Consider the following 57,671-nt stretch of genomic DNA (forward strand, 5'->3'; position numbering starts at 1 on the left):
GATAAAGTTGCTGTTACCGGCAACAAACGTTCTGACAAGATTTATTATCATCACACCGGTCACATCGGTGGTATCAAACAAGCGACCTTTGAAGAGATGATTGCCCGCCGTCCTGAGCGTGTGATTGAAATCGCGGTTAAAGGCATGCTGCCGAAGGGCCCGCTGGGTCGTGCAATGTTCCGTAAACTGAAAGTTTACGCGGGCACCGAGCACAATCACGCGGCACAGCAACCGCAAGTTCTGGACATTTAATCGGGATTATAGGCAATGGCTGAAAATCAATACTACGGCACTGGTCGCCGCAAAAGCTCCGCCGCTCGCGTATTTATCAAACCGGGCAGTGGTAATATCGTTATCAACCAACGTAGTCTGGAACAGTACTTCGGTCGCGAAACTGCCCGCATGGTAGTTCGCCAGCCGCTGGAACTGGTCGACATGGTTGGTAAATTCGATCTGTACATCACCGTTAAGGGTGGTGGCATCTCTGGTCAGGCTGGTGCGATCCGTCACGGTATCACCCGCGCTCTGATGGAGTATGATGAGTCCCTGCGTAGCGAACTGCGTAAAGCTGGTTTCGTTACCCGTGATGCTCGTCAGGTTGAACGTAAGAAAGTCGGTCTGCGTAAAGCACGTCGTCGTCCTCAGTTCTCCAAGCGTTAATTTCCTGCTGCTTTGCAGCGAAATCAATGCGAAAAACCCGGTGCTGGTCACCGGGTTTTTTATGGCGGGCTATCCTTGCCCGCCGCCACCCTTCGGACCAACGCTTCGCGTTGTTGAAAAATGTCCCCGGCGTTTTTTCTCCTGGAAATTTTTTATTCCTGAAAAACAATTATCGTAGATAAATAATCTTTATTTTCAAATCGTTAATGATGAAGTTGTGCTTATATCCCCACAGAACGAACAAAATCTGATAAACTATTCGCCGATTTTGTGCCTGTTTACCCGCCAGGTTTTTTTCTGAAAACGACTGATTTTGTCCGGTGGTTTTTTCAACGCTGAGTGGCAAAAATGCAGCACATGGGTTTGCAGGATCATAGCAGATCGGTTATTCGCCGTATTTTCTCGATAAACTTGGAGGTTTTCATGGCTGTCGCTGCCAACAAACGTTCGGTAATGACGCTGTTTTCTGGTCCGTCCGACATTTTTAGCCATCAGGTCCGCATTGTATTGGCGGAAAAAGGTGTGAGTGTCGAGATTGAGCAGGTAGACATGGATAATCTGCCGCAGGATCTTATTGACCTCAATCCTTATGGTTCAGTTCCGACGCTGGTTGATCGGGAACTGACGCTCTATGAATCACGTATTATCATGGAGTATCTGGATGAACGTTTTCCTCACCCACCGCTCATGCCCGTGTATCCGGTTGCTCGTGGCAACAGCCGTCTGATGATGCACCGCATTGAGAATGACTGGTATTCTTTGCTGAAGAAAATCACGCAAGGTAGCGCGCAGGAAGCCGACTCTGCCCGCAAACAGCTGCGTGAAGAGCTGCTGGCGGTAGCGCCGGTCTTCAATGAAGCGCCTTATTTCATGAGCGAAGAGTTCAGCCTGGTTGACTGCTATCTGGCGCCGCTGCTGTGGCGTTTGCCGCAGTTAGGGATTGAACTGAGCGGTTCTGGTGCGAAAGAATTGAAAGGCTACATGACGCGCGTATTTGAGCGTGATGCGTTCCTGGCTTCCCTGACGGAAGCAGAACGTGAAATGCGTTTGCAAACCAGAGGTTAAACGAATGGCGTTGTCTCAACTGTCTCCGCGTCGTCCGTATTTGCTACGGGCCTTTTACGACTGGTTACTGGATAACCAGTTGACGCCTCATCTGGTAGTCGATGTGACTCTGCCTGGTGTTATGGTGCCGATGGAGTTTGCCCGTGATGGGCAGATTGTGCTGAATATTGCACCTCGTGCCGTTGGTGGCCTGGAGTTAGCTGATGATAGCGTTCGTTTCAACGCTCGTTTCGGCGGCGTTCCACGCCAGGTTTATGTTCCGATGGCGGCGGTGTTAGCCATTTACGCGCGTGAAAATGGCGCGGGCACCATGTTTGAGCCAGAACCCGCTTATGAATCAATGGGCGAATTTGACAACTTTCAGGATGAAACCGCCACTTCAGGCACCGTGATGTCGATAGTTGATAATAAACCTGACGCCGATGCAACGGATGGCGATGATCATCCTGATGATGAGCCACCGCAGCCTCCCAAGGGAGGGCGGCCATCATTACGGGTCGTTAAATAAATCACCGGACTCATCAAGGGCACAGCGACTGTGCCCTTTTTGCATCTGAGCAATCGTCATGTTCGCAAGGCATGACGGTTCTTATTAGTCGTGCCAGTGAAGGAGGGGAAAGTGAATCATCAAGGCAGTTGTTTGTGCGGTGGCGTAACGATTTCTACCGGTCAGGATGTGAAAGCGGTGACGGCGTGTCACTGTGGCATGTGTCAGAAATGGGGCGGAGGTCCGTTTATGTCGATTGATTGTAAAAATGATATCGACATTGTGGGCGAGGAAAATATTACCTTGTATCGCTCTTCTGAGTGGGCTGAACGGGCATTCTGTAAAGTCTGCGGTTCACACCTTTTCTATAAGCTTCTCTCACCCGAAACCTATTTTGTCCCTGCCGCGTTGTTCGATGATAGCACTGAGCAAGCGTTTGTCGCGCAGATCTATATTGATAATAAACCCAGCTATTATTCGTTTGCTGAGAAAACCATAGTCTTGACTGAGCAAGAGATTGTGGATTTATACAATACGTGATGCCAGAAGTATAAGGGCAAGGGCAGCTTGCGCTGCCCTTATGTGCGCTGTAAGCCTCTTCAGACCGGTGTCTTGGTCTGTATCGGTTCGTTGATGGTCATTAGTACCAGAAGGCACAGAAACGAGCAGAGAGCCATAAAACCGAACACATAATCCCAACTGAAATTATCCAGCAGCAGTCCTGCAATTAAAGGACATGCCGCGCCACCCAACTGTCCTCCAGTGTTAATAATGGAACCGGCAATAGGAAATACTTCCTTGGTTGTAAGCGCCATGGGATAAACCATATAGGCGGAGAAGCCCAGGTTGAACAGGATGCCGGTTAGCAACAGCAGTCCTCCAAGGATCATGGGATTATCCGGTGCGTTGATCAGCGTTATCATCATGACCACGGTTGCAACGGCGGATGCCATCATCAAGGGTTTTCTGCGTTTATTCAGCAGCCTGTCGGAACACCATCCTCCCACCAGGTTACCTATCACCGCACCAATCCAGGGGGCAGAGGCCACCATGCCCATCTTCATTACCGAGAAGCCTTTCTCATTCATCAGATAGGTGGGGATCCATGCCAGCAAGACGTTCACGATACCCATCATGAAAAAATAACCGAACATACTGCCAAGTACATTCCATGATTTAAAGATTTCTTTCTTGGTGCTGAGCAACGGTACTTCTTTGGTCCGAATTATCTTGTCTAATAACCTGAACGTTTTTTCGTTGGCGTAGATGGGTTGTGATTTTGGCGTGTGTTCTGCGATCCTTCCGGCGGGGATTTTCTCTTCAATGATATCTAACTCTTCTGGTGAGCAAAATCTGCTTTCCTGTGGGGAGTTGGTGACCATTAGATACCAGATAACGGCAAGAAATATGCCCGGAATGGCAAAAAAATAGAAAACATAGTGCCAACTGTAGTAATAAATAATGATGGCGCATAAAGGTGGAACAAGGACCGGACCGAATTTTGCCGCTGATAAAAATATTGCTGTGACAATTCCTTTTTCAGAGGCTGGAAACCAACGGTTAATGGTCGAGGTAATACCAATAGGTAACGGTCCTTCCGCCAGACCCAATATAAATCGGGATACTTTCAATCCTAGAATTGAACTGGATAAACCAACAAAGCAAGTTGCCAGCGAGGTCAATATTATGGATGTTGAAAATATCTTTCTCACGCCAAATTTGGCATAAAGAAAACCGCTGGGTATTTGCGCTATCGCATAGGCTAACAGGAAAAGACTGGCCAGTGCACCGGCCTCAGTGTTGGACATATGAAAATCAGAACGGATAAAGGGTAACACAACACCAATATTTGCTCTGTCGGCAGCAGCTACGGTATAAACGCAAAAGATAAGTGATGCAATGACCCAGCGAAAACGCCCTGGTTTATTATTTGTGATATTCATTGTTTTTCCCATCAAAGATAAATACAGTTTTTTTCCAATAATTTTTCATCTACCCATGACATATCCCATTCGTCATTTTCTATCTGGGTTTTGATATTTTCTTCTTTTTCCGTAATAAGTTTGGTTTTTTCTAATACTGATTCAAGGTCACTTTGCCTGATAACGACAGCGCCATCAAGGTCTGCAACAATCATATCTCCGGGTGAGATAACGACGCCATCAATGGAGATAGGGAAGTTAATCTCACCAGGACCATCCTTAAAAGGCCCCGCGGGAGTTGCCCCTAAAGCAAATACCGGAATAGACGATTGTTGAATAAAACCAAGATCGCGGATCATGCCATTGATGATGATCCCCGCAATGTCTTTTTTTATCGCCCAACGCAGCATAAGTTCACCCATCAGGGCATTTTTTTCCCCGCCTTGCCCGTTTACCACAATGATATCTCCTGGCGATGCCATTTCGATAGCCTTGTAAAATAGAAGGTTATCCCCACTACGTAGATTGACGGTAAACGCGGGGCCGGTGAGCTTTAACTCATTAAGCGGCTTGATTTTATTACTCAGGCAAAACTGACGATTCATCACATCGCCGATGTTTGCCGCGGGGAGTTTTCTGAACTCATCTATTAAATATTTTTTGGGTCTATTAAAATATTTTTTAATTTGAAATCCGTTGTTGGACATAAATACTCCGGTTTAACTCAATTAAAATTGTGACGTACTTCTAAAAAATAAAATTTATTTACTTTCTGTCTGATAAAAATGACGGTAATTAATTATTGGTGGATTAAAGTAAGGACATATTTAATTATTCAGCCTTTTGGTGTAAAGAGAAAATAACAAATATTAAATATCAATCTTTGGAATATATACAGGTGGAAAAAATGAATGCTATCTCACTGAAGACATTTTTGACCATTGTGAATGCCGGGAGTATTAATAAATCAGCCGAGGAGCTTTTTGTTGCTCAATCCACCGTGACAAAGAGATTACAGGTACTTGAAAACGAGCTAGGCTTTGATCTCTTCGAGCGAAATAAGGGAATAAGAGAAATAAAACTGACGGAAGCAGGTAATTCCTTTCTTGAAATTGCTGAAAAATGGTATGACTTTTTTTTGGAAATAGAAAATTTAAAAGCAAATGAATCGAGAATAAATATTACAATAGGCTGTCTTAATAGTATTAATTTTGCGATATTTACGCCTCTTTATCGGGAGCTTATTAATCACGAAAGTAAAATGAATGTGAAAATCGTGACAACACATTCCATCGATATTTTTGGTCTGATTGAAAAGCGATTAATTGATGTCGGGTTTTCTTTCTCGGATTTAAAATCTCAAAACACCATGAGCTTTAAATTATACTGTGAGCCTATGGTCGGATTGTGTCTTCCGTGTTCGATTCTGGCGGGAAAAGAAGATGTTAAGTTCGAGCAACTTCAGGTTAAAGATGAGTACTATGTCCGTTGGGATGAGGATTTTGAGCGTTGGCACATGCAAGGGTTTGGTCGTATTCATGGTTTTAATGCTCAGTTTGATAATGGTCATTTGATCATGAACTTATTATCATCTGAAACAGATTGGGCTATTGTTCCCAGTTCTACGGCTTTATTTGCTCAGAAACAGCACGGATGTGCATCGTTTCGTCTGGCTCAAAATTGCCAGCCGCCCAGTAGAGTCGTTTATATGGTTATGCATAAAAACCAGAAGAAAAGCACGCAAAAAGGCGTTGCTAAACTGGTTGCTTTATTAAATGAATTATCGGAGCTGTTAACGAAAGAAATACCGGGTATCAGGTTTTATACACAAAATATCATTGAGAGTTTGGCGACTGGCTGACTACCCGCGGCAGACCACTATTCTGATGGCTGCGGTGTCATGAAGATAGAGAAGAGCGGCACGTGCCGCCCTTTTGAGAAGAGGAAGAACTTAGACTTCCAGGAAGTTAAGAATACCGTCAGCCGCTTTACGGCCTTCTGCAATCGCGGTAACCACCAGATCGGAACCGCGTACGGCATCGCCGCCCGCAAAGATTTTCGGGTTGCTGGTCTGGAAGGCGTTTTCGTGACCTTCTGGCGCGATGATGCGGCCCTGGCCATCCAGCTCGACGCCGTGTTCAGCCAGCCATTCCATTTTGTGCGGACGGAAACCAAACGCCATCACGACCGCATCCGCTTCCAGCACATGTTCGGAGCCTTCAACGATTTCAGGACGGCGGCGGCCATTGGCATCAGGCGCGCCCAACTCGGTACGAGCCATTCTGATGCCGCAAACCTTGCCAGAACCGTTGATTTCAACGCTCAGCGGTTGCAGGTTGAATTTGAACTCGACGCCTTCTTCACGCGAATTCTTCACTTCACGTTTGGAGCCAGGCATGTTTTCTTCATCGCGACGATAGGCACAGATCACGTGTGTTGCGCCCTGACGAACAGAAGTCCGCACGCAGTCCATTGCCGTATCACCACCGCCCAGTACCACCACGCGTTTACCTTGCATGGTGATGTAAGGCTCTTCTTCGGACGCATCGAACCCCATCAGCTGTTTCGTGTTGGCAATCAGGAACGGCAGGGCGTCATAAACGCCTGGTGCGTCTTCATTCTCCAGTCCGCCACGCATGGACTGATACGTTCCCACGCCAAGGAATACGGAGTCATATTCATTCAGCAGCGTTTGCATCTGAACGTCCTTACCCACTTCGGTATTCAGGCGGAATTCGATGCCCATCCCACTGAAGATTTCACGGCGTTTGACCATGACTTCTTTTTCCAGCTTGAAGGCCGGGATGCCGAAGGTCAGCAGGCCGCCGATCTCGGGATGACGATCAAATACCACAGCCTGCACACCGTTGCGCGCCAGTACGTCGGCACAGGCGAGGCCCGCCGGACCTGCGCCGATGATGGCGACGCGCTTGCCGGTTGACTGTACGTTCGAGACATCAGGTTTCCAGCCCATCTCAATCGCTTTATCATTGATATAGCGTTCAATGTTGCCGATGGTTACGGCGCCGAATTCGTCATTCAGCGTACAGGAACCTTCACACAGGCGATCCTGTGGACAAACGCGGCCGCAGACTTCCGGCAGGCTGTTGGTCTGGTGCGACAATTCGGCAGCTTCAATGATGCGGCCTTCATTCGCCAGTTTCAGCCAGTTGGGAATGTAGTTATGAACCGGACATTTCCACTCGCAGTATGGATTACCACATGACAAACAACGATCTGCCTGTGCTTTGGACTGACTCTCTGAGAACGGTTCGTAAATCTCTATAAATTCAATTTTACGAATTTTCAGCGGTTTTTTAGGCGGATCAACGCGCTGTAAGTCGATAAATTGGTAAACATTTTGACTCATGATAACCTCTTACTGCGCCTGAACCCGCAGCTCGGCTGCGGAACGACTGCGGTGACCCAACAATGCCTTCACATCACTTGACTTCGGTTTCACCAGGGCAAATTTCGATGCCCATGCCGGCCAGTTAGCGAGGATCTCTTCTCCACGTTGTGAACCGGTATGCTGCACGTGCTCGGTAATCAGACCGCGTAAATGTTCTTCATGAATAGCCAGCAGTTCTACATCCAGCACTTCTACCAGTTCAGGGTTGACGCGTTTGCGGAATTCGCCGTCTTCATCCAGAACGTAAGCGAAACCACCGGTCATCCCCGCGCCAAAGTTAACGCCGGTACGCCCCAGCACACAGACAATACCGCCCGTCATGTATTCACAGCCGTTATCGCCGATACCTTCGACTACGGTGATCGCTCCGGAGTTACGCACGGCGAAACGTTCGCCGGCACGGCCTGCGGCAAACAGCTTACCGCCGGTGGCGCCGTACAGGCAGGTGTTGCCAATGATGCTGGCTTCGTGACTGCGGAACGCGGAACCCACCGGCGGACGGACGGAAATGCAACCGCCAGCCATGCCTTTGCCCACGTAGTCATTGGCGTCACCGGTCAGCGTCAGTTCAACGCCGCCCGCATTCCAGACCCCAAAGCTTTGCCCGGCCGTGCCGGAGAAGTAGGCTTTGATTGGATCGCTTGCCAGCCCCTGATCGCCATGTTTGGCGGCGATCGCACCCGACAGAGTCGCGCCGACCGAGCGATCCGTGTTGCGGATATCAAAATAGAGCGCCTTGCTCTGTTTGGCATCCACATGCGGCTGTGCCTGAGCTAGTAATTCTTTGTTCAGCAGGCCTTTATCGAATGACGGGTTGCTCTCGGTACAGTACAACGCTTTTCTTGGCTGAGGCTGTGCGGTATGCAGCAGCGGTGACAGGTCCAGCTTGTTCTGCTTGGCGGTGAAGCCATCCAGTTCGACCAGCAGATCGGTACGGCCAATCAAATCCACCAGGCGGCTGACGCCCAGCTCAGCCATCAGCAGCCGGGTTTCGTGTGCGATGAACTGGAAGTAGTTGGTAACGCGCTCTGGCAGACCGTGATAGTGGTCGCGGCGCAGTTTTTCATCCTGGGTGGCGACACCGGTCGCGCAGTTGTTCAGGTGACAGATACGCAGGTATTTACACCCTAATGCGACCATTGGACCCGTGCCGAATCCGAAGCTTTCCGCCCCCAGAATCGCCGCTTTAATAATATCGAGGCCGGTTTTCAGACCACCATCCACCTGTAGGCGGATTTTGTGACGCAGACCGTTGGCGACCAGCGCTTGCTGCGTTTCCGCCAGACCCAACTCCCACGGGCAACCTGCATATTTCACCGAAGTCAGCGGACTGGCGCCGGTGCCGCCATCGTAGCCGGCAATGGTGATCAGGTCGGCATAGGCTTTGGCGACACCGGTCGCGATGGTGCCGACGCCCGGTTCAGAAACCAGTTTTACCGAGATCATGGCTTTCGGATTGATCTGTTTCAGATCGAAAATCAGCTGCGCCAGATCTTCGATAGAATAGATATCATGGTGCGGCGGCGGTGAAATCAGGGTCACACCGGGTACGGAGTAGCGCAGTCGGGCGATGTATGGCGTGACTTTATCGCCCGGTAACTGGCCGCCTTCGCCCGGCTTGGCACCCTGCGCCACCTTGATCTGAATGACATCGGCGTTAACCAGATAGGCTGGCGTTACGCCAAAGCGGCCGGAAGCCACCTGTTTGATACGGGAAACCTTGTTGGTGCCGTAACGCGCCGGATCTTCGCCCCCCTCGCCGGAGTTGGAGAAACCGCCCAGACTGTTCATGGCTTCAGCCAGTGACTCATGGGCTTCAGGACTGAGCGCGCCAATCGACATCGCCGCGGTATCAAAGCGCTTGAACATTTCTGTTACAGGCTCGACGTCGTCGATGGAAATGGCCGTGCCTTCCTGTGGTTTCAACGCCAGCAGGTCACGCAGGGTGGCGGCCGGACGTTCGTTCACCAGCCTGGCGTATTGCTCGTAATCGCTGTATTCACCGCTTTTAACCGCGGTTTGCAGTGTGGTAACCACATCCGGGTTGTAAGCGTGGTATTCGCCGCCGTGTACGAACTTTAACAGTCCGCCCTGTTCCAGCGTCTTGCGTTTCAGCCAGGCGCGTTTGGAAAGATTTCGCAGATCCTGCTCAAAATCACTGAAGTTGGCCCCGCCGATCCGGCTGACTACGCCCTGGAAGCATTGCGCCGAAACGTCTTTATGCAGACCCACGGCCTCAAACAGTTTGGAGCAGCGATAAGAGGCCACAGTTGAAATGCCCATTTTGGACATGATCTTGTACAGCCCTTTGTTGATGCCGTTACGATAGTTCAGCATCACCGCGCGGTATTGTTTGTCGATCGTGTGATTGTCCACCATCCGCGCCAGCGTTTCATAAGCGAGGTAAGGATAGATGGCGGTCGCACCGAAGCCTAACAGAACCGCAAAGTGGTGTGGATCGCGGGCACTGGCGGTTTCAACAATAATATTGGCGTCGCAGCGCAGGCTTTTCTCAACCAGACGGCGCTGAACGGCGCCAACGGCCATTGGCGCCGGCACAGGCAGGCGTTTCGCGGAGATAGCACGGTCAGACAGCACCAGCAAAACGGCGCCATCGCGGACTTTGTTTTCGGCATCGTCACAGAGTTTTTCAATCGTCTCTTGCAGCGTCTGTTTTTCCGGTTCGAAAGTCAGATCCAGTACATCAGCGCGATAGTGCTGCTGATCCTGTGAAGTCAGCTGCTTGAAATCGGAGTAAAGCAGGATCGGTGATTTAAAGCTCAGGCGGTGAGCCTGACCTTCTGCCTCGCAGAATACGTTCATTTCGCGGCCGATACAGGTTGCCAGCGACATGACGTGCGCTTCACGCAGCGGATCGATCGGCGGATTGGTTACCTGCGCAAACTGCTGGCGGAAGTAGTCATAAATAATACGCGGACGGCTGGAAAGTACGGCGAATGGCGTGTCGTCCCCCATGGAGCCAGTGGCTTCCTGACCGTTTTCACCCAGCACCCGGATGATCTGATCCAGCTCTTCGCTACTGTAGCCAAACTGCTTCTGATACGTTTCCAGCAGTGAGTCATCAAATTCGCGGCTGCCCACCTGATCGTCCGGCAATTCTTCAAACGGCACCAGGCGCTGGACGTTTTTCTCCATCCACTCTTTGTACGGGTGGCGGCTTTTCAGATCGTCATCGGTTTCGGCGGAATGAAGGATACGCCCGCTACGGGTATCGATAACCATCAATTCACCCGGCCCGACACGGCCTTTCTCAACCACTTCATCCGGCTGATAATCCCAGATGCCCACTTCAGAAGCACAGGTAATCAGTTTGTCTTTGGTAATGACGTAGCGTGCCGGACGCAGACCATTACGGTCCAGGTTACAGGCGGCATAGCGGCCGTCGGACATGACGATACCGGCCGGACCATCCCACGGCTCCATATGCATGGAGTTAAAGTCGAAGAAGGCACGCAGTTCGGGGTCCATGTCCGGGTTGTTCTGCCAGGCGGGCGGCACCAGCAGACGCATGGCACGGATGATGTCCATACCGCCGCTGAGGAACAGTTCCAGCATGTTATCCAGTGAACTGGAGTCGGAGCCGGTTTCGTTCACAAACGGCGCCGCATCCTGCAAATCAGGGATCAGCGGCGTTTTGAATTTATAGGCACGGGCGCGCGCCCATTGGCGGTTACCGGCAATAGTATTGATCTCGCCGTTGTGCGCCAGATAGCGGAACGGCTGCGCCAGCGGCCAGCGCGGTACGGTGTTGGTCGAGAAACGCTGATGGAACAGGCAAATTGCCGATTCCAGACGCAGGTCGGCCAGATCGAGATAGAAGCGCGGCAGATCCGCAGGCATACACAGGCCTTTATAGATCGTCACCAGATTGGAAAAACTGCAAACGTAGAATTCTTTGTCTTCAATACGTTTTTCGATACGGCGGCGCGCCATAAACAGGCGGCGTTCCATATCACTTTGTAACCAGCCTGCCGGAGCGTTGACAAAGATCTGTTCAATGCGCGGCAGGGATGACAGGGCGATTTCACCCAGTACGTCAGGGTTGGTTGGCACTTCACGCCAGCCAAGTACCGAAAGCGTTTCGTTTTGCAGTTCTTCTTCTACAATCCGACGAGTGGCGCGGGCCAGATCTTCGTCCTGATTGAGGAACATCATGCCGACGGCATAGTTCTTGGCTAAGCGCCAGCCGCGCTCTTCCGCGACCAGACGAAAGAAACGATCGGGTTTTTGAAGTAATAAGCCACAGCCGTCGCCGGTCTTGCCGTCAGCAAGGATCGCGCCACGGTGTTGCATACGGGCCAGTGCGTGAATCGCGGTACGCACTACCTTGTGGCTCGGCTCACCTTCTATATGGGCGATTAATCCGAAACCACAGTTGTCTCTCTCTTGGGATGCATCGTACAACATATCAGTGAACCTCCCCGGGCTCTGTGTGACTCTCACAACCTACTGCGAGAAAGCACCTTGGCGTTGAGCGACTATTAACCCTGCCGCTCTCTTCTTCGGCCTCTCGTGACGGTCTCACAAGTGGTAAATGACTTGTTTTTAGAGGGAGTCTTCATTTACTGCATAAATATGACGAGTCATGGACCCGTCAGGAAAGCTTCCAGCGGATTTCCAAATTAGCGAGAAAGCCTGTTCAGGTCAAATATCAATGCAAAATGTGCCGTTAAGAGATAATTTTTGGTTATATCTATGAAAGCTAATGATTTTTTTGACAAAAATATGGTGATAAGAGGTTATGGGATTTGATCGAACTGTGAGCTGTATCACTATGTCGGTATCACAATATCTCCTCTACATGCTGCTATATCTCTGCTTCTTGGAATCTTATACTGTGTGAATTGGGTTTTCTGATTTATGCCACTGTTTTTCATTTTCTTGTCATCTTTTAATGAAGGTGATCGCCTGGATAAGAAAAATTAATTACCTTGAATATGAGTTTCTTTGCAGAAAAAGCGAATAATCATGCATTTCAGATGAGGAAAGGCGATTGATCGGCGTCATCGCGCCGAAGAGGCTGACAGAGTAGGCTGCTCTTTCTAAAGAGGGCTAATCAGAATATGCAATTACAAAAATTAATCAACATGTTTGGTGGAAATCTTCAACGTCGCTATGGAGAAAAGATACACAAGCTTACGTTGCATGGCGGTTTTAATTGCCCAAACCGTGATGGAACGCTGGGGCGCGGCGGCTGTACTTTCTGTAATGTCGCCTCTTTCGCCGATGAGCAAATGCAGCAGCGCAGTATCGCCTGCCAGTTGGCGACGCAGGCGGGGAAAGTAAACCGGGCAAAACGTTATCTGGCTTATTTCCAGGCTTATACCAGTACTTATGCAGAAGTTAAGGTGCTGGAAAGCCTGTATCAGGAAGCATTGCAACAAACCGAGATGGTCGGGCTGTGCGTGGGAACCCGACCTGACTGTGTGCCTGACGCGGTATTGGATTTGCTGTCCGGCTATCATCGGCAGGGTTATGAGGTCTGGCTGGAACTGGGTTTGCAGAGCGCCAGTGATAAAACATTGCATCGCATCAATCGCGGCCATGACTTTGCGTGTTATCAGCAGACGGTAAGACGAGCCCGCGAACGGGGACTGAACGTGTGTTGTCATCTAATCGTCGGACTGCCGGGTGAGGATGCGCAGCGCTGTTTGTTGACGCTGGAACAGGTTGTTGAGACCGGCGTGGAGGGAATTAAGCTTCACCCTTTGCACATCGTGGAGGGGAGCATTATGGCCAAAGCCTGGCGGGCGGGACGTTTGCCGGTGCTGACGCTGGAGCAATATGTCGAGACTGCCGGTGAGATGATTCGCCATACACCTCCCGAAATTATCTACCATCGTATTTCAGCCAGTGCCCGCCGTCCGACGTTACTGGCGCCGCTCTGGTGTGAAAATCGCTGGACCGGCATGGTTGAACTGGATCGTTACCTGCAAACGCATGGCGTACAGGGATCGGCGCTGGGTCGGCCCTATCAGTACGATGAAACCCGGATCTGATCCTGATATAGAAACCACAATGTCTTTCTATGCTTTAGATTATTGGTGAGAGTGCATTGGTGCACGATCGTGATGTCATGAATCTTCGGTGTCATCACCGCATGTATCGCCGATTTACGATATGATTTGGTGGTTCGTGACTAAGGGAAACCGCTATGAAGCAAATCCGCCTGTTGGCTCAGTACTACGTTGATTTGATGGTAAAACTAGGGCTTGTCCGTTTTTCACTGCTGCTGGCCTCGGTATTGGTACTGCTGGCGATGGTGGTGCAGATGGCTGTTACGCTATTGCTCAGCGGCGCAGTGGAAAGTATCGATGTTGTTCGTTCCGTCTTTTTCGGGCTGCTGATTACGCCCTGGGCGGTGTACTTCCTTTCTGTCGTTGTCGAGCAACTGGAAGAGTCCCGTCAGCGATTATCAAAGCTGGTCGCTAAGCTCGAAGAGATGCGGCACCGGGATTTGGAATTGAATGCGCAGCTTCAGGGCAACATTGTCCAGCTCAATCAGGAAATCGCCGATCGTATTAAGGCGGAAGAGGCTCGTCTGCTGGTCGTGAGCCGCCTGAAAGATGAAATGGCGCGCCGTGAACAGGCGCAGATTGAGCTGGAACAGCAGTCGGCGCTATTACGTTCCTTTCTGGATGCGTCTCCCGATCTGGTTTATTACCGCAATGAAGACAAAGAGTTTTCCGGCTGCAATCGCGCAATGGAACTGTTGGTCGGAAAAAGTCAGAAGCAGCTGATCGGCCTGACGCCGCGGGACGTTTATTCCCCTGATATTGCGGAAAAAGTGATGGAAACGGACGAAAAGGTGTTCCGCCATAACGTTTCTCTGACGTATGAACAATGGCTGGTCTACCCCGATGGCCGTAAGGCCTGCTTTGAACTGCGCAAAGTGCCATTTTACGATCGGATGGGAAAACGGCACGGATTGATGGGCTTTGGACGCGATATAACGGAGCGTAAACGCTATCAGGACGCATTGGAAAACGCCAGTAGGGAGAAGACGACATTTATCTCAACGATCAGTCACGAGCTTCGTACGCCGCTTAATGGCATTGTCGGGTTAAGTCGTATCCTGCTGGACACGCAGCTCGAGCCGGAACAGCAGCGGTATTTGAAAACGATTCACGTCAGCGCCATCACGTTGGGCAACATCTTTAACGATGTCATTGAAATGGACAAACAGGAGCGCCGGAAGGTGCAACTGGATAATCAGCCGATAGATTTCACCGGTTTTCTGGTCGATCTGGAGAATTTGGGCGGGCTGCTTGCCCAGCCTAAAGGATTAAAGCTGATTATGGATCTGCATCAGCCGCTGCCCCAGAAAATTATTACCGATGGGACGCGCCTGCGGCAGATTTTGTGGAACCTGCTCAGTAACGCGGTGAAATTTACGCCGCAGGGAAAAATTGTCGTGCGGGTGTGGCATGAGCAAGGCAATCGCCTGCGTTTTGACGTTGAAGATTCCGGGATGGGTATCCCGGCGGATGAACTGGAAAAAATCTTTGCCATGTACTATCAGGTAAAAGATCAACACGGCGGCAAACCGGCGACCGGTACGGGGATTGGCTTATCCGTCTCCAAACGTCTGGCTCAAAACATGGGCGGCGATATTCAGGTTACCAGTACGCAGGGTAAAGGTTCCTGTTTTACGCTGACCGTGACGGCGCCAAGCGTCGACGAGAACATCGGAAAGGCGGACGCGGATGATGATATGCCATTACCGGCACTGCATGTCCTGTTGGTTGAAGACATTGAATTAAACGTCGTGGTGGCTCGTTCGGTACTGGAAAAACTGGGTAACAGCGTGGAAGTGGCGATGACCGGGAATGAAGCGCTGGAAATGTTTGATCCTGATGAGTTTGATTTAGTGCTGCTGGATATTCAACTGCCGGATATGACCGGGCTGGACGTTGCCCGTCAGATACGCCAGCGCTACGCCAACCGTAGCCTGCCCCCGCTGGTGGCGTTAACTGCCAACGTACTGAAAGATAAAAAAGAGTATCTGGATGCGGGCATGGATGACGTGCTGAGTAAACCGCTGTCTGTCCCCGCGTTAACTGCGATAATCAAGCAATATTGGGATTATCAGGCGACACATGTCGATGAGTCTGTCGCGGAGAAAGGTGGCGAAATGGTGAATGAGGAACTGTTGGATATTGCGATGCTGGAACAATATCTGGATCTGGTTGGACCCAAATTAATCCATCAAAGTCTGGATATGTTTGAACAGATGATGCCGGGCTATCTGGCGATTCTTGATTCCAATATGACGGCGCGCGACCAGCAAGGCATTACCGAGGAAGGGCACAAGATTAAAGGGGCTGCGGGTTCTGTTGGGCTTCGTCACCTGCAACAGGTTGCGCAGCAGATTCAGACGCCAACATTGCCAGCATGGTGGGATAACGTGCAGGAATGGATTGATGAGCTTAAACACGACTGGCGTCACGATGTTCAGGTTCTGCGGGATTGGGTCGCCGAAGCTGAAAGAAACGCCGGGAGCGTTTCTTAACGCCGCTTTGCGGCGGCCCGAAGGGTGGCGGGCAGGATAGCCCGCCATAAAAAACACCGGGAGTAACCGCTGGTATTGTGTGCTGTAAGGTATAGGCAGGGAACGACAAGGATGTGTGACGGGGGATAAAAAAAATGACCCCGACCGAAGCCGGGGTGCGCGAATTATGCGCCAACACCAGGGAAATCATGCACCTGCATTTAGATATCAGAGGTCGTGAACTCGCAAGTGCGGATACTGCTGCTTTCGCTAAAGCGTATAGTCTCAACTAAAGTGCATCTTCATCAAGCAACAAAATAGCAAATGTGGAAATCTTTGTTACAAGAATCATTAAAATGTGTGATGTAGATTAGTGTTTGCCAATTAAAAAATCAATTAGTTGATGTAATGAAATGAGGGAAAGATGATGAAACGAGTCGGTATCGTCCTGAGCGGATGTGGTGTTTTTGATGGTTCGGAGATTCATGAAACGGTACTGACGTTGCTTGCATTGGATCGTGCTGGCGCACAAGCCGTTTGCTTTGCGCCAGATAAGCCGCAGTTTAATGTGATTAATCACCTGACGGGTGACGTAACCAATGAGAATCGCAACGTTTTAATCGAATCGGCCCGAATTGTCAGAGGGAAAATTCAGCCACTTTCAACGGCTGATGCGCAGCAACTCGATGCATTGATCGTCCCTGGCGGATTCGGTGCCGCTAAAAATTTAAGCGACTTTGCCACTCAGGGATCGGCCTGTCAGGTTGATGAATTTTTGAAATTACTCACCCAGGAAATTTATAAGCAAAATAAACCAATTGGCTTTATTTGCATCGCTCCGGCATTGTTGCCGACGTTGTTGGGAGAACCCATTCGGGTAACCATTGGCAACGATATTGATACAGCGGAAGCGATTGAAGAAATGGGGGGAATTCACGTGGTCTGCCCGGTGGATGACATCGTGGTTGATGCCGAGCACAAGATTGTCACGACACCGGCTTACATGCTGGCTAACTCGATCGGTGAAGCGGCGCTGGGAATTGATAAACTGGTATCACGCGTACTGGATTTAATTGAATGATATTCAGGCGACGCGGCAAGGGATTACTGGTGTGTCTGCGGCGTCTGATCGTTCGTGGCCTTCTGGCGGTCCTGGGACTATGGCTGGCTGGCATTTTGCTGTTTTCGTTCCTGCCTGTTCCGTTTTCGGCCGTCATGGTCGATCGTCAGCTCAGCGCGTGGTTAAGCGGCGACTTTGGCTATGTTGCGCACTCGGATTGGGTTTCAATGGATGAGATAGCGCCGGCGATGGCGCTGGCTGTTATCGCTGCGGAAGATCAGAAGTTTCCGCAGCACTGGGGGTTCGATCTGGATGCGATTAACTCGGCGTTAAAGCACAACGAGCGGAATACACAGCGGATCCGCGGGGCATCAACGCTCTCTCAACAGACGGTAAAAAATCTGTTCCTGTGGGATGGCCGCAGTTGGCTGCGCAAAGGTCTTGAAGCCGGGATCACCGCAGGAGTGGAGCTGGTCTGGACCAAACGGCGGATTTTAACGGTTTATCTGAATATCGCCGAATTCGGCCCCGGCCTCTTTGGCGTGGAAGCGGCGGCTAACCATTATTTCAACAAGTCGGCCAATCGGTTAACGGCAAGTGAGGCGGCGTTGCTGGCGGCAGTATTGCCAAACCCGATCCGTTTTCGGGTGAATGCGCCTTCCGGCTATGTGATTCAACGTCAGCAATGGATTTTACGCCAGATGCGCCAGATTGGTGGCGAAGCGTTTTTGCGTGCCAATGATTTGCTGGAATAGATGGGGTCGGACTGCGCGATAAAAAATCGCCTGCCATAAAGAAAACACCCTGTCAGCGTACCGCTCACAGGGTGGGGCGACCATCATAACCATCGCTTCAACCGCTGACGGTGACATCAGCGGTTGAAGCGTTACGAGCGGCGAAGGCTATTGCAGGTAGGTAAAGGCAGTGGTGACGTGTTTCACGCCGCTGACTTTACTGGCGATTTCCGCCGCCGATGCGCCTTCACGTTGGGTCACAAGACCTAACAGGAAGACTTCACCGTTTTCGGTGGTGACTTTCACGTTGGAAGATTTGACTGTGTCGCTCGCCAGGATCTGTGAGCGGACTTTAGTGGTAATCCAAGTATCCATTGAGGCGGTTCCGAGTGAAACCGGGCTACCCTGACGGATTTCATTATAGACTTCGGCCGCGCCTTCCACGCCGAGGGCAATCTGTTTAGCTCGGTTGGCGAGTTCTGTGTTTGGGGCTTGCCCCGTCAGCAGCACTTTCCCTTGATAAGCGGTAGCAACAATTCGGGCGTCTTTTTTCAACTGCTCATCTTTGCTGATTGCATTGGCTACGCGAACTTCCAGCGTACCATCGTCGACCTGCGTCCCCACCGTGCGGGGGTCGGTGGCGCTTTTGGTGGCAACCGCCGCGCTTCCGACAACTACCGCGCCGACACAGCCTTGTAGCAGCAGGGCGATAGACAGCACGGCAAATGCAGAACTTATCCTCATGTAGTGCTCCTTAATCGTTCTGGTGTGGAAAAAGGGTGTTATCAATCAAATCGCACAGGCAGTTAACGGTCAGCATGTGCATTTCCTGGATACGGGCGCTGCGATGGGAAGGGATGCGTATTTCCACATCCTGTGGGCCGAGCAGTCCGGCCAGTTCACCGCCATCGTAACCGGTGAGCGCGACGATGGTCATATCTCGGGTAACCGCCGCTTCCACCGCTTTGACTATGTCACGGCTATTTCCACGAGTCGAGATCGCCAGTAACACATCGCCAGCCTGTCCCAGCGCCCGGACTTGTTTGGCGTAGACCTCCTCCTGTAGCCGATCGTTGGCTATCGCAGTTAAGACCACATTATCGGCATTAAGTGCAATGGCCGGTAAACTGGGGCGTTCGGTTTCAAAGCGATTGATCATACTGGCGGCAAAATGCTGCGAGTTGGCTGCCGATGTTCCGTTACCGCAGCACAGAATTTTGTTGCCATTCAGCAGGCACTGCACTAATGCGACGGCGCCGCGGGAGATGGCGTCGGGCAAGGCCTCTGCCGCCGCTATCTGTGTTTGAATACTCTCGGTAAAACAAACTTTTATTCTATCCAGCACGTTGAATTAACCTACTTTAATTAAAGTCCATGAAGCGCATCTCATCCCTGCGCATTGAAAGCGTTAGGAAGCCAGATAAACTGGTCGCCCGTAATGGCCAGCACATCGAAACGGCAATCTACCGTATCAAAGCTGGCTCCACGTTGAGCCAGCCAGACCGCGGCGGCATGCAGCAGCCGCTGCTGTTTGCGGTAGGTGACACTGGCTGCTGCGCCACCGAAGTCGGCATTTCGTCGATATCGTACTTCCACAAACACCCAGGTTTGCTGGTCGCGCATCACTAAATCGAGCTCGCCACCGCGCAACGCGACATTGGCTGCTACGAAGATCAGGCCGGCGCGCTCAAGATAATGCCGGGCTTGTCGCTCATAGCGGGCTCCTGTCACTCGCTGGTTCAGGAGGCTGGAACCAGTTGTCCCTGACGATATTGCAGCCAGGTCAGTTGCCGATTGATCGTACAATCCTGGGTGGAACTCAGTATACCGGTGGCGCCGGCAATCTGGTGTCCCGGGATCTGGCGCATTTCACCAAAATGGTTGGCGAGGGTCCAGGCATCCATTCCCATGGCATAGAGGCGAACCAATGAGTAGTCGTTTTTAAACTGACTGCTTACCTGCTGCATGAGCGCGGGATTGGCGCCGGTCAGCAACGGGATATCGCTGAACTGCAATCCTTCCATTTCGAAACGGAAATCAGGGCCGCTGCCTGCCTGGAAGCTGCGTGAACTGGCATATAGCGCGGGCCGTGAACGCGATGTGGTACGCATGTCGATCATCGGTTTGAGCAGGGACAGCTCATCCGGCGTGGCGATGATATATACCGCATCGATATTGCCGCTGACCGAGGTACTCACCGTTGGCTGTACCTGCGCGGGAATGGTCAGACCCGCGACGGTAATGCCCGGTTGAGTCTGTGCGGGCGCGATATTGACTGGCTGGCCGCTCAGGCTGAGTCCGGCGCCGCTATTGATGGCTTGTTTTAACTCAAACGCACTACCAAAGCGTTGCTGCAACAGACCGCCACCGCCTTGTTGATCCCATGCCTGGGCAAATGCGCTCACGACACGATCGCCCAGATTGTTGCGCGGCACCAGCAACAATGGCTGTTGCTTGCCTTGCTGATGGATAAATTTCGCGGCATCTCGCGCTTCATCTTCTGGCGACAATGCGAAATAACAGATATTAGGCGTGTCCTGCACATGCTCTGGTTGGTTAAGCGCTAAAATGTTGAGCGGAGATTGATCGCCAGAGAGCTGTTCCACTTCGTTTTTTAGTAACGGCCCAACGACGAGCGAGGCGCCGTCCTGCTGCGCCTGCGCCAGTACATTTGCCAACGGCTGCGAGGATGTGTCATAGACCCTCACTGGCAGCGAACTGACCGCCTGCTGGTCAATCGGGTCGGGGCTGGTCGCCGGGACAATCTGTTCGCTGTATTCAGGTTGTGATGGCGTGGTCTGGTTATCCGCAAGTGCGGCATTGGGATCAACCGCTTCACCCTGAGTATCCGTGGATGGCAGGGAGGCAGGCATCGTGGCCGCCATCATCGCCTGGCCGCTTCTTGCGGCATTGAACCCCTGCTGGATGGCGTTGGCAAATACCTGAGCCTGACCGTTCAACGGCAACAGCAAGGCGATGCTGTTAATGGCGGTCTGCTGGAAATTCAGCAAGTTATTCAGTTGTGTCGGCAGTGTTTTCGCCGCCGGATGATGAGGATAGCGGGTCTGCCAATCCAGTATCGCCGGTTTTAGCTGATCGGGAGACGGACGGTTATTCTGATAGGTATTCAGCAAATCCACCCAGCCCGCCAGCGTGTTTTCATTCGCATTGATCAGCAATGACCCCGACTCTTGCGGGCTCATTTGTGCCAGCGTTTGCCAGGTTTGATCAAGATTTGACTGGCGCTCTTCGCCTTGCAGCAGCGGCTCCTGGGCGATATAGGCGCGCAGCAGCGTAATAGAAGGCCGCCCCTGATTGGCGTTAATCTGGACCTGATAGTAGCGGCGCTTTTGCTGTTCGCCTAGCGTGTTGACATCCAACTGGCCCAGCGCCGCATTCGCGGCGTCCACGTTATGCTGCGCGGCAGACAGTTCAGCACTGAGTAATTGTTGCTCCTGCTTCTGTGTATCGCTTAATTTTTCAGGCAATGCACTAAACTGCTGGCTTGCCTGCGGCACCTTGCCTTCCTGTATCAAAGAACGAATCGCAAGTAATTGCCAGTCAGCCTTGTTATTATCGCTGCTTTGCTGCATCTGTTGCAGATAATAATCAGATGAAGCATCGGCCTTGCCCTGAACTTCGGGGGGCGGGCTTTGCGGCGCCTGACTTGGACAGCCTGCAAGAAACAGCGCCGCTAACAAAACAGGGATAACACGCCCTGCCTGGGTACGGACGAAATGAAAGGGAAGCATACTGTATCCAGTGATTTTTTTTAAAGATGCTCAATATTAAATCGGCAACCCGGATGAAACAATGAATCAAAACCAACAAGCAGACATTTCTGCATCCACCCTCTACATTGTCCCTACGCCGATCGGCAATTTGGGCGATATCACTCAGCGTGCTTTGGCCGTGCTACAGCGTGTTGATTTGATTGCCGCTGAGGATACCCGTCATACCGGCCTGCTGTTACAACATTTTGCAATTAATGCGCGACTGTTCGCATTACACGATCACAATGAACAGCAGAAAGCAGACACGCTGCTGGCGAAATTGCAGTCTGGACAAAGTATTGCGCTGGTTTCCGATGCGGGTACGCCACTGATTAACGATCCCGGTTATCATCTGGTAAGGCGCTGCCGCGAAGCCGGTATCCGCGTCGTGCCTTTGCCGGGAGCCTGTGCGGCCATTACCGCGCTGTCGGCTGCCGGACTGCCCTCCGATCGTTTTTGCTATGAAGGTTTTCTGCCCGCCAAAACCAAGGCGCGAAAGGACGCGTTGCGCGAACGGATGGAAGAGCCGCGGACGCTGATTTTCTATGAATCAACCCATCGATTGCTTGATAGTCTACAGGACATGGTTGAGGTCATGGGACCGCAGCGTTATGTCGTACTGGCACGGGAAATCACCAAAACCTGGGAGTCGATTCAAGGCGCGCCAGTGGGAGAACTGCTGGCCTGGGTGAAGGAAGATGAAAATCGCCGTAAGGGCGAGATGGTGTTGATCGTGGAAGGCCACCAGGCGGATGAGGACGCGTTGCCGACCGCGGCGTTGCATACGCTGTCGCTGTTGCGAGCGGAACTGCCGCTGAAAAAGGCCGCCGCGCTGGCGGCGGAAATCCATGGCGTGAAGAAAAACGCGCTTTATCGCTATGCGCTGGAACAAGACGGCGATAGTGGTGAATCTGAGGATGACAAGTAGGACATTTTGTCCTATTATCCGCGCCGGAGTTGACCAGACAGTCGCCGCTTCACTGCCGTCCCTCTCGGGGGAGACAGGTGGAGGGGAGGAAAGTCCGGGCTCCATAGGGCAGGGTGCCAGGTAACGCCTGGGAGGCGCAAGCCTACGACTAGTGCAACAGAGAGCAAACCGCCGATGGCCCGCTTAAGCGGGCACAGGTAAGGGTGAAAGGGTGCGGTAAGAGCGCACCGCACGGCTGGCAACAGTGCGTGGCAGGGTAAACTCCACCCGGAGCAAGGCCAAATAGGGGTTCACATGGTACGGCCCGTACTGAACCCGGGTAGGCTGCTTGAGCCAGTGAGCGATTGCTGGCCTAGATGAATGACTGTCCACGACAGAACCCGGCTTAACGGTCAACTCCAATTCTTTTATAAAACCCGCTTCGGCGGGTTTTTTTTGTTTTGTGCGAACAGGCAAAAAGATAAATGACTGTCCACGCCCCTTCAAATTTATTGAATCTCTCCATCATAGTTATCCGGCTTTTTCAACGGCACAAAGGGCGTAAAGTAGTACCCATAACGTGCTACGGCACACCGCCGACCTTTTTCTGAGGATATTCTGATGAGCAATACTGCCCGGATGCCCGCACTGTTCCTCGGCCATGGTAGCCCGATGAATGTGTTGGAGAACAACCCTTATACCCAGGCGTGGCAAGCTCTGGGCGAATCATTGCCGCGGCCAAAAGCGATTGTTGCCGTTTCAGCCCATTGGTACACTCGCGGCACTGCCGTGACGGCCATGGAAAAACCGAGAACCATCCATGACTTTGGCGGCTTCCCGCAGGCACTGTTTGATACGCAATATCCCGCGCCTGGTTCGCCTGAACTGGCTGCGAGGATCCAGCAGGCGCTGGCGCCGTATCCCGTCGTAGCCGATCAGAGCCAATGGGGATTGGATCATGGCGCCTGGGGCGTGTTGATAAAGATGTACCCATATGCGGATATCCCGGTGGTACAACTCAGCGTAGACGGTACTCAGCCCGCGGCATACCACTATGAATTGGGCCGCAAATTGGCTGTGTTACGTGATGAAGGCATCATGATTGTCGCCAGTGGCAACGTCGTGCATAACCTGCGCATGGCTAAATGGGATGGCGAGGCGGACGCTTATCCGTGGGCGACATCCTTTAATCAGTTCGTTCGGGATAACCTGACCTATCAGGGCGATAACCATCCGCTGATAGACTTTATGCAGCATGAAGGGGCCGCGTTATCTAACCCGACACCGGATCACTATCTGCCATTGCTGTATGTTCTGGGCAGTTGGGATGGCAAAGAGGCCATCAGCATCCCGATCGACGGCATTGAAATGGGTTCGCTGAGTATGTTGTCGGTACAGGTGGGATAATATTCTTATGCGGGAAGAGGCGCGGTTTTAACCGCGCCTCTTTTTTACGGAATCAATCCAGGATGATATGCGGATAGAAACGTGACAGATCCTGCGTGATCAGTTGACGATCTTCGCGCATGCCGATACCGCAAGGCTGATCGTTGACCAGCCAGCTGCCGATCAGCGTATAGCTGTCCCCGAATTTCGGCAGCGGATGATATTGCTGAATGATTTTGCCTTCTTCACCGTAAGGCCCCCCCGCTGAAGCAATTTCTTTACCGTTTTCCACGATTTGAATATTGGCGCCTTCACGCGAAAATAACGGCTTGATGACGTAATTTTCCAGCGCGGGGTGATCATCTTCGGCAAAATAGGCGGGAAGCAGATTAGGGTGATTGGGGAACATTTCCCACAGCATCGGCAGCAGTGCTTTATTGGAGATAATGCTCTTCCAGGCGGGCTCCAACCAGCGGACTCCGGCATCCTCAAGCTTGGTGGAGAACATTTCACGCAGCATGAATTCCCATGGATACAGCTTGAACAGGTTGCTGATAACCTGATTTTCCAGATCGGTAAACTGGCCTTTCTCACCAAGCCCGATCTCTTCCATGTACAGAAATTCGCTTGGTAAACCGGCTTCCAGCGCGCAATCCTGGAGATATTGCACCGTACCGCGATCTTCCTCGGTATCCTGACAGCAGGCAAAATGCACCAGCCCAAAGCCATGATTCAGCTTCAGATCTTCAAAACGCTCGATCAGCCTTTCCTGAATACTGTTGTACTGATCGGCGATTTGCGGCAACTGCCCTGACTTGATCTGATCTTCCAGCCACAGCCACTGGAAAAACGCCGATTCGTACAGTGACGTCGGGGTATCGGCGTTATTCTCCAGCAGCTTGGCCGGCGTTTGACCGTCATAAGCCAGATCGAGACGCGAATAAAGCGACGGTTGATTGGTTCGCCATGAGGTTCTGACAAAATCCCAGGTATGTTTGGGAATGCGAAACTTCGTCAGTAGCTGTTCGCTGTCGACGACCTTATCCACCACTTGCAGACACATCTGGTGCAGTTCTGCCGTTGTGTCTTCAAGATCTTCGATTTGGGCCAGAGTAAACTGGTAGTAAGCCTCTTCACTCCAGTAGGGCTCGCCATACATGGTATGAAAACGGAAACCGAACTCGGTCGCTTTTTCACGCCAGTCAGGACGTTCTTGAATATCTATCCGCTTCATCAAATACGTCCTCAGCCACCCATGCTACGGGAAGGGCTGGAACTTGAACTGCTGCTGCGCTGCATGGTGGTCTGCTTGGCGACGGTTTCACCGAAGCCGCCACGAGTAATGGTTGATGTGGTTGCCGGTTTAGGCGCCAGCGCGGTTTTCGGTACGTTGATGGTACGGCCAGTAGTGGCATTGCCGTAGTTCTTGCCGGTAGCATCGACGAATTTGCCGTTTGCCGGACTGGTCGGCGATTTTGAGGTAAACAGCGGCTGCTGTGCATAGCCCGCGCCACTCATCATGCGGCCCATCATATAACCGGCCATCAGCGGCATCCAGAAGCTGCCACTCTGTTGGGATTCCGCAGCCATACCCGCCTGAGCAGGCGCCGGCGCCGGTGTACACTGTGCTTCGCCAAACTCTGCTACGCAGTCTTCGCGGGTAGCATATTTGGGCGCCGTTTTCTCTGCTTCTTTCAGCGCATTATTGTATGCCGTGGTGCATTGCTCGCTCATAGATGGGTTGGCGGCGGAGCAGTCGTCAGCATTCTGATACAGAGAAACCGTTTCATCAGCCTGTTCGCAACTCGCCAAAACAAATACCGCACTGACCGCTAACGCGATGGGCGCCATGCGGTACGTTCTCCATCCCTTACGGAAAGTTTCCTGATTAATATCTTTTGTACGTTTCATCGTGTTAATCCCAGAGAAAAGGCATCATGCCGAATAACCAACTAGGGGGGCTAAGAATAGGGGAAGGTTGATGTAATTTAAAGCACCAGTGGCCGTAACCATGCGACTCTTTACGTTGCTATACATTCAGTTGTGCCGCGTTTCGCTTTATCTGACCGGCGAGGGTGAAAAATGCCGGAGGCGATTTTAACGTCAAAAAAGGGAGATGGATAACAACGCGCGATGAGCGGTGATAGTGGGGAGGTCGTCAAGACGCGGACGCTTTACTCTTCTATCCCATTATCACCGTTCTGATTCCGTAAACAGGTTTGTCGACCGTCTGGGGGGGAACCTACTGTTCCCCTTGGATCGGGCTGATTACTGGCCTGCTGTCGCGGATGCCGTTGTGGTATTGGCGAGCGGTGCGCCGCCATTGTCGTCAGAGACCGCCGGTGTGGTCGATACCAGCTGACCTAACGCCGCGTTCAGCGTTTGCAGGTCGCTTTCATTCAGCGTACCCAGGGCGTATTTAATGTTTAACTGATTGATCAGGTAGTCATAACGCGCGCTGGAAAGCTGTTGTTTGGCGTTATACAGCGTGGTGGTGGCGTCCAGCACATCAACAATCGTGCGGGTACCGACCTGATAGCCGGCTTCCATGGCATCCAGCGAGCTTTGTGCGGACACTTCTGCCTGTTTGTAAGCATTGATGCTGCTGATAGACGCCGAAATGTTGTTGAACGAAGAGCGCACCGTCTGAACCACGGTACGGTGGGCGCTTTCCAGCAGTTCGCTGGCGCTGACAAAGTTATGCTGGGCCTGTTTCACCTGAGAGTTGGTGGCGCCGCCGCTGTAAAGTGGCAATGTAAAGCTGATGCCAACTTTGTTTTGACCTATGTCACTGTCATTCGCTGCGTGACGGGCGTTATAGTCCGTATTACTCACGCTGGTAGACGCGGTCAGATCCAGCGTCGGCATATAGCCGGTTTGCGCCGAGCGGATTTGCTCACGAGCCAGATCCTGACTTAAACGGGCGGATAACAGGTTCAGGTTACGGTTTTCTGCTTCTTTTAGCAGATTGTTAACCACGCCTGGTTGCTGGGTGGAAAAACGTTCGATGTTAAGACCCGCCAACTGCGGGTAGAAATTTCCAGTTACCTGACGCAGGGATTCCAACGAGTTATCCAACGTATTTCGTGCCAGAACCTCATTGGCCAGCACGCTGTCATATTCTGCGCGGGCGTTTTGTACGTCGGTAATGGCGACCAGACCCACGTTGAAGCGCTGCGTGGTCTGATCCAACTGGCGGTAAATCGCCTGTTTCTGCGCGTTGATGTATGACAGAGAATCAATGGCGCGCAGAACATTAAAATAGACGGTCGCCGTGTTCAGCATCAGATTCTGCTGGGCGCTTTGATAGGTAACATCTTCAATACCGGCCTGTTTTTCCTGTAGCGTCAGCGCGCGCCATTTGGACATATCGAACAGGGTTTGTGTCAACTGCAATGACGCGCCTTTCACCTGGCTGTTCGTGCCGCTGTTGTCGCGGTAGCCGTTGTTATAGGTATAATCCGCGCCCAGCCCCAGCTGTGGCAGCAACGGGCTGCGCGCTTCATTGATTTTTTCAAACGCGGAATCGCGGACAGCGGCGGCACTGCGTAAATCAGGGTTGGTATTTTTGGCTTGCTGATAAACCTGTAGTAGATTTTCCGCCTGGCCCATGGCGCTAAAGCCGCCCAGGCTCAAACCGATAAGAAGAGGGAGCAATTTCTTCATTTGCATTCCTTGTTGTGCAGCAATGTCGCTATGGTTGCGCTATCTATAGACGAATAATTGTCGATTCTATCAGAATCTGCCAATAGGATAAGGTAGCTGAACGTGCCATCTTTCTGTGGACGCTGTCCGAATCGGCTGGTGTTATTGGCGATCCGGGCCTGAACGGTACGGAATTTTTCTGTTTTACAGGATAAACGCGATCGCACCAGAACACCCGTAATCATCAGTCCCCGTTGGAGCAAGGACTGAATGTACATAAATCTACCACAAACAAATCTATCAAAAACAAATCTATCCAAAACAACGATGAGTATAATGATAGGGATTTCCGCCATACAATACCGGATTTCATCAATACTCGTTACAGGAGTTTAGTCATGGGGTCTTCCGTATCCGGTCCGGTTACTTTCACGAAAGATGATGTAGAAATTATTGCACGTGAAACGCTATACGACGGTTTTTTTTCACTGGAGCGTTACCGTTTTCGTCACCGCCTGTTTAATGGTGAAATGAGTGGCGAAGTCAGCCGTGAGATTTTAGAACGTGGTCATGCGGTCGTCCTGTTACCTTATGATCCTGTAAGGGATGAAGTGGTATTGATCGAGCAGATTCGTATCGCGGCCTATGACACCAGCGTTTCCCCCTGGCTGTTTGAACTGGTGGCTGGCATGATTGAGCAGGGAGAAAGCCTGGAAGACGTTGCCCGGCGTGAAGCCCTTGAGGAAGCCGGATTAACGGTAGGACGCTGCCGCCCGATAATCAGCTATCTTGCCAGCCCGGGTGGCACCAGTGAGCGTCTGGCTGTTATGGTAGGCGAAGTGGATACCCGGACGGCGGCTGGCATTCACGGTCTGGCAGAAGAAAATGAAGACATTCGTGTGCATGTTGTCAGCCGCGAGCAGAGCTATCAATGGGTTGAACAAGGGATTATTGATAACGCAGCTTCTGTCATTGCCTTGCAATGGTTGGCGTTGCACCATGAGAAACTGAGAAAAGCGTGGGCGGATTGAATTTATGAAGCGTTATACCCCGGATTTCCCGGCAATGATGAGGCTATGCGAAACCAATTTTATGCAATTACGGCGTTTGCTGCCCCGTATTGACGAAGTCGGTGAAACGGCGGTTTATCACGTTAATAATGCGGCCTATCGCTTAACGATTCTTGAATCTACCCGCTATACCTCATTGGTCGAGATTAAGCAGACCGTACCGGCGGTAAGCTACTGGAGCCTGCCAATGATGACGGTCAGGCTGTATCATGACGCGCTGGTTGCGGAAGTGTGTGCCAGTCAGCAGATCTTCCGTTTCAAAGCACGTTATGATTATCCGAATAAGAAGTTACATCAACGTGACGAAAAGCATCAAATTAATCAGTTTCTTGCTGATTGGCTAAAATATTGTTTGGCGTATGGTTCGATGTCGATTCCGGTTTTTGATACCCAATAGATTGATGACGGGCTATCCTTGCCCGTCCACGGGAGCCAATTGTTAAAAACGCTCCCGGCGTTTTTTCAGGATGCACGGAGAGGCCGGGTAATGAAGCCAGCACATTTGCAACGTGAAAGATGACGGGTATAGACAGATTAAGTAACCAAGGACACCATTTGGAAAGCCTGTTGACACTTCCTGTGGCGAGTGGGGCCAGAATCAGGATTTTACAAATAACAGATACCCACCTTTTTGCCGGCGAGCATGAAACATTGCTTGGTATTAACACATATCGTAGTTACCACGCGGTACTGGATGCCATACAGGCTCAGCAGGAAGCGTTCGATCTGATCGTCGCGACAGGTGATTTGGCACAGGATCATTCGCTGGAAGCCTATCACCACTTTTCTCGCGGTATCCGGCAACTGGACGCACCTTGTGTGTGGTTGCCGGGCAATCATGATTTCCAGCCGGCAATGGTGGATGCGTTGGCTGAAGCGGATATCGCCCCCTCCAAACAGGTGTTAGTCGGCGATAAATGGCAGATCATCCTGCTCGATAGTCAGGTATTTGGCGTGCCGCACGGCGAACTGAGCGATTATCAGCTTGAATGGCTGGAGCGTTGCCTGAAAAACCAGCCTGAGCGCTTCACGCTGCTTTTATTGCACCATCATCCATCGCCTTCCGGCTGTACCTGGCTCGACCAGCACAGCTTGCGTAACGCGCACAGTCTGGCCGCGGTTCTGGCTCGCTACCCGCAGGTGAATACCATTTTGTGTGGACATATCCATCAGGAAATGGATCTCGACTGGCACGGCCGTCGCTTGCTGGCAACGCCGTCAACCTGCGTACAGTTCAAACCGCACTGCACGAATTTCACGATTGATGATGTCGCGCCGGGCTGGCGCTATCTGGATCTGATGCCTGACGGCCGTCTGGAGACGGAGGTGTTTCGTCTGTCGGGAAGTGAATTCCTGCCGGATATGGATTCGGATGGTTATTAATGCCAACCTTACTCTATCTTCACGGTTTTAACAGCACCCCCAATTCAGCGAAAGCAACCGCGCTGAAGAACTGGCTGGCAAGCCAGCATCCTGAAATCGACATGCTGATCCCGCAACTTCCGCCTTACCCGGCGGAAGCGGCCGAGATGATGGAGTCATTGGTGATGGCGCACGCCGGCCGGCCGCTTGGGATTGTTGGCTCCTCTCTCGGTGGTTATTATGCAACCTGGTTGTCCCAGTGTTTTACCATACCCGCTGTCGTGGTGAATCCGGCCGTCAGACCGTTTGAACTGCTGCTCGATCATCTGGGGGAATATCAGAACCCCTACACAGGTGAGCAATATGTGCTAGAGTCTCGGCACGTTTACGATCTGAAAGTGATGCAGGTTGAGCCGCTGGAATCGCCAGATTTGCTATGGCTGTTGCTTCAGACCGGGGATGAAGTTCTGGACTATCGTCAGGCGGTCGCCTATTACACGGCCTGTCGCCAAACAGTGGAGTCGGGGGGCAGTCACGCCTTTGTCGGATTTGAGCACTTTTTTGCGCCCATAGTGAATTTTCTGGGTCTTACGACAGACTGATCGCCGCTGATTTCATTTAAAACAATCCGTTTAAAAACAAGCATTTTAAATAAAGAACGCATTCAAACCATGACTCAATCAAGTTATAACGCTGATGCGATTGAAGTACTCAGCGGGCTGGAACCGGTGCGCCGTCGTCCGGGCATGTATACCGATACCACACGTCCTAATCATCTGGGGCAAGAAGTTATAGATAACAGCATCGATGAGGCATTGGCGGGACATGCACGCCGTATTGATGTGATTCTGCACGACGATCAGTCATTGGAAGTCATTGATGACGGTCGCGGCATGCCGGTGGATATCCACCCTGAAGAGGGCGTCCCGGCCGTTGAATTGATTCTGTGCCGGTTACATGCCGGCGGTAAGTTCTCCAATAAAAACTATCAGTTCTCCGGTGGCCTGCACGGCGTGGGGATTTCTGTGGTTAACGCCTTGTCATCGCGGGTGGAAGTGACGGTTCGACGTGACGGACAGGTCTACGATATGGCGTTTGAAAACGGCGACAAAGTGCAGGATCTCACCGTAACGGGCACCTGCGGCCGCCGTAATACCGGTACGCGGGTACATTTCTGGCCGGATGAGAAGTTTTTCGACAGCCCGCGCTTTTCGGTATCGCGGCTGACGCACTTACTGAAAGCCAAAGCGGTCTTGTGCCCCGGCGTCGAAATCGTTTTCAAAGACAAGGTCAACAACACCGAACAGCGCTGGTGTTATCAGGATGGTCTGAACGATTACCTGTGTGAAGCGGTGAACGGCCTGATTACCCTGCCGGAAAAACCGTTTCTGGGTTCCATCACCGGGGATACCGAGGCGGTGGACTGGGCGCTGCTGTGGCTGCCGGAAGGCGGCGATCTGCTGACCGAAAGCTATGTTAACCTGATCCCCACCCCGATGGGCGGGACACACGTTAACGGCCTGCGCCAGGGGCTGCTGGACGCCATGCGCGAGTTCTGTGAATTCCGCAATATTCTGCCGCGCGGCGTGAAGCTGAGCGCGGACGATATCTGGGAACGCTGCGCTTATGTGCTGTCGGTAAAAATGCAGGAGCCGCAGTTTGCCGGACAGACCAAAGAGCGCCTGTCTTCGCGCCAGTGCGCCGCGTTTGTTTCCGGCGTGGTGAAAGATGCTTTCAGCCTGTGGCTGAATCAGAACGTACAAGCCGCGGAGCAACTGGCTGAACTGGCTATCTCCAGCGCGCAACGTCGTATGCGCGCAGCCAAGAAGGTGGTGCGTAAAAAACTGACCAGTGGCCCGGCGTTGCCCGGTAAGCTGGCAGACTGCACCTCGCAGGATTTGAATCGCACGGAATTGTTTCTGGTGGAAGGCGATTCCGCGGGGGGATCGGCGAAACAGGCGCGGGAACGTGAGTTTCAGGCGATCATGCCGCTTAAGGGTAAGATCCTGAATACCTGGGAGGTTTCTTCTGATGAAGTGCTCGCTTCCCAGGAAGTGCATGATATCTCCGTGGCGATCGGCATCGATCCGGACAGTGACGATCTCAGCCAGCTTCGTTACGGCAAAATCTGCATTCTGGCGGATGCGGATTCTGATGGTTTGCACATCGCCACGCTGCTGTGCGCCCTGTTTGTCCGTCATTTTCGGGCGCTGGTCCGCGGCGGACATGTTTATGTTGCGATGCCGCCGTTATACCGCATCGATCTGGGGAAAGAAGTTTACTACGCTCTGGATGAAGAAGAAAAAGCGGGCGTACTGGAGCAGCTCAAGCGTAAAAAGGGCAAGCCTAACGTGCAGCGTTTCAAAGGATTGGGTGAAATGAACCCGTTGCAGCTACGTGAAACCACGCTTGATCCGAATACCCGTCGTTTGGTGCAGTTAACCATTAATGACGCTGATATCGATCAGACCATGTCGATGATGGATATGCTGCTGGCGAAAAAACGTTCCGAAGATCGGCGTAACTGGTTGCAAGAGAAGGGCGACAGAGCGGAAATCGAAGTATAACGCTTGGGTATGCGCTTATGAAAGTCACGCTTGAGGAATTGCAGGCTTTTGTCGTGGTGGTCGACACGGGATCGATTACCGCGGCGGCAGAGCAACTGGGTCAGACGACGTCCGGTATCAGCCGGGCGTTGCGGCGTCTGGAAGGTAAACTGGGAACGACGCTGTTGCACCGTACCACGCGACGTTTGTCTCTGTCAGAAGAAGGCGTGATGTTTCTTGAGCATGCGCGAGCCGTGATCCATGCGGTGGAACATGCGGAAGAGCAGGTGCTATTGCGGCACGATCGGCCCGGCGGGCGGTTACGGGTCAATGCAGCCTCTGCGTTTATGCAACATGTCATTGTCCCCCTCGTTCCCGAATTCCGCCGCCGCTACCCGAAGATCATTCTTGAACTGAACACCGACGATTTTATTATCGATCTGCTGGAACAGCACACGGATATCGCGATCCGCATCGGCACGCTAAAAGATTCCAGCATCCATGCCCGCGCGTTGGGGTCGAGCCGCTTGCGCGTGGTTGCCAGCCCGGATTATCTGCGGCGTCATGGGACACCTGCGAATGTTGAGGCGCTGGCGACACATGTCTGTCTGGGATTTACCCAGGTGGAGTCGCTGAATCACTGGCCGTTGCGCTATGGGCTACAGGATTTTTACCCGATTACTCCCGCACTGGCGGCTTCAAACGGTGAGACGTTGCGCCAACTGGCGCTGCGCGGGGAAGGGATTGTCCGCATGTCTGATTTTCTGATTCGGGATGATCTGGCGACGGGCCGTCTGGTTCAGATTCTCAAAGAGGAAACGGTAAATGTCAGTTTGCCCGTCCACGCGGTGTATTACCGCAACACCCAACTGGCGGTGCGTATTACCTGTTTTCTGGATTATCTGAGCGAGAAACTGTCGGAGCAGCCGCTGTGAGCGTTGCCCACAGCGGCGTATTCCCTCAGGCAAAAAGTTTGCCCAGATGCTGACGGTAACGCGCGGTATACGCGGGGATATCCGGTGATTTTATCACGTCATTACAAATGAAGGTCGGCAGCGGGGATAGCCCGATGAACTGATTGGCCTTATGAAACGGCAGATAAACCCCGTCCACGCCGACGCCATGGAAGAATTGATCGGGATCCTCGAAAGCTTCCAACGGGGCGTTCCAGGTCAGGGAAAGCATGTATTTCCTGCCTTGCAACAGGCCGCCAGAGCCGTATTTTTTACTGCTGTCGGCACGGCTGCGGCCATCGCTGGCATAGAGTAAGCCGTGACCTGCGGTAAACACTTCATCAATATATTTCTTCAATATCCATGGCGTGTCCATCCACCAGCCAGGCATCTGATAAATGATGGTATCCGCCCACAGGTAATTCTGGATTTCCTGTTCAATATCGTAGCCGTTATCCACGGTGGTCACGCGCACATCATGACCTTTTTCACGCAGAAAATCGGCGGCGATGTTGGTAAGAGTATTGTTCAGTTCACCTTTGGAGTGAGCAAATGATTTGCCTGCATTAATCAGCAAAATTTTCTGCATAGGTATGATCCCGAATTAGGTTATTGAAAGATGAGTTAGGCCTAGTCTATTAGGTCTGATTGATAAGAAAAATGTGCGGGAGCGCACAACACCATTGACTAAAATACAATAATGCGGGATTAGGTAAACACGTTATTGCCGTCATTTGGGATGGATGGGAAGGGGCGTATCACGGGTCGTGAATATAGGGTAAGAGGATAACCTGCTCTCTTACCCCTGGTTGTATTTGGCGATGCATCAGCATCGCCTTGTTTGACGTGAGATCGCGTTTTATGTGAATCAGAAATCCACATTCACGCCCAGTTGGAAGGTCCGGCCCGGCGCGACAGCCAATTGCTGATCGTTCAGGTCCTGATTGGTGGAATTTTCCAGATTGCGGCTACTCAGGTAATCCCAGTATTTACGATCGGTAATGTTGTAGATGCCGCCGCTCAGCTTGACGTTTTTGGCGACACGGTAATAAGCGGTCAGGTCAACGACACCGTAGCCGGGCACCCGCATATATTCGGTGGTGGATTCGGTGAGATCGCTGCCGCTGTTGTTATAGCTATTACGCGTATCGGTGGACGTGGCCTGTTTGCCCTTGTTAAAGGTTGCGGTCAGCGCCGCGCCGTAGAGCTTGCTGGGATCGTCATAGGCAATGCCAACGATGGCTTTCATCGGCGCTACACTTTCCAGGTCAACATATTTGTCCCCTGAATAGCTGGATTTAGATGCCCCTTCCGCATAGCCGAACGCCAGTCGGGTACTGAAGCCGTTCGCCTGCTCGAACCAGGTGCCAAGATTGAATTTGGCGCTGATTTCACCGCCGTAGATGTAAGCCTTATCACGGTTTTCCGCCTGATAGATCGTGGTGAACTGGCTTGGTACGTTGGTGAATTTTTCCGGGTTGCCGGTACGGGTATAACGGGTATAGGCAATAAAATTCTTATAGTCGTTATAGAAAGTGGCCGCACTCAGCGTAATGCCTTCCACCACCTGGCCCTTCAGTCCCAGCTCGTAGTTATTGCTGGTTTCCGTCTCCAGATCCGGGCTGCTGACGATGGCGTATCTACGGTAAGCCGTGGTGGTACCGACGTTCCAGGCGCCATACAATTGGCCAGCGTTCGGGAACTGGGCGCCGCGCTTGTACTGGATATAAGCGATCAGGTCAGGTTTGATGTCATACAGGAAGCTCAGCGACGGCAGGATTTGAGTATCGCTATTGGAACTGTACATGCTGTTGACTTCATCGGAGTCAGCCACGCTGCTGGCATCAAGCAGATTGGACAGATTTTCAGGCTTGGACTTCTGATACGCCGCACGTACCCCCGGTACTATAGAGAAGTCGTGACCGCCCAGATCCCAGGTGATCGTATCCTGCGCGAACGCGCCCAGCGTGAGTTGGCTGCTGTCCGCCTGCGGACGGGAAATCTGGTTGCCTACCGACCCTTCCTGCGTGAACGGGCGCTTGGTATTGGCCTGACGTGCATTCAGGCCGAAGCTGAAGCGGTGGTTATTCCACTCTTTGCTGGCGCGGCTTTCAACACCGAAAGTGTCGGTATCGTAGTCAGAATAGACCAGCTGCATTGGATAACCGGAAGAATAGGCATCGGGCATATAGGTGTTGTCGTGGGCCTGTGTCTTCTGATAGAAGATTTTGCTGTCCACCACGTCGAAAAATGAGTTGTTTTCCGGCGTCCAGCGATCCGCCAGGCTGGCTCCCCAGCGTCGGGTCTGGCTGCTCTGCTGGGCGGTGCCGATAATCGAACTGCCGGAACTGTTCCAGGTGTCGTAGTGGGTGTGGTTGGTTTTATGATAATAGTCCAGTGTGGCGGTCAACTGATGAGTATCCGTTGCCTGCCAGATGCCGGACGCCAGTATTGCGTTGGAGTGCCAGTTGGCCGGGTAGGCATCAATGGTGCCGCTGTTGTTTTCGGTTTCCTGCCCGTCGCGGCGGCTGACCACGATTACGCCGCGCAGGTAGTCATCACCGGCGGCGGCGGTGATGCCGTTGTGCCAGCTGCGGTTGGAGGAATCATAGTCGCTCTGGTAGCCGAAGTAGCTGGTTTTGTCTGCGGAGAGGTAGTCATCGGCAGATTTGGGACGGAATGAAACTGAGCCGCCCAGCGCGTTGTTACTATTGGTCACGGAAGTGGCGCCGGACTCGATGCCCACGGAACCATACATATAGGGGTCGATATAGTCGCGGCCAATGCCGTAAGTACCCAGGTTGGCGCGTCCCGTATCACTGGCGAGGGAGCGGTCGGTCGCGGTAGGCAGTTCCACGCCATCTACATCAACGGAGACGCGGTTGGCTTCCATACCGCGCACGTTATAGCCGGTATAACCACCGCGGTCGAAACCGCTCTTGCCGGTGCCGGAACCACCGGCAGCGCCAGTGGCGCTGATCAGCGGCTGATAGCGCATGATGGTGCCGAAATCGTTGCCGCCCTCTTTCTGCATATCGCTGGCGGTGATGGTGGTCTTGGTTCCTGCCTCTTTCTCCACTTTGGGAGAATAAACCGTCATTACGTCGCCTGTTGGCTCTGATTCGCTGGCTGAATTAGTCTGTGGGGTTGTCTGGCTATCGGCGGCGGCACTGTTTAACGCGATGCCCGTTAATATACCGGTGAGAAGAATTTTATTTAAATTCTTATTAGTTAACATAGTGATACTCTTTGCTATGGGCTGTCCGACCAGCGATGTCGGTAGACGCGCTGGCAATCAATGGCGGTGGCAGAAAAACAAGCTATAACATTATAAAAAACAAGGTAATGATAACTATTATCATATGATAAGCATTATCATTAACCGTTGCAATAATGATGAATGATTCTTAATAAAACGTTTTAGGCGGGTAATCGGTGGTTGGTGCGGAGGCAGAGATAAAATAAAACAGGCTCCTTTTACGGAGCCTGTCGGTAAACAGATTGTCTTAATATAAGCTGGCTGTGCCGATAAAGCCGAACAACACCGGGTTATAAACGGGTTCAGCCAGCGATGGTGAATTTACACCTGCTCGAAGTGGTATTTGTTGCTGGTTTTAACTCCCCACAAACCGGCGAATACGCTGACAATAGCGCCAATCAGCAGGGCAAAGAATGACCAAAACGCTGCCTGCGCGGCGGCGGAAGCGGCAGCAGCAGCCTGTTCGCGGGCTTTTTGCTTCAGTTCGGCATATTGCTGTTTGGCTTGTTCAATACGGGCTTCGGCGTCATTCAACCGCTGATTGACCAACTGTGCCGTTTTATTCTTGGCTTCAATCAGGTTATCGACGGTTTGATTCACTTCTTCCTGCGACAAGGAAGTATGGTCTGATAACGCTTTGGTTACGCTATCACGATCGACGTCCTGCGCTAATGCTTCCCCGCGTTTTTTCAGCTTTTCGACCAGACTCTGTATAACGTCATCGCTGTTATCCGGGTTGAGCGCAATGGCTTTTATCGCTGCGCCAATTTCCGTTTTCGCCTCTTCCAACTGTTTTTTCATATAGTCTGGATGCAATGACTCAATATCGCTGTTGCGTAATGCCTGCGCCACCTCGTTGGTCATCTGTTCTGGTTGCAGCGTGGTATCCAGATCAAGCTGCTCAAACGCCTTGCTGCCCAGACTGGCGATGCCTTGCAATCCTCCTCCAACGGCGGAGCCCGCGCCGGAAATGGCGTTACCCGTTAATGATGCTACCGAGCCGAGCGCGTGACCGGTGGCTTTCAACGCGCCGCCAAGCAGCATGCTGCCTAAAACGGCGGCAACAATCAGCGACGTCGCCCAGACAAGAAAGCCATGAATCAAGCCATCAACCGCCGCCAACCGCCCGGCAACAAACGCTCCCGCAGCCAGACTGACAATGATGGATAAGGCAGACCAGATCAGGACGGTGGTTCCCACTCCGTCAACTGGCTCGTCAGACAATGGATCGACAATCGAAAAGCCCAGACCGGTGCCGAGCGTAGAGAGGAGTAATGAAACGGCTAACACGGTTACAACACCGCCAATGATGCTACCCCATGATATTTTTTTCGCTACATGTAATTCGTTCGAAATACCCATACCAACCCCTTTTTTTAAGCAATCAAAGCCTCATAGTTCAAGGCAAAATCATTAAGCAAGCTGAAGTATAGTCGCGATTGAAAAAACAAGGTGATTGGTAAACAATCAAACGGCCTGTGAAAGATAAAATTAATATAATTCAATTTGTTAAAATAAATAAAAATAACATATTCAGTGATGATTACTGTTTTTTTTAGCGGGAACGGTATAAATATACCAATAAAACAATTAGTATGATTAATATAAGACAATCGGTATTTCTGATGAAAACGGACTATCGCAGTGGAATGAAGAATCAAGTGATGGTAAAGGGGGGCCATCAACCGTTCAGGGAGCCTTAGCTCCCTGAACGGTTATCCGGCGATGGGATCAATACAGGCTGGCTTTTCCCGTCGAACCGAATAGCGCCATTTTATAGCGGATGACTTCTTTTGCCGCGTTGATGGGCTCCGGGTAGATCACGTTGGGATCCCACCAGGTTTCACGGCTGAGGATTTCACGCGCTTTTTTAAAATAGGCGTATTTCATATCGCTGGAGATGTTGATTTTGCCCACGCCGAGCGTCACGGCTTCGGCAATTTCGGCGTCCGGGTTCGCTGAGCCGCCGTGCAATACCAGCGGGATAGACAGCCGCTGCGAGATATCCCGCAGAATGTGCATTTGCAGCTCTGGCTTCAGGTCTTTCGGGTAGATGCCGTGCGCGGTGCCGATCGCGACCGCCAGCGTATCAACGCCCGTGCGGTTGACGAAATCCTCCGCCTGTTCAGGATCGGTATAAATAACTTTACTGACGCCGCCTTCTACCGTGGTGCCGGTATCGCCAATGGTGCCGAGTTCACCCTCAACGGAAACGCCGACGGCGTGCGCCAGTTTAACCACTTCGGCGGTCAGTGCCACGTTCTCTTCGTAAGGCAGGAGCGAACCGTCAATCATGACGGAGGTGAACCCGCATTGGATCGCGCGCTGGACGTGTGCAATGGAAGCGCCGTGGTCGAGGTGAATGACAAAGGGCACCGGGCTGCGCAGGGTTCTTTCCCGGACATAGGCAAAGAACGTATCGGTAACGAATTCCAGCTCGCTGGGATGAATGGAAATAATAGCGGGCGTATGGGTTGATTCAGCCTCTTCCACCACGGCACGAATAAAGCAGCTATCGGCGACGTTAAATGCGCCAATGGCAAAGTGGTGTTCGCGGGTGGGTTTCAGCATTTCGTGCATGGAAATCAACATGTTTTGTCTCCCTGATAGTGGACGATAGGTAAAGCTTTCCCGCATCAGTGAGGACTCACTGATGTGTCTGACATCAAACGGTTGCAGTGAAACGGGCTACGGTCGGGCGTTAGGCTTTATCGGCGGCGCCGGACCAACTGAGATAGTCGCAAACCACTTCCCGGCAGGCGGATTCCATCATGGCCAGCAAATCAGCCAGCTCAGCCTCGGGATGCGGTTGCAACGCCTGCTGTAGCGTCGTTTTCCCTGCTTCAAAGATCGCCGCGCCGACATTGATTTTCGCCACGCCGTGGCGGCTGACCCGGCGGATATCATCGGCCCTGGTGCCGCTGCCGCCGTGCAACGCCAGCGGAATCGGCGATTCCCGATGCAGAGCGTCGAGGCGATCAAAATCAATCTGTGGTGTTACGCCGGGAGGATAAATCCCGTGGGCGGTGCCTACCGAAACGGCGAGCAGATCGATGCCGGTCTGACGAATAAAGGGCATGACATCTTCCACCTGCGTCATCTTGACGGCGGCATCATCAAGGTCATAAGCCGGGGCGTCGGCGATGTGTCCCAGCTCTCCTTCCACACAGACGCCGGCGGTGGCGGCCATTTGCACCACCTGCCGGGTCTGACGGATGTTCTCTTCCAGCGGATGGCTGGAAGCATCGATCATCAGGCCGGTAAAACCGGCGCGAAACGACTGGCCTATCAGATCGAACGCCTTACCATGATCCAGACTCAGCGCGACCGGAACGGCAGCCCGCTGCGCCAGCGCGCTGACCAACGGCACGGCAAGGTGTGGCGGGAAATGCCGGCAGTGCCCTTGGTAGACATTGAGGATCAGCGGCGCCTGCTGCTGTTCGGCGGCGGCAATAGCCGCTCGCGCGGTCTCAAGGTTGAAACAGTTGATGGCGAGTACGGCATACTGCCGTTGATACGCATCATCAATGAGGGCTTTCATTGGGGCATACATAGCGGCTCCTGTTTATTCGAGGGTGAATTTAATATCTTCATCACGGACGGTGCGATCGTCGATATCATCAAACTCTTCATCTGCCTGAGTAACGCGTTTCTTGAGCAGCGATAGCATCACGCCGCAAATAACCGTACCGATCCCCAATGCCAGACAGAACATCAGCGGTTTGGTAAACAGCGGGACCACGAACATACCGCCGTGCGGCACCGGCGCTTCCACGCCCCAGACCATGATCAGCCCGCCGGCAATAGCCGAAGCGACGACACAGCTGGCGACGACCCTGATCAGATCGCGGGCGGCTATCGGGATTACGCCTTCGGTAATCATGCAGATGCCCATGGGAAATGCGGCTTTCAGCGCCTCTTTTTCCGCCCGGGTGTATTTGTAACGGGTCAGCAGGAAGGAGAGCGTGATGCCGAAGGGGGGAATGATGGAGCCGACAAATTTGACGGCTTCCGGGCCGTAAATGCCGTCTACCAGCATGCCGTCGGCGAACAGCGACATGGTTTTGTTCACCGGACCGCCGAAGTCGAACGTCGCCATGGCGCCCAGAATCGCCCCCATCAGAAATTTCGAGCCGCCCTGCATGGATTCAAGCAGATGAATCAGCGCCTGCTGTAGCCAGACGATAGGCTGACCGATAAACGTCATCATCAGTAATCCCGCGATAATAGTACTGAGCAGCGGCAGGATCATGATGGGCATCAGACCCTGCATGGAGACGGGAAGTTTGATAGAGCGACGCAGCAGCAGCACGATGTAGCCGACCAGAAAGCCGCCAAGGATACCGCCAATAAAGCCGGTCTGAATCTGGCCGCAGATAAAGCCCACGATCAGGCCGGGCGCGAAACCAGGACGGTCGGCAATCGAGTAGGCAATCGCCGCGCTGATCAACGGGACAATCAGTCCCATCCCCCAGCCGCCGATCTGGTTCAGCATCCACGCGATGCTGCCCGTTTTTTCCGCCACGTTGGGGCCGCCAATCACCTGACCAAGCGCGATACAGATACCGGCGGCGACAATCAGCGGGATCATCCAGGAAATACCGGTAAGGAGATGGCGTTTTATTTCCTGTCCAACTGTATTTTTTCTGGTGTTCATAGTAGTTACCCCGAAAAATGGTTATTCAGGCACGTGCTAAAGAACCCGCGACTTTTTCCAGAAACTTGACCGGAGATTTAATGACAATTTCCGTTTTTACCCGGACGATAGGTTTACCTTTAAATCGTTCTTCTCCCTTTATTTTGATATCGACGGCCAGAATAACGACATCGGCTGCGGCTATTTCATCGGCAGTTAATTCATTTTCGGTACCGATGGTGCCCTGGGTTTCTACTCGGATCGCGTAATTTAAGGCCTGGGCTCCTTTAATGAGTTTCTCTCGTGCGATATAGGTATGCGCAATGCCCGCCGTACAGGCGGCAACACAAACAATATTCATTTTGAGCCTCGTTTTATGTCGGATTTACAGGGGCTGTTTCTGCATACTGACTAAACAGTCGGATAATTTTATGGGGATCGGACTCGTCTAACAGTTGAGCAATCACCTCATCGTCGGCCAGTGCGCTGGCCACCTGAGACAGCAGGCGAATATGTGTCGTGTTCTGATCTTCCAGACGCACGGCAAAAAGAATGATGCAGCGGACTTTACTGCCATCCAGCGTTTCCCAGGGAATATCCTGACGCGTGCGGCCAATGGCGAGCGAGGTCTGTTTTACGGCTGAGGATTTTCCATGCGGGATCGCAATATGGTTTTCAAAACCGGTGGAGCCTTCGGCCTCGCGCAACCACACATCGTGAATAAAATCCTGTTTGTTGGTGATGGCGCCATCAGCATATAACAGATCGGCTAGTTCATTAATCGCCTCATCTTTATTGGTTGCGGACATGGTTAATTTCACGCGGTTGGCATTGAGTATTTTATTGATATCCATTAATCACACCTCATCGATAAATTTAAGGAAATTAATGATCGGCCGCGGAACATTGAGGTTCGGCCTGATGCAATTTATTGGCGATAACTTTTTCGGTAACCCGCTTAATGTCATCGTCATTAAAAAAGGCGGACACATAAACAATGGGTATCTGCTGCTCTTCCAGATGAATGGTGGAAATAATCAGCTCGATATTTTCCTGCTGACAAAAAGTCAGCATATTGCTGGCCGAGACCACGCCAACGATAATCCAGTCGGGAAAGGCTCTCAGAATACGGCTCTTCAACAGGTGCGATGTGCCAACACCGCTGGAACAGACCACCAGAATGCGCTTATGGGCGATTTGTCGTTCCAGCGCGGCCTGAAAATGAATGGTCAGATAGCCGACTTCATCCTCGGCTATCGTTTTTAATTGAAATTGCTGACAGACTTCATCCATCGCCTGACGGGTAATCTGATAAATATCCTGAAATTCATTTTTGATATCTTCTAATAAAGGATTCCGAATATGAATCTGATATTTTAATCGGTTGAGTAATGGCTTGATGTGAATAAGCAATCCTTCATGCAGGAGTTTATCCGCGCGTAAGTCCATATTGATTAAATCGGAAAATACCTGAACGATCGCCCGGGTGATCTGGCGTGATTCTCCATTGGAAAATTGATAGTGAAGAGCCTGATTATCCGCACGTTCCTCCATCACAATGCCGGAGGAAATGATATATTGATAAATAAACCAGACTTCATCAGAAGGTAAACGGTTATCGACACGTTGTTCTATTCTGGCGACCATATTTTTCGCAATGGAAAATACCCGGTTATCCACCTGCTGATGAATCGCCTCTTCATTCATCATTAACGCTTTTCCCTGCGCGATGCGGTGCATCATAATTAAAGTGTGGGTGAAAATATTAATGTAATAGGGTTCGCCGAGCGGATAGGAAAGCTGCTGTTCCATCTCCTGTAGCAGCGATTGCACAAAAGCGACGTCCTCTGCACCGAAATAATTTATCAGCGCTTTATAGCTGCCGGGATCGAGACGGGAATGGGTAAGGAGGCCGGGTTCTTTGTGATGCATGACATCATTGATTAACGAGGCCATGGCCTGCCGCACGCTGCTCTCACTGCCTTCAATATGCGTGCCGCTCTGGCTGCGTACCAGGGACAATCCCAGTGGGTGCAGCCAGTTTTCGATGATCTTGAGATCGTTAACAATGGAGGCGCTGCTGATAAAATAGCGTTCCGACAGTTTACTGATCGATGTTTCATGGGGGGTATCGCTCAGCAACTGTGAGGCGATTTTGACACGGCGAGAATTGTTAATCAGTGCGTCGGTATCGCCATCATCCACCACAATTTGCTGTTCCAGCAAGGTTAAATGTCGATCGTCGTCAGCGGTTAACATTATTCCCGCGCCGACCTTTTTGTCTGGATAGATATTCCAGACAGAAAGGAAGGCTTCAACAAACTGCATATCGCGGTAAACGGTCTTTTCTGACACATCCAGATAATGCGCAATATTTTTAACCGTTACATGCTCCTGATGCTGTAGCAGATATTTTAATAATCGGTTCTGTCGGGAGGTAAGTGGCTGCATCATATTACCCTTGTGTTGAGTGTTAGATTCTCTGATGCTTATATTTCAATTGTTTTTTTTAACTTATTTCCTATGCTGTTCTTTCGGGATGTTATTTCAGGTGGTTCTGTAATGATTAATCTAGTCGTGATAATAAATCACGACAATACTAAATGGTGTCCGCTGGATGGGACAAAATTAAAACATTATTTTTAACATCCATTAATTGAGATCGCGATCACATTACGTGCTAAAATAAATAACTGTGATCTTATCTGCATATTAATTATTTTTTTCATAATGGCGGGGAAATAAATGTATTGGCATGATTGAACGAATGCCTGACGTGCTTTCCACCGTTTGTCCCCCTGTTCTCTGTGACAGAGCATCACCAGATAAGGTACTATTCTCGCCAAACATACCGCCGTATGGCGTGTCGGAAAGCGTTATAATCGCGCCGCGATGTGAGGAAAGTGAGATAAATGAGTGAGATGACTCATGACGGCGCAGAAAGCCTTGCGCTGCATACGTTTACTGAAAATGCGTATCTGAACTATTCCATGTACGTCATCATGGACCGGGCATTGCCGTTCATTGGCGATGGTCTGAAACCCGTGCAGCGGCGTATCGTGTACGCCATGTCGGAGCTGGGGCTGAATGCCAGCGCCAAATTCAAAAAATCCGCGCGTACCGTTGGCGACGTGCTGGGTAAATACCATCCGCACGGCGACAGCGCCTGCTATGAAGCGATGGTATTAATGGCGCAGCCGTTCTCCTACCGCTATACGCTGGTGGATGGGCAGGGTAACTGGGGCGCGCCGGATGATCCGAAGTCATTTGCCGCCATGCGTTATACCGAGTCGCGGCTGTCCAGATATGCGGAAGTGCTGCTTGGGGAGCTGGGGCAGGGGACGGTCGATTATGTCCCGAACTTTGACGGCACGATGCAGGAGCCGAAGATGCTGCCTGCGCGCCTGCCCAATATCCTGCTGAACGGTACGACGGGTATTGCGGTCGGTATGGCGACAGACATTCCGCCACACAATATCCGTGAAGTGGCCGCCGCCGCGGTGGCGCTGATCGATAAACCGAACTCTTCGCTGGAAGATCTGTTGCAGTACGTTCAGGGGCCGGATTTCCCTACCGAAGCGGAAATCATCACGCCGCGTGAGGAAGTGCGCAAGATTTACCAGAATGGACGCGGCTCGGTTCGCATGCGCGCCATCTGGAAGAAAGAAGATGGCGAGGTGGTGATCACGGCTCTGCCTCACCAGGTTTCGGGCGCCAAGGTGCTGGAGCAGATAGCCAGTCAGATGCGCGCCAAGAAACTGCCGATGATTGAAGATTTGCGCGATGAATCCGATCACGAAAACCCGACTCGTCTGGTGCTGGTGCCACGCTCTAACCGTATCGATTTCGATCTGGTGATGAACCACCTGTTCGCGACCACCGATCTGGAAAAAAGCTACCGCATCAATATGAACATGATCGGTCTGGATGGGCGTCCCGGCGTGAAGGGACTGGTCGAAATCCTGAGCGAATGGCTGGTATTCCGTCGCGATACCGTGCGCCGTCGGCTGAATTATCGATTGGAAAAAGTGCTCAAGCGCCTGCATATCCTCGAAGGTTTGCTGGTGGCGTTCCTGAATATTGATGAAGTGATTCACATCATCCGTACGGAGGACGAACCCAAGCCGGTCCTGATGCGGCAGTTCAGCCTGAGTGAAACGCAGGCTGAAGCGATACTGGAGTTGAAATTACGTCATTTGGCCAAACTGGAAGAGATGAAAATCCGGGGTGAGCAGGATGATCTGGCGAAAGAGCGCGATCAGCTTCAGGCGCTGCTGGCGTCAGAACGTAAGCTCAGCAACCTGCTGAAGAAAGAAATCCAGGCGGATGCGCAGGCCTATGGCGATGAACGTCGTTCACCGCTACAGGAACGCGGTGAAGCGAAAGCCATGAGCGAACATGATTTCGTGCCTTCTGAACCCGTGACGATTGTGTTGTCGGAAATGGGTTGGGTGCGCAGCGCCAAAGGGCACGATATCGATCCTGCCGGACTGAGTTATAAAGCGGGCGATAGCTTCCGGGCCGCCGCCAAAGGGAAAACCAACCAGCCGGTGGTGTTTATCGATTCGACCGGGCGCAGTTATGCTTTGGATCCCCTCACGTTGCCTTCTGCGCGGGGTCAGGGCGAGCCGTTGACGGGCAAATTGACGCCGCCGCCGGGCGCGACGATTGAGCAGGTGCTGATGGCGGCAGACGACCAGCCGCTGTTGATGGCGTCGGATGCCGGATATGGATTTGTCTGCACCTTTAACGATCTGGTCGCGCGCAACCGTGCGGGTAAAGCGATTATTACCCTGCCGGATAAGGCGAAAACGCTTACGCCGATTGAAATCAACGGCGATGACAACCTGTTGATGGCAATTACCGCTGCTGGCAGGATGTTGCTATTCCCCGTCTCTGACTTACCTCAGTTGTCGAAAGGCAAAGGCAACAAGATCGTGTCGATTTCGTCCGCGGATTTTGCCAGCGGCAAGGATCGTCTGTCCTGGCTGTTGCTGCTGCCTCCGCAGGCGTCGGTCACGCTGTATTTCGGCAAGCGCAAGCTGGTGCTGCGCCCCAATGAACTACAGAAATACCAGTCTGAACGGGGTCGTAAAGGCACGTTGTTGCGCGGTCTGCAACGCATCGATCGCATTGATGTGGATGCGCCGAAGCAAGCCGGCGATGGCGGTAGTGAAGAATAAATAATCAACGCCGGGGCGATACGATGTGTAGGGTATCCTCGTCCCGGCATGCCTGATCCCTTCGGACATTATCTGATTACCGGAACGCCAATCCGCTGCAAAAGGAATCACCGTGTTTTTTATAGCGAAATCGCTATACTAGCGGCGGCTGTTGGCTAATGAGGTTGCTATGTTATTCGTTCTTCGTTTTATTGTGGTGATCGTATTTTCGCTTCTGATCTGCATTTTTGGCTCCATTTACTGCCTGTTCAGCCCAAAAAACCCAGGTCATGTGTCGACATTTGGTCGCCTTTTCGGTCGCTTGTCAGTGGTGTTTGGCCTGAAGGTTGAATTACGTATACCGGAAGAGGCAGCGCATTACGGCAACTGTATCTATATCGCCAACCACCAGAATAATTACGATATGGTTACTGCGTCGAATGCCGTGCAACCGCGTACGGTGACCGTCGGGAAAAAGAGTCTGTTGTGGATTCCCTTTTTTGGGCCACTTTACTGGCTGGCGGGCAACCTGCTGATTGATAGAGAAAATCGTACCAAAGCGCATGGCACCATCGCTCAGGTGGTGAAACATATCAAAGAACGCAACATTTCTATCTGGATGTTCCCGGAAGGGACGCGTAGTCGCGGGCGTGGTCTATTACCGTTTAAAACCGGCGCGTTTCATGCGGCGCTCAGTGCGGAAGTGCCGATTGTACCGATTTGTGTTTCGACGACCAGCAACAAAGTGAAGCTGAATCGCTGGAATAACGGCCACGTTATCGTGGAAATGCTGCCGCCAGTCGATACCCGTTCCTATACCAAAGATCAGGTTCGTGAACTGGCCGCCCATTGCCACGACCTGATGGCCGCCAAGCTGGCACAGCTGGATGCGGAAGTGGCGGCACGCGACGCGGCGGAAAAAAAATAATCCTTACTCAGGCCAAATAGTTATTTCTTCCGGATAAGTTACCGGAAGTTAAACTTTGCAGACGGTTTAACAGATTTACGGAGTCATTATGTCGCTCAGCCGGCGTCAGTTTATTCAGGCATCGGGTCTTGCGCTGTGTGCGGGTATGACGCCATTGACGGCGAACGCAAATGGCATTCCCGGCGCATTACCGATCCCGCCATTGCTGGAGTCGCGCCGGGGGCAACCTTTGTTTCTGACGATGCAGCGCGCGCACTGGGCCTTTGTCGGCGATCGCAAAACCTCGGTTTGGGGGATCAACGGCCGGTATTTAGGGCCAACGGTGCGGGTGTTTGACGGGGATGACGTCAAGCTGATTTACAGCAATCGGCTAAATGAACCCGTGGCGATGACGATTGGTGGATTACAGGTTTCCGGGTCGCTGATGGGCGGCGCTGCACGTATTATTTCGCCGGGTATGGACTGGTCGCCCGTTCTGCCGATCCGCCAGCCCTCCGCGACCTGCTGGTATCACGCCAATACGCCGAACCGTATGGCTCCACATATTTATAACGGGTTGGCGGGGCTGTGGCTGGTTGAAGACAGTATCAGCAAATCGCTTCCGCTGCCCAATCATTACGGTGTTGATGATTTTCCGCTGATTATTCAGGACAAGCGTCTGGATAATTTTGGGGTGCCGATCTACAACCCGCCAGCAAACGGTGGATTCGTGGGCGATACGTTACTGGTGAATGGCGTCCAGAATCCGTTTGTGGAAGTTTCCCGCGGCTGGGTTCGTTTGAGATTGTTGAATGCATCGAATGCCCGCCGCTATGTGATGCGTCTGAGCGATGGACGTTCGCTGCACGTTATCGCCAGCGATCAAGGGCTGCTGCCCGCGCCGATGGCGGTGAATCAGATCTCGCTTGCGCCTGGCGAACGGCGGGAGATCCTGATTGATATGTCTCAGGGCGGTGAGGTGACGTTGACGGCGGGTGAATCCGCCGGGATCATGGATCGCCTGCGCGGCCTGTTTGAACCTTCCAGCATTCTGATTTCAACTCAGGTTTTAACGCTCAAACCGACGGGATTACTGCCGTTGGTGACGGACAATCTGCCGATGCGCCTGCTGGCGGATAATATCATTGAAGGCAGCATCAGCCGCACGCGTGAGTTTCGTCTGGGCGATAGCCTGCCGGGTATTAACGGCGCCATGTGGGATATGACCCGAATGGATGTGCAAACGCAGTTTGGGCGTTGCGAACGCTGGGTGATCCATGCCGATACGCCACAGTCATTCCATATACAGGGCGTGAAGTTCCTGGTGCGTAGCGTGAACGGCGGGGCTGTTCCGATCGAGGACAGCGGCTGGAAAGATACCGTCTGGGTTGATAATGACGTCGAACTGTTGGTTTATTTTACGCAGTCCTCATCACAGGCATTCCCGTTCCTGTATTACAGCCAGACGCTGGAAATGGCTGACCGGGGCTCCGCAGGGCAACTGATCGTCCAGCCGGCCGCCTGATTATGGCAGCCGGGAGTCAGGAAAGTATCGGCGCAATGTTTCCCAGTCGGGCGCACCCGCCGCGCCTTTACTGGCAACCACGCAGGCGGCAACCCGATTAGCCAGATCGACGGCATCAGGCAGCGGCCAGCCTGCCGACAGCCCGGCCAGCAGACCTCCGCTGTGCGCATCGCCAGCGCCGATGGTATCCACGACATTGACCGCATAGGCCGCTATGGTCGTCGGGGCGCCGTCTGGCGGGCAAATCCAGGCGCCTTCCTTATCCAGCCGACAGATCAGCGTCAACCCGCTGCGCTGCGCATAGCGCAAAGCTTGCGAAACCGGATCGCCTTCCCCGCATAGCTGTTTCGTCTCGTCACGGTTTAAGGTCAGTATGGTGTCAGTACCAGACAGGGCGGTAATAAATTCCGGTGGGATGAACGGCAGACGCGGCCCAAAATCCACCAGTTTTTTCTGCGGCTGCGCCAGTGTCCATTCGCGTAGCGCCTTTCCCCCCTCGCCAAACAGCTCGTAGCCGTTCACATAAACCCAGGCATTTTCCGGCGGCGTCAGCTGTTGCAGCAGTTCCCGGCTGCAATGCGCTTCGCATCCGGTGATACCGATGAACGTCCGCTCGCCATTGGGTTCCGTCATGGCGATGCACCAGCCATTGTCCATTTCCGTATTGCGTAACAGCACGGGCAGATTCAGCGCCGTCATGGCGGCTTCGACGGCCTTTCCCCAGGGACCATTGCCGACAGGCATGCCGTTGATGGTGGGGACATTGAGGCGAAACAGCACGCGAGCCACGTTGAAGGCGCAGCCACCAATCTGCTGACCCAGATCTTTGCCTTCGATATCCTCCCCGCTGACGGGAAGGCGCGGCAACGCCAGCAGCATATCGCCGCAGGCGCCGCCAATAACCACAATCGGGCGTTCAGGTATAAAGGTTGTCATATCTGTTTCGCTTGCGGGTTGACCAGCAGATAGAGCCAATAGGCGACCAGGCTAACGCCGAAAGAGACAAACAGACCCAGGCTGGAATTGGCAAAAATACCGATTGCCAGCGGCCCGTCGATGAAGCCGGTTTTAGTGACCATCAGGCCGGAAATGGCACCCAACAGCCAGCAAATCAGCGGTACCCAGCGTACACCAAGGTTTTTGCCATTCAGTCCAAATACGGCGTCGTTGTTGTAACCGTGATGCTGGCGGAGCCAGAGATAGTCGAGGATAAATACCGCAGACCACGGACCAAGAAACAGGCCGCAGAAAATCAGGAAGGAGATAAACGGCGTCAGGAAATCACCGGAAATAAACAGCACATAGATGGCGACGCCGACTACCAGCACCGCGTCAAAAGCAACGGCGACGGACTGGCGTACTTTTACACCCACGGTCAGCAGGTTAAGGCTGGCAGAATAGAGGCTGAGCACGGCAATCGTCACAATCCCCGCCGTTGCGGTTAGCAGATAAGGTACTGACATCCAGGTAGGCAGTATGCTGCCGATCAGGGCGATCGGGTTGGCGGAACTGGTGAGGTCAGGCAGCTGTGACGACAGCAGGATGCCGGCCAGCATCAACAGGACCAGCGGTAATGCCGCTCCACCGACCACCGCTGAAAATACGCTGCGGCGGCTGGAGGACGGGCTCTGGTAGCGGCTGTAGTCTGCACCCGCGATAGTCCAGCCTACGCCGGTTCCCGCTGCAATGACGGAAACCGCGGGTAGAAAACCCGTTAGCCAGTTGCCTGACGGCAACGACAACACGGCATGCCACGACGTATTGAACAGAATATAGATGACCACCACAAGCGTCATCGTACCGAAAATACGGGTGATCCAGCTTTGCAAAAAGATCAGCGTGTTTTGCCCCAGAATACTGACGGCGATGGTCAGACCGCCGAACAGAACCAGACAAACGGCTGTCAGCGTGGTGTTGGCGCTGAAGCCCGTTGCTTCAAACAGTGCGGAGAGCGTCAGCGTTCCGGTGATGAGATTCACGGCTTCCCAACCCATCAGGGTAAACCAGCTTAGCGCGGTGGGGGCAATGTTGCCTTTAAAACCGAAAATAGTCCGGGAGAGTGTCAGGGTCGCCGTTCGTCCGGTTTGTCCGGCAAATGAGGTATAACCAACCAGCGCAAAGCTGGCGACGCCGACGATGGCCGCAAGAATGGACTGAATAAAAGAGAGACCGAACGACACAATAATCGCGCCGTAAACAATACCGAGAATCCCGATATTAGCCGCACACCAGATCCAGAATAACTCCAGCGGTTTGCCCGTGCGCTCGGATTCCGGCACCAGATCAATACCGGTATTTTCTACTTTCCAGGTTTTGTTTTGTGATAGCGCGCCGTCCGATGCGGTGTCTTTATCTGGTGAAGGTCTGTCTTTCTGCTGTGTTTCACCCATGCCGGCGTGCTCCTTTTTAACTCAGGTACACAATGAATGGCGGCACGGAGGAGGAAATCAATCACGCCAACTGATTGATGATGGTGAATCCATGCCGCGGGAAAAAATACGATACCCGCCGTCTTGAAATTGAAGCGGTACACTGCCATCCAATATTCCCCCATACCGCGGTGAGGATGGCACGATCCTATTGGTATCACCATCAGAATTGGCGCGGCAACACGGAAATACCCACTGACAATGGCGCTTATTTCGCCGGTTCCCGCTTATCTGCACCAATGTGTTCAGCGTATCATAAAGTTATGTCAATGCCAGCCGATGCAATAGATAGCGATTTCTCTTTTCCAATATCGGTTTTTGGCGGAGTGAAATGGTGGGCGTACAGAAAGAAAAGGCATCCGGAAGCATGTGGTTTTGATGAAAAAGTGGGGCGGCTGTGACTCCACGCCCGGACAAAGCAGGCAACGTACTCCCGGAGACAGCCGCATCACCAATCTTAATTAACGCACTTTCATCGCGCCACCGGCTGACAACAAGACAGCCAAAATGACGTCGTGAGGTGTTTTTTTGGTCACTCACATGGCCCCTGGTGTTGGCACTTCTTATCAGAGTGTACAAATATCACACTAAACGCGCAAGTCCAATTTAATGCCTTTATGATGCCAATCTAAGTCCAAGTGAATATTGTCTGACGAACTCATTTGGCTCAACATTTGTACTTAACAATTGCGTATGCTGAAAGCAGCATAAAACAATAAAAGGCTGCAATATGCAGGAATTACTTCTTTGGATACGGGATAATCTGGGCGGGCAATCTTCAGCACCGCGTTATATGCAGCTTGCTTCGCTGCTTGAAATGGAAATTGGCCGGCGTAAGGCGTTGTCAGGACAGTTTTTACCTGCTGAAAGATTGATCGCTCAGCAGCTCGGGTTATCCCGCGTTACGGTTTCCCGTTCCATGTCGATGCTGGAAAAGAAAGGGTTGATCGTTCGTCAGCAAGGCGTGGGAACCAGAATCAGTCAACATCTGAACTATTCGTTAGATTCTGATGAGGCGGGTTTTACCTCACTGGTGCTGCGGCAAGGCGGGACGGCCGGTAATCTCTGGCTTGAACGGGTCAAAAAGAAATTGCCTGCGTCGATAGCGGCAGAAATGTCTTTGCCGAAAGAGACGCTGGCAACCAAGTTACGGCGCGTTCGCTTAATCAATGACGACCCGGTGTCGTTGGAGATCACATGGATCCCGCTGGCGTTGTTGCCGAAGCCTGAGCAACTGGAACATTCGCTCTATCAATATTGGGCCGCACGGAATATCTATCCGGATAAAAAACGCTATCGATTGAAAGCGTTGGCGTGTCCGGCAGACATCGCTGAGCATTTGCATGTTCCTGCGGGTTCACCCATTTTGTTATCCCGGCAGCATACCTACAATACGCGTGGCGAACTGCTGGAGTATTGTGAAATCTATTGTCGCAGCGATGTGTATGAGTTTCAGGTGACAGACTAAAACATGCAGGGGCGTACTGACCGGCAAGCGTCATCGGCCTGCCGGCAGCGAGAAGGAAAATTAGTCGTTTCTGGGCGAATCAGGATCGGGACCAAGACGTTTGCCGCTATCCAGTTTGGCAATTTCGCTGAGTTCAGCTCTATCCAGCCGGAAATCAAACACGTCAAAATTTTCCCGAATGCGTGAAGGCGTCACCGATTTGGGGATCACCACCAACCCGTTATCCAGATGCCAGCGGATGACGATTTGTGCCGGGGTTTTACCGTACTTGGTTGCCAGTTTGCGGATGATCGGTTGATCGAAGATACCCTCGCCCCCTTGTGCCAGCGGGCTCCAGGATTCGGTTTGGATATGATGATTCACGTTCCAGATATGCAGCGGACGTTGTTGCAACAGCGGGTGTAATTCAATCTGGTTAATGACGGGAAGAACGCCGGTTTCGTCTTTCAGGCGCTGTAAATGGTGGGCATGGAAGTTACTGACGCCAATACTTTTAACCAGCCCTTGCTCCTGTAGCTTAATCAGCCCTCGCCAGGCCTCCACGTAGGTGTCCTGCTGCGGCAGCGGCCAATGAATCAGGTACAAATCCACGTAGTCCAGTTGCAGCTTTCGCAGGCTTTCTTCCAGGGCTTTCTGCGGATCTTTCTGATCGCTGTTCCAGAGTTTGGTGGTAATGAATAATGTATCGCGCGGAAGCTCCGCCTGCTGTAATGCCAGACCGACGCCCTCTTCATTTTTGTAAATCGCGGCGGTATCGATGGCGCGATAACCTGTCTTTAAGGCTTCAGTGACGGCAGATACCGTTTCTTCATTGTTTGCTCGCCAGACGCCCAGACCTAACTGCGGCATGATATTGCCGTCAGCCAGTTTAATTTTAGGTTGCGTCATGTCATTCTCCTTTTTAACCGTTAATCAATGTGATATCGGGTGGTTAACGGGAATTTGCAGCCCGTTGATGCGACAATTCGATGCGATATCGAGCGCTTCGCAAGAACGGGCATGTCGTTTCATTCTAGCCGAAAAATGCGTCTGCGTTTTTGTCCTCTCCATCATTTCGGCTATCGATTTCCAGATACGGGGTTATCCCGTGCCGGGTTATTTTTTCCCGCGCTGAAAACGTTAAAGCGTAACGATGGATGATGGTTTTGGCGGGGAGGTGAGGATTACCGTGCCGCTTCGTAAATCCGCTGACTATCCGCCAGCGTAATGTCATGATGCTCACCCAGCGCCGTCATACCGTGTTCTCCCAGCTTGGCAACCATTGCCGGGATGGTGCCGCCATCCAACTGATAGTCGGACATCCGGGTGGGAACGCCCATTTTCTCAAAGAAATCACGGGTTGCGGCGATGGCGCCATCAATACGCTGATCTTCACTGCCATCCCGTAAGTTCCACACGCGTTCTGCATATTGCAGCAGTTTGGCGCGCTTCTGCGCTTTCTTCGCCGTCAGCATGGAAGGCAGGACAATCGCCAGCGTCTGGGCATGATCGAGCCCGTGCATTGCCGTCAGTTCATGACCCAGCATATGGGTCGCCCAGTCCTGCGGCACACCTGCGCCAATCAGTCCGTTCAATGCCATGGTGGCGCTCCACATCACGTTTGCCCGGACTTTATAATTCTGCGGTTCGGACAGCGCGCGCGGCCCCTCTTCAATCAGCGTCAGCAGCAAGCCTTCGGAGAAGCGATCCTGCACCTTGGCATCAATAGGATAGGTCAGGTATTGCTCAATGGTGTGAACAAAGGCATCCACAACGCCGTTGGCAATCTGGCGTTCAGGCAGCGTGTAAGTCACCACCGGGTCGAGCACGGCGAATACCGGCTGAACATGTGGCGAGAAGAAGTGCTGTTTATCGCCTGTAGCACGGCGGGTAATGACTGCGCCGCTGTTTGATTCGGAGCCCGTCGCCGGCAGGGTCAGCACCGCGCCCATAGCAATACCGCTGGTGATGTGGGCCCCGGTGGTTTCCAGAATATGCCAGGGGTCCGGCGCGGCCTGGTAGTCTGCCGCGGCCGCGATGAATTTGGTGCCGTCAACGACGGAACCGCCGCCCACGGCCAGCAGAAAATCAATTTTTTCCGCGCGAACAATGTCAACGGCCTTCATTAAGGTTTCATAAGTCGGATTCGGTTCGATACCGGAGAACTCGAGAACATTTCGTCCTTCCAGCGCCTGGTGTACCTGATCCAGTACGCCATTGCGTTTTATGCTGCCGCCGCCATAGGTGATGAGAATCCGTGCGTCAGCCGGAATTTCTTTGCTCAATTCAGCGATTTGACCTTCACCGAACAGAATTTTGGTTGGGGTATGAAGTATAAAATTCAGCATTAGGCTATTTATCCTATTTAATAATAAAAATCAGGTTGTAATCTCACTGAGCATCTGTACTGCCATCGCCTGAGCGGGGTTCGGATGTCTCAATGACAATCATCGGGTTTATTCTTGGGATCTATCATTGATTGCACAATGCTCATTCCTGTTTGGTTATTGCCTATTTCTACAAAATCCAATAGAAAGCGGTGATAAATTTACTTCTCTATGGCATTTTGTCTCTGATTTACAGAAGAGGTGATGAAATGTCCGTTGATAGCCCGCATGAGCGGATGGTGAAGCAGGCGATATGCTATTCATCAAAAAACTGGGTGACGCAGTCACCGATTCCACAGGTCAGAATTCTCTATGCGAATGAGCACCATCCACGTTCGCCGGTCATGTATGACCCGATGATTGTCATTATTTTGCAGGGGCAGAAGGTTGGTTATCTGGGGGGGAAAACATTCCGGTACGACCCGAAAAACTACCTGCTGATGACCATACCGCTACCTTTTGAATGTGAGACGTTCGCCAGCGCCGAACAGCCTTTGATTGGTCTCTCTATCCGTATTGATATGCAGATGCTGCAAGATCTGCTGATTGATATCGGCGACGACGACAGTGTAATTCGGCCTTGTTCCGATACCTGCGGCGTAAATAGCGTGCCTTTGACCGATGAGGTGCTGTGTGCCGTCGAACGTCTCCTGGATGCCATGGATAGCCCGCGCGATGCGCGCGTGTTGGGGCCGCACATTGTCAGAGAGATTATTTATCATATGCTGTGCGGCGAGCGCGGCGCATCGTTGCAGGCCCTGGTGAATCGACATACGCACTTTAGCCAGATTGCGAAAGCGCTGCGTCGAATAGAAAACCAGTATGCGGATAGCCTGAATGTTGAGCTGCTGGCGGCAGAGGTCAACATGAGTGTTTCTGCGTTTCACCATAACTTCAAAGCGGTGACCAATACCTCACCGTTGCAATATCTGAAGTCCTATCGGCTACATAAGGCGCGTTTGATGATGCTGAATGACGGCCTGAAAGCCAGTACCGCAGCTATTCGGGTGGGGTATGAGAGCGCGTCCCAGTTCAGCCGTGAATTTAAACGCTATTTTGGCGCCACGCCGGGGGATGAAGTGGCGCGTCTGAGGTCCGGCAACATGGCGGTAGAAGCGGGCTGATTACTGAAGGCGGCGTGTCAGATGTTTACGCCACACCACGACGACCATGCCGATTAATCCGCACAGCAGCAGGATCATGGGAAGAATGATCAGCGCGGTCATCACCTGATCTTCATAGCGTTTTACCAGCGGAATATGGCTCAGGGTGTAACCCAATGTCACGATACCACCGACCCAAAGGAAGCCACTGAGCCAGTTAAATATTTGAAAACGGGCGTTATTCAATCCGGCAATTCCCGCTATCGTCGGTAACAGCGTGCGGACAAAAGCCAGAAAACGACCGATCAGTAAGGCGACCAGTCCGTGACGATAGAAAAGGCGGTGAGCCCGTTGATGATAGTGAGCGGGTAACTGCAACAGCCAGCCTTTCACCAGCCGGGTATCGCCCAGCCAACGCCCTTGCAGATAGCTGAACCAGCAGCCGAGGCTGGCAGCCACGGTCAGCAGAATCATGGTCGGAATAAAATTCATGACGCCTTTGGCAATCATGGCTCCCGTCAGTAACAGCAGACTATCACCGGGTAGAAAAGAGGCAGGCAGCAATCCGTTTTCCAGAAACAGGGTGGTAAACAAAATACCGTAAATCACCCATATGACTTTGGGGTCGGCTAGTGCGCTGAAATCCTGTTGCCATAGCGCCTGAATAATTTCATGAACCATGTTACTTCCCGCCAGGTGACTGAAGCCCTAAAAAAACAAAAACAGGACAAAATGCCCGAACCACCATATCGTAATGATGGCGTTGATACCAACGTAGGGCGATGCGCTTATCGTGTTAATGCCGCCAGTAATATTTATTAGATAAGCGCTGAATTCAGATTAAGGTAAAGCGTTTATCAATCAATATATATGATACACGCTTTGCCTGCCCCGACGCAGGTAAATCAAACGACGGGGTTCTTATGGCCGTCACACTTCCTGAATTCTGTTAAAGCCCGCAGCCAGGTCTTCAATCAGATCGTCACAATCTTCAAGTCCGATATGTAACCGAATCAAGGTACCGGTAAAATCAACGCCGGCAACCGGACGGATGGATGCCAAATCATCAGGCTGATTGGCCAGGATCAGCGATTCAAATCCCCCCCATGAATAAGCCATGCTGAAGTGCTCGAAGTGGTCCAGGTAGTTTGCCAGCTGTGTTTTGCTCAACCGTTCTTTCAGGACGAATGAGAACAGGCCGTTGCACCCTGAGAAATCGCGGACATAGAATTCGTGGCCTTTACATTCCGGGAGCGCCGGGTGGTTGACGACCGCCACTTCGGGGCGTTCTGACAACCATTCGGCGATGCGGATACTGCTTT

The 57,671-nt window shown here is 52.2% G+C and carries 50 protein-coding genes and 1 other RNA gene (2 of these 51 only partly in view); 24 read left to right on the forward strand and 27 right to left on the reverse strand.

The window, feature by feature from the left end; genetic code table 11:
- The 5 genes from rplM to B4923_RS07750 all read left to right on the forward strand — a co-directional run.
- Positions 1-252, forward strand: the 3' portion of a protein-coding gene (gene rplM, locus B4923_RS07730; protein ID WP_109053780.1) for a 50S ribosomal protein L13. Its footprint begins 177 nt before the window's first position; 252 of the gene's 429 nt are visible here — the last part of the coding sequence; its start codon lies off the left edge, out of view; the stop codon is at positions 250-252.
- Between the two features lie 15 nt (positions 253-267).
- Positions 268-660, forward strand: a complete 393-nt coding sequence (gene rpsI / locus B4923_RS07735) for a 30S ribosomal protein S9 (RefSeq protein WP_109053781.1) — start codon at positions 268-270, stop codon at positions 658-660.
- A 423-nt stretch (positions 661-1,083) separates the two neighbouring features.
- Positions 1,084-1,725 (forward strand): stringent starvation protein SspA, encoded by a 642-nt coding sequence (gene sspA / locus B4923_RS07740; protein ID WP_109053988.1) that lies wholly within the window; start codon positions 1,084-1,086, stop codon positions 1,723-1,725.
- Positions 1,726-1,729: 4 nt separating this feature from the next.
- Positions 1,730-2,233, forward strand: a complete 504-nt coding sequence (gene sspB / locus B4923_RS07745; RefSeq protein ID WP_109053782.1) for a ClpXP protease specificity-enhancing factor — start codon at positions 1,730-1,732, stop codon at positions 2,231-2,233.
- Positions 2,234-2,344: 111 nt separating this feature from the next.
- Positions 2,345-2,752, forward strand: coding sequence for a GFA family protein (locus tag B4923_RS07750; protein WP_245929508.1), 408 nt, complete (start codon positions 2,345-2,347; stop codon positions 2,750-2,752).
- Between the two features lie 59 nt (positions 2,753-2,811).
- Here B4923_RS07750 and B4923_RS07755 read toward each other — a convergent pair whose 3' ends face one another.
- Together B4923_RS07755 and B4923_RS07760 are read right to left on the reverse strand one after the other, a co-directional pair.
- Positions 2,812-4,155, reverse strand: coding sequence for an MFS transporter (locus B4923_RS07755; RefSeq protein ID WP_109053783.1), 1,344 nt, complete (start codon positions 4,153-4,155; stop codon positions 2,812-2,814).
- An 11-nt stretch (positions 4,156-4,166) separates the two neighbouring features.
- Positions 4,167-4,841 carry an RraA family protein gene (locus tag B4923_RS07760; RefSeq protein ID WP_109053784.1) on the reverse strand — a complete coding sequence of 225 codons (675 nt, stop codon included), beginning with the start codon at positions 4,839-4,841 and terminating at the stop codon, positions 4,167-4,169.
- A 200-nt stretch (positions 4,842-5,041) separates the two neighbouring features.
- Between B4923_RS07760 and B4923_RS07765 the strand changes: the two genes are divergently transcribed.
- Entirely contained in the window at positions 5,042-5,995 is a 954-nt protein-coding gene (locus tag B4923_RS07765; RefSeq protein ID WP_109053785.1) for a LysR family transcriptional regulator, read from the forward strand.
- Between the two features lie 90 nt (positions 5,996-6,085).
- Here B4923_RS07765 and B4923_RS07770 read toward each other — a convergent pair whose 3' ends face one another.
- Both B4923_RS07770 and gltB read right to left on the reverse strand, forming a co-directional pair.
- Positions 6,086-7,504 (reverse strand): glutamate synthase small subunit, encoded by a 1,419-nt coding sequence (locus B4923_RS07770; protein WP_109053786.1) that lies wholly within the window; start codon positions 7,502-7,504, stop codon positions 6,086-6,088.
- Positions 7,505-7,513: 9 nt separating this feature from the next.
- Positions 7,514-11,974 carry a glutamate synthase large subunit gene (gene gltB, locus B4923_RS07775; RefSeq protein ID WP_109053787.1) on the reverse strand — a complete coding sequence of 1,487 codons (4,461 nt, stop codon included), beginning with the start codon at positions 11,972-11,974 and terminating at the stop codon, positions 7,514-7,516.
- Between the two features lie 656 nt (positions 11,975-12,630).
- Between gltB and mnmL the strand changes: the two genes are divergently transcribed.
- The 4 genes from mnmL to mtgA all read left to right on the forward strand — a co-directional run bounded on the left by mnmL (position 12,631) and on the right by mtgA (position 17,873).
- Positions 12,631-13,566: a tRNA modification radical SAM protein MnmL/YtqA gene (gene mnmL / locus B4923_RS07780; protein WP_109053788.1), complete on the forward strand. Its 936-nt coding sequence runs from the start codon at positions 12,631-12,633 to the stop codon at positions 13,564-13,566.
- Positions 13,567-13,721: 155 nt separating this feature from the next.
- Positions 13,722-16,079 carry an aerobic respiration two-component sensor histidine kinase ArcB gene (arcB, locus tag B4923_RS07785; protein WP_109053789.1) on the forward strand — a complete coding sequence of 786 codons (2,358 nt, stop codon included), beginning with the start codon at positions 13,722-13,724 and terminating at the stop codon, positions 16,077-16,079.
- A 406-nt stretch (positions 16,080-16,485) separates the two neighbouring features.
- Positions 16,486-17,139 (forward strand): isoprenoid biosynthesis glyoxalase ElbB, encoded by a 654-nt coding sequence (gene elbB / locus B4923_RS07790; protein ID WP_109053990.1) that lies wholly within the window; start codon positions 16,486-16,488, stop codon positions 17,137-17,139.
- On the forward strand, positions 17,136-17,873 hold the full coding sequence (gene mtgA / locus B4923_RS07795) for a monofunctional biosynthetic peptidoglycan transglycosylase (RefSeq protein WP_109053790.1): 738 nt from the start codon (positions 17,136-17,138) through the stop codon (positions 17,871-17,873). Before elbB ends, mtgA begins: the two co-directional genes overlap by 4 nt.
- A 147-nt stretch (positions 17,874-18,020) precedes the next feature.
- Here mtgA and dolP read toward each other — a convergent pair whose 3' ends face one another.
- Genes dolP through B4923_RS07815 form a run of 4 tightly spaced genes read right to left on the reverse strand, consistent with a single transcriptional unit; the run spans position 18,021 to position 21,604 of the window.
- On the reverse strand, positions 18,021-18,596 hold the full coding sequence (gene dolP / locus B4923_RS07800) for a division/outer membrane stress-associated lipid-binding lipoprotein (RefSeq protein ID WP_109053791.1): 576 nt from the start codon (positions 18,594-18,596) through the stop codon (positions 18,021-18,023).
- Between the two features lie 10 nt (positions 18,597-18,606).
- The gene (gene diaA / locus B4923_RS07805; protein WP_109053792.1) at positions 18,607-19,197 is read right to left on the reverse strand and encodes a DnaA initiator-associating protein DiaA; all 591 of its coding nucleotides are present in this window, start codon (positions 19,195-19,197) and stop codon (positions 18,607-18,609) included.
- Between the two features lie 41 nt (positions 19,198-19,238).
- Positions 19,239-19,595 (reverse strand): YraN family protein, encoded by a 357-nt coding sequence (locus tag B4923_RS07810; protein WP_211313932.1) that lies wholly within the window; start codon positions 19,593-19,595, stop codon positions 19,239-19,241.
- Positions 19,592-21,604 (reverse strand): penicillin-binding protein activator, encoded by a 2,013-nt coding sequence (locus B4923_RS07815; RefSeq protein ID WP_109053793.1) that lies wholly within the window; start codon positions 21,602-21,604, stop codon positions 19,592-19,594. Before B4923_RS07815 ends, B4923_RS07810 begins: the two co-directional genes overlap by 4 nt.
- A gap of 61 nt (positions 21,605-21,665) precedes the next feature.
- On the opposite strand from B4923_RS07815, the gene rsmI reads away from it, so the two are divergent.
- The 3 genes from rsmI to ygiD all read left to right on the forward strand — a co-directional run bounded on the left by rsmI (position 21,666) and on the right by ygiD (position 23,939).
- A complete protein-coding gene (gene rsmI / locus B4923_RS07820; RefSeq protein ID WP_109053794.1) occupies positions 21,666-22,553 on the forward strand; it encodes a 16S rRNA (cytidine(1402)-2'-O)-methyltransferase in 888 nt (295 codons plus the stop codon).
- A 25-nt stretch (positions 22,554-22,578) separates the two neighbouring features.
- Positions 22,579-22,957: RNase P RNA component class A (rnpB, locus tag B4923_RS07825), an RNA gene on the forward strand.
- Positions 22,958-23,153: 196 nt separating this feature from the next.
- Positions 23,154-23,939 (forward strand): 4,5-DOPA-extradiol-dioxygenase, encoded by a 786-nt coding sequence (gene ygiD, locus B4923_RS07830; RefSeq protein ID WP_109053795.1) that lies wholly within the window; start codon positions 23,154-23,156, stop codon positions 23,937-23,939.
- Positions 23,940-23,991: 52 nt separating this feature from the next.
- Here ygiD and B4923_RS07835 read toward each other — a convergent pair whose 3' ends face one another.
- The 4 genes from B4923_RS07835 to B4923_RS07850 all read right to left on the reverse strand — a co-directional run bounded on the left by B4923_RS07835 (position 23,992) and on the right by B4923_RS07850 (position 27,841).
- Positions 23,992-25,152 carry a glutathionylspermidine synthase family protein gene (locus B4923_RS07835; RefSeq protein WP_109053796.1) on the reverse strand — a complete coding sequence of 387 codons (1,161 nt, stop codon included), beginning with the start codon at positions 25,150-25,152 and terminating at the stop codon, positions 23,992-23,994.
- A gap of 11 nt (positions 25,153-25,163) precedes the next feature.
- Entirely contained in the window at positions 25,164-25,829 is a 666-nt protein-coding gene (locus tag B4923_RS07840; protein ID WP_109053797.1) for a DUF1190 family protein, read from the reverse strand.
- Between the two features lie 357 nt (positions 25,830-26,186).
- A complete protein-coding gene (gene tolC, locus B4923_RS07845; RefSeq protein ID WP_109053798.1) occupies positions 26,187-27,584 on the reverse strand; it encodes an outer membrane channel protein TolC in 1,398 nt (465 codons plus the stop codon).
- A complete protein-coding gene (locus tag B4923_RS07850) occupies positions 27,581-27,841 on the reverse strand; it encodes a hypothetical protein (RefSeq protein ID WP_146187252.1) in 261 nt (86 codons plus the stop codon). The genes tolC and B4923_RS07850 overlap by 4 nt, the downstream gene beginning before the upstream one ends.
- A gap of 120 nt (positions 27,842-27,961) precedes the next feature.
- On the opposite strand from B4923_RS07850, the gene nudF reads away from it, so the two are divergent.
- The 6 genes from nudF to B4923_RS07880 all read left to right on the forward strand — a co-directional run bounded on the left by nudF (position 27,962) and on the right by B4923_RS07880 (position 33,476).
- The gene (gene nudF / locus B4923_RS07855) at positions 27,962-28,594 is read left to right on the forward strand and encodes an ADP-ribose diphosphatase (protein ID WP_109053800.1); all 633 of its coding nucleotides are present in this window, start codon (positions 27,962-27,964) and stop codon (positions 28,592-28,594) included.
- Between the two features lie 4 nt (positions 28,595-28,598).
- Positions 28,599-29,030: a DUF1249 family protein gene (locus B4923_RS07860; RefSeq protein ID WP_109053801.1), complete on the forward strand. Its 432-nt coding sequence runs from the start codon at positions 28,599-28,601 to the stop codon at positions 29,028-29,030.
- A gap of 158 nt (positions 29,031-29,188) precedes the next feature.
- Positions 29,189-30,016 (forward strand): 3',5'-cyclic-AMP phosphodiesterase, encoded by an 828-nt coding sequence (gene cpdA, locus B4923_RS07865; protein ID WP_109053802.1) that lies wholly within the window; start codon positions 29,189-29,191, stop codon positions 30,014-30,016.
- A complete protein-coding gene (yqiA, locus tag B4923_RS07870; RefSeq protein WP_109053803.1) occupies positions 30,016-30,597 on the forward strand; it encodes an esterase YqiA in 582 nt (193 codons plus the stop codon). Before cpdA ends, yqiA begins: the two co-directional genes overlap by 1 nt.
- Before the next feature lie 69 nt (positions 30,598-30,666).
- Positions 30,667-32,562, forward strand: coding sequence for a DNA topoisomerase IV subunit B (gene parE, locus B4923_RS07875; RefSeq protein ID WP_109053804.1), 1,896 nt, complete (start codon positions 30,667-30,669; stop codon positions 32,560-32,562).
- A gap of 17 nt (positions 32,563-32,579) precedes the next feature.
- Positions 32,580-33,476: a LysR family transcriptional regulator gene (locus tag B4923_RS07880; RefSeq protein WP_109053805.1), complete on the forward strand. Its 897-nt coding sequence runs from the start codon at positions 32,580-32,582 to the stop codon at positions 33,474-33,476.
- Positions 33,477-33,501: 25 nt separating this feature from the next.
- On the opposite strand, the gene B4923_RS07885 is transcribed toward B4923_RS07880, so the two are convergent.
- From B4923_RS07885 to B4923_RS07925, 9 genes are all read right to left on the reverse strand, one after another.
- Entirely contained in the window at positions 33,502-34,083 is a 582-nt protein-coding gene (locus B4923_RS07885; protein ID WP_109053806.1) for an NAD(P)H-dependent oxidoreductase, read from the reverse strand.
- A gap of 279 nt (positions 34,084-34,362) precedes the next feature.
- Positions 34,363-36,732 carry a TonB-dependent receptor domain-containing protein gene (locus tag B4923_RS07890; protein ID WP_109053807.1) on the reverse strand — a complete coding sequence of 790 codons (2,370 nt, stop codon included), beginning with the start codon at positions 36,730-36,732 and terminating at the stop codon, positions 34,363-34,365.
- 342 nt (positions 36,733-37,074) lie between these two features.
- Positions 37,075-38,115, reverse strand: coding sequence for a CAP-Gly protein (locus B4923_RS07895; protein WP_109053808.1), 1,041 nt, complete (start codon positions 38,113-38,115; stop codon positions 37,075-37,077).
- A 369-nt stretch (positions 38,116-38,484) separates the two neighbouring features.
- Entirely contained in the window at positions 38,485-39,345 is an 861-nt protein-coding gene (locus B4923_RS07900; RefSeq protein ID WP_109053809.1) for a ketose-bisphosphate aldolase, read from the reverse strand.
- A 109-nt stretch (positions 39,346-39,454) separates the two neighbouring features.
- On the reverse strand, positions 39,455-40,306 hold the full coding sequence (locus B4923_RS07905) for a class II fructose-bisphosphate aldolase (protein ID WP_109053810.1): 852 nt from the start codon (positions 40,304-40,306) through the stop codon (positions 39,455-39,457).
- Positions 40,307-40,318: 12 nt separating this feature from the next.
- On the reverse strand, positions 40,319-41,410 hold the full coding sequence (locus B4923_RS07910; protein ID WP_109053811.1) for a PTS fructose transporter subunit IIC: 1,092 nt from the start codon (positions 41,408-41,410) through the stop codon (positions 40,319-40,321).
- A gap of 25 nt (positions 41,411-41,435) precedes the next feature.
- Positions 41,436-41,750 (reverse strand): PTS fructose transporter subunit IIB, encoded by a 315-nt coding sequence (locus B4923_RS07915; protein WP_109053812.1) that lies wholly within the window; start codon positions 41,748-41,750, stop codon positions 41,436-41,438.
- 13 nt (positions 41,751-41,763) lie between these two features.
- Positions 41,764-42,243: a PTS sugar transporter subunit IIA gene (locus B4923_RS07920; protein ID WP_109053813.1), complete on the reverse strand. Its 480-nt coding sequence runs from the start codon at positions 42,241-42,243 to the stop codon at positions 41,764-41,766.
- 31 nt (positions 42,244-42,274) lie between these two features.
- Positions 42,275-43,843: a BglG family transcription antiterminator gene (locus tag B4923_RS07925; protein WP_109053814.1), complete on the reverse strand. Its 1,569-nt coding sequence runs from the start codon at positions 43,841-43,843 to the stop codon at positions 42,275-42,277.
- Between the two features lie 458 nt (positions 43,844-44,301).
- On the opposite strand from B4923_RS07925, the gene parC reads away from it, so the two are divergent.
- From parC to ftsP, 3 genes are all read left to right on the forward strand, one after another.
- Positions 44,302-46,572, forward strand: coding sequence for a DNA topoisomerase IV subunit A (gene parC, locus B4923_RS07930; protein WP_109053815.1), 2,271 nt, complete (start codon positions 44,302-44,304; stop codon positions 46,570-46,572).
- Positions 46,573-46,741: 169 nt separating this feature from the next.
- Positions 46,742-47,479, forward strand: coding sequence for a 1-acylglycerol-3-phosphate O-acyltransferase (locus B4923_RS07935; RefSeq protein ID WP_109053816.1), 738 nt, complete (start codon positions 46,742-46,744; stop codon positions 47,477-47,479).
- An 88-nt stretch (positions 47,480-47,567) separates the two neighbouring features.
- Complete coding sequence (gene ftsP / locus B4923_RS07940; RefSeq protein ID WP_109053817.1) at positions 47,568-48,983, forward strand: cell division protein FtsP; 1,416 nt, start codon at positions 47,568-47,570, stop codon at positions 48,981-48,983.
- Here the strand turns inward: ftsP and B4923_RS07945 are convergent, their stop codons facing one another.
- Both B4923_RS07945 and B4923_RS07950 read right to left on the reverse strand, forming a co-directional pair.
- Complete coding sequence (locus tag B4923_RS07945) at positions 48,984-49,919, reverse strand: PfkB family carbohydrate kinase (protein WP_109053818.1); 936 nt, start codon at positions 49,917-49,919, stop codon at positions 48,984-48,986.
- Entirely contained in the window at positions 49,916-51,373 is a 1,458-nt protein-coding gene (locus B4923_RS07950; RefSeq protein WP_109053819.1) for a purine-cytosine permease family protein, read from the reverse strand. Before B4923_RS07950 ends, B4923_RS07945 begins: the two co-directional genes overlap by 4 nt.
- A 769-nt stretch (positions 51,374-52,142) precedes the next feature.
- On the opposite strand from B4923_RS07950, the gene B4923_RS07955 reads away from it, so the two are divergent.
- A complete protein-coding gene (locus B4923_RS07955; RefSeq protein ID WP_109053820.1) occupies positions 52,143-52,880 on the forward strand; it encodes a GntR family transcriptional regulator in 738 nt (245 codons plus the stop codon).
- Between the two features lie 60 nt (positions 52,881-52,940).
- On the opposite strand, the gene dkgA is transcribed toward B4923_RS07955, so the two are convergent.
- A complete protein-coding gene (dkgA, locus tag B4923_RS07960; protein ID WP_109053821.1) occupies positions 52,941-53,768 on the reverse strand; it encodes a 2,5-didehydrogluconate reductase DkgA in 828 nt (275 codons plus the stop codon).
- Positions 53,769-54,043: 275 nt separating this feature from the next.
- Positions 54,044-55,207: an alcohol dehydrogenase gene (gene yqhD, locus B4923_RS07965; RefSeq protein WP_109053822.1), complete on the reverse strand. Its 1,164-nt coding sequence runs from the start codon at positions 55,205-55,207 to the stop codon at positions 54,044-54,046.
- Positions 55,208-55,455: 248 nt separating this feature from the next.
- Between yqhD and B4923_RS07970 the strand changes: the two genes are divergently transcribed.
- Positions 55,456-56,370 (forward strand): AraC family transcriptional regulator, encoded by a 915-nt coding sequence (locus tag B4923_RS07970; RefSeq protein ID WP_109053823.1) that lies wholly within the window; start codon positions 55,456-55,458, stop codon positions 56,368-56,370.
- Here the strand turns inward: B4923_RS07970 and B4923_RS07975 are convergent, their stop codons facing one another.
- Together B4923_RS07975 and metC are read right to left on the reverse strand one after the other, a co-directional pair.
- Entirely contained in the window at positions 56,371-57,030 is a 660-nt protein-coding gene (locus tag B4923_RS07975; protein ID WP_109053824.1) for a DedA family protein, read from the reverse strand.
- 249 nt (positions 57,031-57,279) lie between these two features.
- Positions 57,280-57,671, reverse strand: the final stretch of a protein-coding gene (gene metC / locus B4923_RS07980) for a cystathionine beta-lyase (RefSeq protein ID WP_109053825.1). The gene runs 802 nt beyond the window's last position; only the last 392 of its 1,194 coding nucleotides appear in the window; its start codon lies beyond the right edge, outside the window; its stop codon occupies positions 57,280-57,282.

The organism is Brenneria roseae subsp. americana, assembly GCF_003115815.1.
GTDB classification, from domain to species: Bacteria; Pseudomonadota; Gammaproteobacteria; order Enterobacterales; family Enterobacteriaceae; genus Brenneria; species Brenneria roseae.

Bases quoted from the DNA above. Each gene is read 5' to 3' on its own strand.
- B4923_RS07835 (WP_109053796.1), bottom strand. From the start codon at position 25,152: ATGAAGCGGATAGATATTCAAGAACGTCCTGACTGGCGTGAAAAAGCG.
- B4923_RS07910 (WP_109053811.1), bottom strand. From the start codon at position 41,410: ATGAACACCAGAAAAAATACAGTTGGACAGGAAATAAAACGCCATCTC.
- B4923_RS07905 (WP_109053810.1), bottom strand. From the start codon at position 40,306: ATGTATGCCCCAATGAAAGCCCTCATTGATGATGCGTATCAACGGCAG.
- B4923_RS07770 (WP_109053786.1), bottom strand. From the start codon at position 7,504: ATGAGTCAAAATGTTTACCAATTTATCGACTTACAGCGCGTTGATCCG.
- arcB (WP_109053789.1), top strand. From the start codon at position 13,722: ATGAAGCAAATCCGCCTGTTGGCTCAGTACTACGTTGATTTGATGGTA.
- B4923_RS07955 (WP_109053820.1), top strand. From the start codon at position 52,143: ATGCAGGAATTACTTCTTTGGATACGGGATAATCTGGGCGGGCAATCT.
- rsmI (WP_109053794.1), top strand. From the start codon at position 21,666: ATGAATCAAAACCAACAAGCAGACATTTCTGCATCCACCCTCTACATT.
- dkgA (WP_109053821.1), bottom strand. From the start codon at position 53,768: ATGACGCAACCTAAAATTAAACTGGCTGACGGCAATATCATGCCGCAG.
- parE (WP_109053804.1), top strand. From the start codon at position 30,667: ATGACTCAATCAAGTTATAACGCTGATGCGATTGAAGTACTCAGCGGG.
- B4923_RS07850 (WP_146187252.1), bottom strand. From the start codon at position 27,841: ATGTACATTCAGTCCTTGCTCCAACGGGGACTGATGATTACGGGTGTT.
- B4923_RS07895 (WP_109053808.1), bottom strand. From the start codon at position 38,115: ATGGGTATTTCGAACGAATTACATGTAGCGAAAAAAATATCATGGGGT.
- B4923_RS07880 (WP_109053805.1), top strand. From the start codon at position 32,580: ATGAAAGTCACGCTTGAGGAATTGCAGGCTTTTGTCGTGGTGGTCGAC.
- ygiD (WP_109053795.1), top strand. From the start codon at position 23,154: ATGAGCAATACTGCCCGGATGCCCGCACTGTTCCTCGGCCATGGTAGC.
- B4923_RS07975 (WP_109053824.1), bottom strand. From the start codon at position 57,030: ATGGTTCATGAAATTATTCAGGCGCTATGGCAACAGGATTTCAGCGCA.
- B4923_RS07920 (WP_109053813.1), bottom strand. From the start codon at position 42,243: ATGGATATCAATAAAATACTCAATGCCAACCGCGTGAAATTAACCATG.
- B4923_RS07925 (WP_109053814.1), bottom strand. From the start codon at position 43,843: ATGATGCAGCCACTTACCTCCCGACAGAACCGATTATTAAAATATCTG.
- sspA (WP_109053988.1), top strand. From the start codon at position 1,084: ATGGCTGTCGCTGCCAACAAACGTTCGGTAATGACGCTGTTTTCTGGT.
- B4923_RS07935 (WP_109053816.1), top strand. From the start codon at position 46,742: ATGTTATTCGTTCTTCGTTTTATTGTGGTGATCGTATTTTCGCTTCTG.
- rpsI (WP_109053781.1), top strand. From the start codon at position 268: ATGGCTGAAAATCAATACTACGGCACTGGTCGCCGCAAAAGCTCCGCC.
- sspB (WP_109053782.1), top strand. From the start codon at position 1,730: ATGGCGTTGTCTCAACTGTCTCCGCGTCGTCCGTATTTGCTACGGGCC.
- yqhD (WP_109053822.1), bottom strand. From the start codon at position 55,207: ATGCTGAATTTTATACTTCATACCCCAACCAAAATTCTGTTCGGTGAA.
- B4923_RS07900 (WP_109053809.1), bottom strand. From the start codon at position 39,345: ATGTTGATTTCCATGCACGAAATGCTGAAACCCACCCGCGAACACCAC.
- B4923_RS07890 (WP_109053807.1), bottom strand. From the start codon at position 36,732: ATGTTAACTAATAAGAATTTAAATAAAATTCTTCTCACCGGTATATTA.
- ftsP (WP_109053817.1), top strand. From the start codon at position 47,568: ATGTCGCTCAGCCGGCGTCAGTTTATTCAGGCATCGGGTCTTGCGCTG.
- parC (WP_109053815.1), top strand. From the start codon at position 44,302: ATGAGTGAGATGACTCATGACGGCGCAGAAAGCCTTGCGCTGCATACG.
- B4923_RS07760 (WP_109053784.1), bottom strand. From the start codon at position 4,841: ATGTCCAACAACGGATTTCAAATTAAAAAATATTTTAATAGACCCAAA.
- nudF (WP_109053800.1), top strand. From the start codon at position 27,962: ATGGGGTCTTCCGTATCCGGTCCGGTTACTTTCACGAAAGATGATGTA.
- mnmL (WP_109053788.1), top strand. From the start codon at position 12,631: ATGCAATTACAAAAATTAATCAACATGTTTGGTGGAAATCTTCAACGT.
- tolC (WP_109053798.1), bottom strand. From the start codon at position 27,584: ATGAAGAAATTGCTCCCTCTTCTTATCGGTTTGAGCCTGGGCGGCTTT.
- B4923_RS07840 (WP_109053797.1), bottom strand. From the start codon at position 25,829: ATGAAACGTACAAAAGATATTAATCAGGAAACTTTCCGTAAGGGATGG.
- gltB (WP_109053787.1), bottom strand. From the start codon at position 11,974: ATGTTGTACGATGCATCCCAAGAGAGAGACAACTGTGGTTTCGGATTA.
- B4923_RS07950 (WP_109053819.1), bottom strand. From the start codon at position 51,373: ATGGGTGAAACACAGCAGAAAGACAGACCTTCACCAGATAAAGACACC.
- yqiA (WP_109053803.1), top strand. From the start codon at position 30,016: ATGCCAACCTTACTCTATCTTCACGGTTTTAACAGCACCCCCAATTCA.
- dolP (WP_109053791.1), bottom strand. From the start codon at position 18,596: ATGAGGATAAGTTCTGCATTTGCCGTGCTGTCTATCGCCCTGCTGCTA.
- B4923_RS07885 (WP_109053806.1), bottom strand. From the start codon at position 34,083: ATGCAGAAAATTTTGCTGATTAATGCAGGCAAATCATTTGCTCACTCC.
- B4923_RS07860 (WP_109053801.1), top strand. From the start codon at position 28,599: ATGAAGCGTTATACCCCGGATTTCCCGGCAATGATGAGGCTATGCGAA.
- elbB (WP_109053990.1), top strand. From the start codon at position 16,486: ATGAAACGAGTCGGTATCGTCCTGAGCGGATGTGGTGTTTTTGATGGT.
- B4923_RS07915 (WP_109053812.1), bottom strand. From the start codon at position 41,750: ATGAATATTGTTTGTGTTGCCGCCTGTACGGCGGGCATTGCGCATACC.
- B4923_RS07755 (WP_109053783.1), bottom strand. From the start codon at position 4,155: ATGAATATCACAAATAATAAACCAGGGCGTTTTCGCTGGGTCATTGCA.
- B4923_RS07970 (WP_109053823.1), top strand. From the start codon at position 55,456: ATGTCCGTTGATAGCCCGCATGAGCGGATGGTGAAGCAGGCGATATGC.
- B4923_RS07815 (WP_109053793.1), bottom strand. From the start codon at position 21,604: ATGCTTCCCTTTCATTTCGTCCGTACCCAGGCAGGGCGTGTTATCCCT.
- mtgA (WP_109053790.1), top strand. From the start codon at position 17,136: ATGATATTCAGGCGACGCGGCAAGGGATTACTGGTGTGTCTGCGGCGT.
- B4923_RS07945 (WP_109053818.1), bottom strand. From the start codon at position 49,919: ATGACAACCTTTATACCTGAACGCCCGATTGTGGTTATTGGCGGCGCC.
- B4923_RS07765 (WP_109053785.1), top strand. From the start codon at position 5,042: ATGAATGCTATCTCACTGAAGACATTTTTGACCATTGTGAATGCCGGG.